Source organism: Aestuariibacter salexigens DSM 15300, assembly GCF_000429145.1.
Lineage (GTDB): Bacteria > Pseudomonadota > Gammaproteobacteria > Enterobacterales > Alteromonadaceae > Aestuariibacter > Aestuariibacter salexigens.
The window spans coordinates 288,358-332,603 of sequence record NZ_AUBH01000003.1 but is presented as its reverse complement, the minus strand read 5'-3'; the positions used below and the strand labels follow the sequence as shown (position 1 = coordinate 332,603).

34 protein-coding genes (1 of these 34 running past the window's edge) are annotated in these 44,246 nt (G+C 46.5%); 27 read left to right on the top strand and 7 right to left on the bottom strand.

Translation table 11 applies throughout. The features are described 5' to 3' along the window. The 15 genes from G441_RS19830 to G441_RS0107270 form a co-directional block, all read left to right on the top strand. On the top strand, nucleotides 1-1,218 hold a 1,218-nt coding region (locus tag G441_RS19830), incomplete at its 5' end, for a hypothetical protein (protein WP_026375745.1). A 51-nt stretch (nucleotides 1,219-1,269) separates the two neighbouring features. Next, entirely contained in the window at nucleotides 1,270-2,886 is a 1,617-nt protein-coding gene (gene tssA, locus G441_RS0107335; RefSeq protein ID WP_169726057.1) for a type VI secretion system protein TssA, read from the top strand. Nucleotides 2,887-2,904: 18 nt separating this feature from the next. Further along, on the top strand, nucleotides 2,905-3,393 hold the full coding sequence (tssB, locus tag G441_RS0107330; RefSeq protein WP_026375743.1) for a type VI secretion system contractile sheath small subunit: 489 nt from the start codon (nucleotides 2,905-2,907) through the stop codon (nucleotides 3,391-3,393). An 11-nt stretch (nucleotides 3,394-3,404) separates the two neighbouring features. Beyond that, the gene (tssC, locus tag G441_RS0107325) at nucleotides 3,405-4,886 is read left to right on the top strand and encodes a type VI secretion system contractile sheath large subunit (RefSeq protein ID WP_026375742.1); all 1,482 of its coding nucleotides are present in this window, start codon (nucleotides 3,405-3,407) and stop codon (nucleotides 4,884-4,886) included. Between the two features lie 11 nt (nucleotides 4,887-4,897). Then, nucleotides 4,898-5,320, top strand: a complete 423-nt coding sequence (tssE, locus tag G441_RS0107320) for a type VI secretion system baseplate subunit TssE (RefSeq protein WP_026375741.1) — start codon at nucleotides 4,898-4,900, stop codon at nucleotides 5,318-5,320. A 1-nt stretch (nucleotide 5,321) separates the two neighbouring features. After that, entirely contained in the window at nucleotides 5,322-7,106 is a 1,785-nt protein-coding gene (tssF, locus tag G441_RS0107315; protein WP_026375740.1) for a type VI secretion system baseplate subunit TssF, read from the top strand. After that, a complete protein-coding gene (locus G441_RS0107310; protein ID WP_026375739.1) occupies nucleotides 7,070-8,341 on the top strand; it encodes a type VI secretion system baseplate subunit TssG in 1,272 nt (423 codons plus the stop codon). The genes tssF and G441_RS0107310 overlap by 37 nt, the downstream gene beginning before the upstream one ends. 16 nt (nucleotides 8,342-8,357) lie before the next feature. Next, entirely contained in the window at nucleotides 8,358-11,027 is a 2,670-nt protein-coding gene (tssH, locus tag G441_RS0107305; protein WP_026375738.1) for a type VI secretion system ATPase TssH, read from the top strand. Nucleotides 11,028-11,044: 17 nt separating this feature from the next. After that, complete coding sequence (locus G441_RS18190) at nucleotides 11,045-12,691, top strand: sigma-54-dependent Fis family transcriptional regulator (RefSeq protein ID WP_051275409.1); 1,647 nt, start codon at nucleotides 11,045-11,047, stop codon at nucleotides 12,689-12,691. A 103-nt stretch (nucleotides 12,692-12,794) separates the two neighbouring features. Continuing rightward, nucleotides 12,795-15,053 (top strand): type VI secretion system Vgr family protein, encoded by a 2,259-nt coding sequence (locus G441_RS18185; RefSeq protein WP_051275408.1) that lies wholly within the window; start codon nucleotides 12,795-12,797, stop codon nucleotides 15,051-15,053. Further along, on the top strand, nucleotides 15,054-15,599 hold the full coding sequence (locus G441_RS18180) for a DUF4123 domain-containing protein (RefSeq protein WP_051275407.1): 546 nt from the start codon (nucleotides 15,054-15,056) through the stop codon (nucleotides 15,597-15,599). A 3-nt stretch (nucleotides 15,600-15,602) separates the two neighbouring features. Next, nucleotides 15,603-15,962, top strand: coding sequence for a hypothetical protein (locus G441_RS0107285; RefSeq protein ID WP_026375737.1), 360 nt, complete (start codon nucleotides 15,603-15,605; stop codon nucleotides 15,960-15,962). After that, a complete protein-coding gene (locus G441_RS0107280; RefSeq protein ID WP_026375736.1) occupies nucleotides 15,962-17,668 on the top strand; it encodes a hypothetical protein in 1,707 nt (568 codons plus the stop codon). The genes G441_RS0107285 and G441_RS0107280 overlap by 1 nt, the downstream gene beginning before the upstream one ends. A gap of 11 nt (nucleotides 17,669-17,679) precedes the next feature. Further along, nucleotides 17,680-18,516: a hypothetical protein gene (locus G441_RS0107275; RefSeq protein WP_026375735.1), complete on the top strand. Its 837-nt coding sequence runs from the start codon at nucleotides 17,680-17,682 to the stop codon at nucleotides 18,514-18,516. A 9-nt stretch (nucleotides 18,517-18,525) separates the two neighbouring features. Continuing rightward, on the top strand, nucleotides 18,526-18,966 hold the full coding sequence (locus G441_RS0107270; RefSeq protein WP_026375734.1) for a DUF3592 domain-containing protein: 441 nt from the start codon (nucleotides 18,526-18,528) through the stop codon (nucleotides 18,964-18,966). Here the strand turns inward: G441_RS0107270 and G441_RS0107265 are convergent. The 4 genes from G441_RS0107265 to G441_RS0107250 are packed head-to-tail and all read right to left on the bottom strand — an operon-like array spanning nucleotide 18,956 to nucleotide 22,253. Then, nucleotides 18,956-19,888 (bottom strand): hypothetical protein, encoded by a 933-nt coding sequence (locus tag G441_RS0107265; protein WP_026375733.1) that lies wholly within the window; start codon nucleotides 19,886-19,888, stop codon nucleotides 18,956-18,958. The two genes, G441_RS0107270 and G441_RS0107265, sit on opposite strands and share 11 nt — an antisense overlap. Beyond that, entirely contained in the window at nucleotides 19,878-21,623 is a 1,746-nt protein-coding gene (locus G441_RS0107260) for a hypothetical protein (protein ID WP_026375732.1), read from the bottom strand. The genes G441_RS0107265 and G441_RS0107260 overlap by 11 nt, the downstream gene beginning before the upstream one ends. A 45-nt stretch (nucleotides 21,624-21,668) precedes the next feature. Then, a complete protein-coding gene (locus tag G441_RS0107255; RefSeq protein WP_026375731.1) occupies nucleotides 21,669-21,968 on the bottom strand; it encodes a PAAR domain-containing protein in 300 nt (99 codons plus the stop codon). Nucleotides 21,969-22,010: 42 nt separating this feature from the next. After that, nucleotides 22,011-22,253, bottom strand: a complete 243-nt coding sequence (locus tag G441_RS0107250; RefSeq protein ID WP_156896303.1) for a hypothetical protein — start codon at nucleotides 22,251-22,253, stop codon at nucleotides 22,011-22,013. A 147-nt stretch (nucleotides 22,254-22,400) separates the two neighbouring features. Between G441_RS0107250 and G441_RS0107245 the strand changes: the two genes are divergently transcribed. From G441_RS0107245 to G441_RS0107200, 10 genes are all read left to right on the top strand, one after another. Then, nucleotides 22,401-23,153, top strand: a complete 753-nt coding sequence (locus tag G441_RS0107245) for a hypothetical protein (protein WP_026375729.1) — start codon at nucleotides 22,401-22,403, stop codon at nucleotides 23,151-23,153. A gap of 210 nt (nucleotides 23,154-23,363) precedes the next feature. Beyond that, a complete protein-coding gene (locus G441_RS0107240; protein WP_026375728.1) occupies nucleotides 23,364-23,879 on the top strand; it encodes an Hcp family type VI secretion system effector in 516 nt (171 codons plus the stop codon). Between the two features lie 249 nt (nucleotides 23,880-24,128). Beyond that, nucleotides 24,129-24,614, top strand: coding sequence for a type VI secretion system lipoprotein TssJ (gene tssJ / locus G441_RS0107235; protein WP_026375727.1), 486 nt, complete (start codon nucleotides 24,129-24,131; stop codon nucleotides 24,612-24,614). A gap of 26 nt (nucleotides 24,615-24,640) precedes the next feature. Beyond that, entirely contained in the window at nucleotides 24,641-25,996 is a 1,356-nt protein-coding gene (gene tssK / locus G441_RS0107230) for a type VI secretion system baseplate subunit TssK (protein ID WP_026375726.1), read from the top strand. A 24-nt stretch (nucleotides 25,997-26,020) separates the two neighbouring features. After that, entirely contained in the window at nucleotides 26,021-27,517 is a 1,497-nt protein-coding gene (gene icmH / locus G441_RS0107225; RefSeq protein WP_026375725.1) for a type IVB secretion system protein IcmH/DotU, read from the top strand. Nucleotides 27,518-27,558: 41 nt separating this feature from the next. Next, a complete protein-coding gene (gene tssM, locus G441_RS0107220) occupies nucleotides 27,559-31,122 on the top strand; it encodes a type VI secretion system membrane subunit TssM (protein WP_026375724.1) in 3,564 nt (1,187 codons plus the stop codon). Continuing rightward, nucleotides 31,122-31,985, top strand: coding sequence for a type VI secretion system-associated protein TagF (gene tagF, locus G441_RS19250; RefSeq protein ID WP_051275406.1), 864 nt, complete (start codon nucleotides 31,122-31,124; stop codon nucleotides 31,983-31,985). The genes tssM and tagF overlap by 1 nt, the downstream gene beginning before the upstream one ends. Further along, nucleotides 31,985-32,749 (top strand): PP2C family protein-serine/threonine phosphatase, encoded by a 765-nt coding sequence (locus tag G441_RS0107210; RefSeq protein ID WP_051275405.1) that lies wholly within the window; start codon nucleotides 31,985-31,987, stop codon nucleotides 32,747-32,749. The genes tagF and G441_RS0107210 overlap by 1 nt, the downstream gene beginning before the upstream one ends. Nucleotide 32,750: 1 nt before the next feature. Further along, nucleotides 32,751-38,564 (top strand): protein kinase domain-containing protein, encoded by a 5,814-nt coding sequence (locus G441_RS19245; protein WP_051275404.1) that lies wholly within the window; start codon nucleotides 32,751-32,753, stop codon nucleotides 38,562-38,564. Between the two features lie 11 nt (nucleotides 38,565-38,575). Continuing rightward, a complete protein-coding gene (locus tag G441_RS0107200; RefSeq protein ID WP_156896302.1) occupies nucleotides 38,576-40,210 on the top strand; it encodes a hypothetical protein in 1,635 nt (544 codons plus the stop codon). A gap of 27 nt (nucleotides 40,211-40,237) precedes the next feature. On the opposite strand, the gene G441_RS0107195 is transcribed toward G441_RS0107200, so the two are convergent. Continuing rightward, nucleotides 40,238-41,011 (bottom strand): glycosyltransferase family protein, encoded by a 774-nt coding sequence (locus G441_RS0107195; protein WP_156896301.1) that lies wholly within the window; start codon nucleotides 41,009-41,011, stop codon nucleotides 40,238-40,240. Between the two features lie 240 nt (nucleotides 41,012-41,251). Between G441_RS0107195 and G441_RS0107190 the strand changes: the two genes are divergently transcribed. Further along, nucleotides 41,252-41,995, top strand: a complete 744-nt coding sequence (locus G441_RS0107190; RefSeq protein ID WP_034474657.1) for a sulfotransferase family protein — start codon at nucleotides 41,252-41,254, stop codon at nucleotides 41,993-41,995. A gap of 82 nt (nucleotides 41,996-42,077) precedes the next feature. Beyond that, complete coding sequence (locus G441_RS0107185; RefSeq protein WP_026375719.1) at nucleotides 42,078-43,019, top strand: hypothetical protein; 942 nt, start codon at nucleotides 42,078-42,080, stop codon at nucleotides 43,017-43,019. Between the two features lie 29 nt (nucleotides 43,020-43,048). Here G441_RS0107185 and G441_RS0107180 read toward each other — a convergent pair whose 3' ends face one another. Together G441_RS0107180 and G441_RS18165 are read right to left on the bottom strand one after the other, a co-directional pair. Further along, the gene (locus G441_RS0107180) at nucleotides 43,049-43,960 is read right to left on the bottom strand and encodes a GT-D fold domain-containing protein (RefSeq protein ID WP_026375718.1); all 912 of its coding nucleotides are present in this window, start codon (nucleotides 43,958-43,960) and stop codon (nucleotides 43,049-43,051) included. Between the two features lies 1 nt (nucleotide 43,961). Next, nucleotides 43,962-44,246: the final stretch of an acyltransferase gene (locus tag G441_RS18165; RefSeq protein ID WP_240485096.1), read on the bottom strand. It continues 372 nt past the right edge of the window; only the last 285 of its 657 coding nucleotides appear in the window; the start codon falls outside the window, past its right edge; its stop codon occupies nucleotides 43,962-43,964.

Below are 44,246 nucleotides of genomic sequence, written 5' to 3'. Positions count from 1 at the left end.
GCCGGAACGGCCCTGACTGCGTCCAGCGCGAGCTTTAACGGAGCGTCAATCACCTTGTTCAATGCCGGTAACGACTTTGGTACCTTGGCATTGCAATCAGCAGGTGGTGCTACGGTACGTGATTCTGGAGATACCGAGTTAGGGAACGTCAACGTTAATAGTTTATCGATAACAAGTGGAGGATCGGTGACTCAATCGGAACAGTCAGCTATTAACGCGGGAGAAGCTAGCTTTACTGCCGATTCAGTAACCCTAACTGCAGCCACGAATAACTTTGGTTCTTTATCACTAGATGTCGCGGGTGATGCGTCAATTAATGATGAAGATGACATTCAGCTTGCAAATGTGACTGTTGATAATTTGTTTATCGAAACTGGGGGTGTGTTGAGCCAGACATCTGGTGGGTCTGTGGTGGTAAATAGTGCTGACTTGCGTGCAAATTCAATATCACTAACTAATTCGAGCAACGATTTTGGAAGTTTGTCCCTGCAGTCAGATGAAAGCGCGTCGGTGACCGATGCAAACGACATTACTACTGGTTCAATAGATGTTGCCACGCTTAACTTGGTTAGTGGAGGTAATGTAGACATCGCACAGACTATCTCTGGATTTAACAGTGCCAGTATTGCCGGTGAATCGATAACTGGCGTGGGTCTCGTTGGTGACACAACCTCTTCAAGAGTGGCGTTAACATCCAACACATTTATTGACCTTTCACAGGTTACTGCGAACGAATTAAGTATTGCGACATACGGAACAGATTCATTTGACCAATCGTTGGACTTGAATGGACTTCGCACAACTATTCTGATTGGTACCCTTGATGTTGGTGGTGCACTTAGAGTCGCTACAAGAGACGCGACTACTAACCCACTTTTGGTTCTGGCAGACAATATAGAATCTGCTCTTGAAACCGGTACTAGCTATGCTATTTCTGACGGTGCAACCTTTGATACTTCTGTTGATTTGTTTGATGCCGTACCGCCTCAATTCCTAGAAGGCGGCTCAGTCTCAAGAGAAGCTCGTGAAGGCGCCGTTGCGGCTGCTCAGGGTAGTGAAGAAGAAACCGTGGTTGTCGGTGAATCAATCGACGCCGACGCAACCATCTTCAGAACGCCAGAGCCATCAATTAAACTGCCTGCTGACCAGGAAGAAGCGGATGAATTCGCTATTCGCTGGACCTCGTCGCAGCTGATTAGCGAGGTTGGTGCTGAGTAACTAGTAAAGACGGGGCTTTCGCCCCGTCACGCTTTTTACAGCAGTATGCTTATGGAAAAGGATACGTTCGCAACATTACTCGCCCCAATCGGCGATGGACCCGGTGAAGACCCGGCAACCTTTGCTGAGTTTGATGATCTTGAAGCTGAGTTGGCCAAGCTCGAAGGTATTGAGCGCGTGCCGGTTGATTGGAAAAAAATCGCTAAGCTCGCCGAGGGATTACTGTCGACGCAAACCAAGGACCTTCGGGTTGGAGGCTATCTTGCCTACAGCGCTTACCAGCAAAGCGATTTCGCTGGTCTTTGTGCAGGCTTCGAGCTGTTCAAAGGTTTGGTAGAAGCGCCTTATTGGGAGGAGATCTTTCCAAGACGACGCAAGCGTCAGGGCAAGGCGCGTGCTGCAGCATTTGCCTGGCTGGCCGGACGACTTGATAAAGATTTTGAAGCGCGGGAGGTGTCCGAACAGGACGACCTTGAGTCTGTCGTCGCAGCGTTTGACGGATTTATGGCCTGCGATGCCGCATTAGCTGAAAAGTTAGGTGAGGACGCGCCTTCCACGTTTGAATTGCGCGCTAAATTCAAGCGACTCAATGATGTTGCCGCGCATTTGCTAGAGGAAAAGAAGCAGGCTGAAGAAGCGCAAAGTGAACCTGAGCCTGAACCCGAGCAATCCGCTTCGACGCCTGAATCAACTACACCAACTCCTTCTCCCACGCCTACGCCGCCTCCTGCGATTGCAAAGGCTGATAATATTGAGGTATCGGCCGAATCACTGGATAAGGCGTTGGCGGGTGCGGGGAGGGTGCTTCAGCAGGTTGCCGACCTTCTCAAAAAAGATAAGCCGTTTGATGAAACAGCACTACACTATGCACGTCAGGCGAAATGGTTGCAGGTCCGCGTTATTCCAGCGTCTGGTGTAATGCCTCCCATACCCAGTGCTGATGTGATGAAGCAGCTTGAACAGCTTGAGCAGCAGAAGCAGTTTGAACAACTTGCCAATCAGGCTGAAGCAATCTTTAACTCTGGTGCGATATTTTGCCTGTCCCTGCAGCGTTATATTTATGCAGGCTTGAAGGCCATTGGGCAACAGGCAGCTGCTGATACGGTTAAACGCGATACGGCGGTATTTCTTGAAATGCATCCCCAGTTGAAAGAATCAACATTTAACGATGGCAGCCCATTTGTTGATGAAAAGACCCTGTTGTGGCTATCACAGGGAGGCAGCTCGCAGGCCCCCGACGGCAATAATTCAGGCGCATCACAGCAGAATAGTATTATTGACGAGGCCTATCAAAAAGCCCTTGAGTTGTCTGCTGAAGACGGATTCGCATCAGCGATCGAAGCGTTTACGTCTGCAACCGAAACAGCACAGGTAGGCAAGGATCATGCAGATCGGCAGCTGCTGCTTGCTGAGTTATGCAAGAAAAACGGCCGCGAAGATGTGTCGGTTTATATTCTTGAACGCCTGCGCGGCAGTATGCAGACACAAATGGCAAGTCACTATGATACTAAGACTTTCCACCAAGTCTCTGCTATGTTGTTAGGTTGTTATGACAGTTTACAGACCAAAAAGCAGCTTGCTGCTGATAAATCGAATGAGATAGAAGAGTTAAAGCGTGAAGTATTCGCGTTTAATCCAATTGCCGCGCTGGATATGACACGCGCGTAAGTTAACGAGGAAAAGAAAATGGCAAAAAGCACCTCAATTGCACCCAAAGAGCGCGTGAATATCACGTATAAAGCCCACACGGACAGTGGTTCGGAAGAAGTCGAATTACCGAATAAACTGTTGGTCGTCGGCGACTTTACCATGCGTGAGGAAGAAGACGATATTCAGGAACGTGAAGCTATTTCAGTCGATAAAAGCAACTTTAATGACGTCATGGCTAAGCAAAATCTAAAGCTTGATTTCACTGTTGAAAATAAGCTCAGTGAAGAGGACGGCGAAGAGCTTCCCGTTTCACTTGAATTTAAGAACATGCGTGATTTCGAACCTGAAAACGTTATCCGTCAGGTGCCGGAATTAAACACCTTGCTTGAACTGCGCAATGCACTGACGTTCTTAAAGGGACCGCTAGGTAATATCCCAGCGTTCAAAAAGCAGTTGGAAACGTTGCTGAGTGATGATGATGCAAGAGCTAAGCTAATGTCTGAGCTTGGTATGGACAAGGATTAAGGGGGTACGCCATGTCTGAATTAGAAAAACAACAGTCACAAGCCGCTGAGGCAGAAACCACGGAAAGCTCACTGCTCGATCAGATCATGGAGCAGGCCAACATCTCTCGCTCCGACGAGTCTTATGATGTTGCGTCGAAAGGCGTACAGGCATTTATCCTTGAAATGCTCAAATCATCGAACAAAGATGAGCGCGTACGTAAAGCACTCATTGATGAAATGATTTCTGAAGTAGATAAGAAATTAGGCGTGCAGATGGACGCCATTCTGCACAATGAATCGTTTCAGAAAATGGAATCTGCCTGGCGCGGGTTAAAATTCCTGGTTGACCGCACTGATTTTCGTGAGAACAACAAGATCAATATCCTCAATGTGTCGAAAGAAGACATGGAAATTGACTTTGAAGATGCTTCCGAGATCAGCGAATCAGGTTTGTATAAAAAGGTTTATACCGAAGAATACGGCAACTTTGGTGGTGAACCCTATTCCTCTATTATCGCCAACTACGAGTTCGATCATTCATCGCCAGATATCAAACTGATGCAATCGATGATGAGCGTCGGGGCAATGGCGCACGCACCCGTCATTGCAGCAGCCAGCCCTAAGTTTTTCGGTGTAGACAATATTGAAGATCTACCCAAGCTGAATGACATTGCGTCAATTTTTGAAGGCCCTCAATATGCCAAGTGGCGCTCACTGCGTGAGTCTGAAGATGCACGTTACCTTGGTCTGACCATGCCTCGCTTCCTGCTGAGATTGCCTTACGACAGTAAGGAAAATCCAGTTAAAGCATTTAATTACAATGAGACCATCAACGAAGATCATGAGCGTTACTGCTGGGGTAATACGTCATTTGCACTGGCCTCAAAGTTGACAGATAGCTTTGCTAAATACCGCTGGTGTCCGAATATCATTGGCCCTCAAAGTGGTGGTTCGATGGAAGATCTTCCTTTGCACCAATATGAGACCATGGGACAACTGGAAACCAAAATTCCGACTGAAGTGCTGGTTTCCGACCGGCGTGAATTTGAGCTTGCCGAGGCTGGCTTTATTCCGCTGACCTTCCGTAAGGGCAGTGACAATGCTGCATTCTTCTCTGCCAATTCAATTCAGAAGCCGAAGTTCTTTGGTATCAGCAAAGAAGGTAAGGAAGCAGAAACCAATTACAAACTTGGCACTCAGCTTCCGTACATGTATGTGGTTAACCGCTTGGCGCATTACATCAAAGTACTGCAACGTGAGAACATCGGTAGCACCAAAGAGCGTCTGGATATTCAGGATGAACTAAATGTCTGGATCCGACAGTTTGTCGCAGACCAGGATGGCGCCAGCGCCGAAGTGCGCGCCAGACGTCCGCTTCGCTCGGCAGAGATCACGGTAGACGATGTGGAAGGCGAACCTGGTTTTTATAAAGTCGGCATGAAAGTCAGACCTCACTTTAAGTACATGGGCGCTGATTTCACATTGTCGCTGGTCGGTAAGTTGGACAAGTAGCGCAGTAGTCTATGGAGTATGACCAGTACCTGATTCAACGAATACGCGAAGGGGGAACCAGGCCGAAAGCTCGACCTGAGCAAAGCCGGGAAGTATTCAAAAAATCAGTACTATTGCAGCTTCAGGATATGTTTAACGTCAGACAAGGGAGTTGTCTGGCGAATCCTGATTTTGGTCTGCCGGATCTGAACGACTTAGATGCCAAGGAAGGGTTTGCTACCGCTATCAGCGATTTATCGAAAGCTATCAAGAATCAAATCGAAACCTTCGCGCCTGGACTCACTCGTGTACGGGTTAAGTATGTCCGTGATGAGAACGACCCACTTAACATCCAGTTCGAAATTGTCGCCAGGCTTAATATTGCCGGAAAGGTAGAACGTATTCGGTTTGAAACACGATCTGAAGGCAACGGCTCATTTAAGGTAATGAGCTAACATGGCGTTTAATAAATATTTTCAGGATGAACTCAATGCGCTGCGTGAATTGGGCAGTGCGTTTTCTCAGCAAAATCCAGGGCTGGCAAAATTTCTTTCAGAGGACAGTGAAGACCCCGATGTAGAAAGGCTGCTAGAAGGCTTTGCGTTTATCAGCGGACGTCTGCGTCAGAAACTGGATGATGAATTTCCAGAGATTTCTCACTCATTGATTAATTTGCTCTGGCCAAACTACTTACGGCCTACGCCGTCTATGTCAATACTGGAGTTTACGCCCAGAGCACAAGCCATCACCGAAAAGAAAACAATCCCTCGCGGTACCGAGGTACAGTCTGTTGAAGTCGAGGGGACAGCCTGCCGTTTTCAGACCTGTTATGACGTTGATGTAGCGCCTATTGAGATTAAAAGTGCCACGGCCAAAGATACGTCTGATGGGGCGTACATCAAAATTGGCTTTGACATAGAGCCGGGCGTGTCATCTGAAGATATAAACCTTGATACATTGCGTTTGCACCTGCATGAAGATCAGAAGCGGCCAGTTTCTCGCATTCTGTATATGTGGTTATTCCGCTATTTACGTGATGTCGAAGTCAGTATCAAAGTGAAAGGAGAAAACGCCGCTAAAAAAACAACGCTGCCTGCTTATGCCGTCAAGCCCACCGGTTTTGCAGCCGACCAAAGTTTGCTACCCAACCCTGCAAAAACATATTCAGGGTATCGTTTGTTGCAGGAATATTTTCAGCTTGGTGAGAAGTTTTTATTTTTCGATGTGCACTCGCTCGGTGATATTTTAAAAGAGCCCAAGCTTGAATCATTTTCACTTACGTTCCGTTTTATGCGGCAGTTTGACAACCAGATAAAGGTGCGTAAGGAAAATTTCAGGCTGTTCTGTACGCCAATCGTTAATTTGTATGAGCAAGACGCAGACCCTATCAGGCTTGAGCATCTTCGCAGTGAGTATTTGGTTCGGCCGTCAACTGATAACCTTGAACATGTCGAGGTGTTTTCGGTCGAGCAGGTGACCGGTAAGTTAAAAGGACGCAGCACGCAAATTAATTACGCACCATACGAGTCGTTTGAACATACCAAGCACTATGATTCTGAGGGCGGCGCGTTTTATAAGCTCAACTACCGGCCATCAGTACTGAACGAAGGTCTTGATCATTATATTTCGTTCGTCACCGGCAGCCAGAACGAAGAGTTCCACAACGAGACGATATCGGTAGAATTGGTATGTACCAATCGAAATCTGCCCGGCAGTTTGCAAGCCGGACAAATAAACTGTGATACAGGCAACTCACCAGAGTATGTCACCTTCAACAACATATCTCGTGTCACATCCGCCATGTCACCTCCTTTTGTATCGGGTTTGCACTGGCGTCTGTTGGCTAATTTGGCACTGCATTATCGTTCCATTGTGACGGTCGAGGGAATAAGGAGCCTCGTTCGAATATACGACTTTGCAGCATTTACCAATCGCCAGCGTGAGAGGGCCACAAAGTTATTGTGTGAAGGCATCGAGAATGTTGAAACAAAAAACATCGATGTTGTCCATGCCGGAAGACCTACAATGGGGCTCGAAACAACCTTATATCTGAGAGAAAGCAAATTTGGCGCAAAAGGGCTACAAGGCGAGGCAAACATGTATTTATTTGCTTCGGTTCTTAATTTGTTTTTTGCTCAGTACGCCAGAACCAATTCATTCCATCAACTGAAAATAAAAGCGCTGGAATCCGGGGAAATCTATTCATGGCCAATGTCGAGCGGATCTCGAGAACGCTTCTGACCCGCCGCCTTACTGAAGAGGCAAGGCACTTTTCTTTCGAGCAGGTCCAGGACTTGCTCAGCTACCTTGGTGACGAAAGAACAGATGATGACATTGGTTTCGGGCCTGTACTGTATCGCGCGAATCCCTCGTTAAGTTTTCCGTCTTCTGACATTGACTCAATTACTCTTACCGGCACAGGCTACTACGAGGTCGTGGTTAATTTTCTTGGCCTATATGGGCCTGCGTCGCCGCTGCCAGTGTATTACACAGAGTCAATAATTCAGGAATTTGTCCGCCATGCGCAGGGCGAGGGCGAATGCTTTTATTTGTGCAGTAAAAAAGATTGCAAAGCGTTTGCCGTGCATCAATTCGATATTGCCGCCGCTCTATCCAGAGCAGGACAGCTTAAAGAAGCGGTCAATGCCGGGACAAAAAAAATCAGGAAGCTGACCTCACTGGAGCTTGAAACGTTATTCGCGAAAGAACCTCTGGAGAGCATTCTGTCGCCGTCAGAGCTTGAGCTGCTGGGTGAAGAGAAACTTATTCTCGAGGTGTATCAGCCGCCTCGCTCTAATGAACGGGACTTCTTTGATTTATTTAACCATCAAAGCGTGTCGCTTTATGGACAAGTATCGAAAAAATACCGGCCAATAGAACGCCATACCAAACGGCCTCCGGTCGGTTTTGAAGATATGCTCTATAGCTTTATCGGTGCGCCTGAAAAGCAGCATAGGGAAGCCAGCCCAATACACTGGCCACTGTTGTTAAAGCACTCCGGCTTACTGGCCATTAATCGAGGCTCTCCGGAAGTTATTGTTAAGGTGGTTTCCGGATATCTAGGCCTGCCTTGGCATGACGTGTGGGTTGAGGAAGCGATCTCAAGAGACGCTCACATCCCACGGTTTCAGCAGTTTCAGCTTGGCTATCAGGCTAACCAGCTAGGTAAGGCTATTGTGCTTGGAGAAGTCATCGAAGATGTTGAGCATAAATTCAGACTGCACCTATGTGAGTTGGATACTGAAACATTTTTAAGCTTTTTACCTATCGAGCAAAATCCGCAGAACAGATATCAAGAGCTTATCGCGTTACTTAATTATCTGACTGCACATGATCAACTGTTTGATATCTGCCTGCATTTACATGATGAGTGTGAATTGCCCTGGCAGTTAGGCGAACAGCCACATTATTTACTAGGCTATTCCTGTTGGTTAGGAGAGCCTGGAAGGGGCAATTACACGACACTCGTCGACTAATAATCAGGGGAAGTTAATGGAAAAAATAACACTAAAGTCGTTTGTGACACGCTTAAATCCAGTCTGTACGCAAGCGCTGGAGGGCGCAGCAGGACTGTGCGTATCAAATGGAAGTTACGAGATCACCGTTGAACACTTCCTGCTGAAATTACTGGAAGACGAAAACGATCTTGCCCTGGTGCTGGCGCACTTTAACATCAACATCGTGAAGTTTGTTAAGCACCTTCAGGATGCAGTGGAACGAGGCGTCGGTGAGAATAAGCAAAAGCCTGTGTTCTCCAAGACCCTGATTGGGCTGCTCGAAGATGCATGGCTGGTGTCTTCACTGGAACTGGGTGCCACCAAGATCCGCTCTGGTGCACTCGTGCTGGCGATTCTGGCGAATACTCGTCGTCACGGACTGTCTGAGTACGTTGACGATTTATCTGACATATCCTACGACGATTTAAAAGCAAGTTTTAACGATATTGTTGTCGACTCAAAAGAAACTGCATTTGAAGTGTCAGCCGCATCCAGCGGTACTGCGAAGGCAAGTGCAGCGGCATCCGCTGGTGATAATGAGTTTTTGCAAAAGTATTGTGTCAATTTTACTGAGCAGGCCAGAGAGGGACGCATTGATCCGGTTTTCTGCCGTGACCGTGAAATACGCCAGATGGTTGATATTCTTGCTCGTCGTCGTAAAAACAATCCTATCTGTGTCGGTGAAGCGGGTGTCGGTAAAACCTCGGTTGTAGAAGGATTGGCACTGAAGGTTGTTGAAGGTGACGTGCCGGACATGTTGAAAAATGTCGATATTATCGGTCTGGATCTAAGCCTTCTGCAGGCCGGTGCGTCTGTTAAAGGTGAGTTTGAGAATCGCCTTAACGGCGTAATCAACGCAGTGAAATCCTCACCTAAGCCTATCATTTTGTTTATCGACGAGGCGCACACCTTAATCGGTGCCGGCGGCGCGGCGGGCAGCGGCGATGCGGCAAACTTGCTTAAACCTGCACTGGCACGAGGCGAATTGCGTACCATTGCGGCGACAACCTGGTCTGAGTACAAAAAATATTTTGAAAAGGATCCCGCGCTAGCCAGACGTTTCCAGTTGGTGAAACTTGATGAACCCACTCCTGAGCAGGCGGTTGTGATCATCCGCGGGCTGCGCAAAATCTATGAAAAAGCCCATGGCGTTTACGTGCGTGATGATGCTGTGGTTGCAGCTGCTGAAATGTCAGCGCGTTACATTAATGGCCGTCAGCTTCCGGACAAAGCGGTAGATGTCCTGGATACGGCAGCAGCCAGAGTGAAAATCAGTATTGGTGCCAAACCCGAGCGTCTCGATTATCTGGAACGTGAGGTGAAAACCTTAGAACGTGAACATGATGCGATTTTGCGTGATGTCAATGCAGACGTGATCACCGAGCACGAGCTGGATGAACTCAACGAAACCATTGCTGAAAAGAATGGTGAGATCCACGGCTTGACCGAGCGATGGGAAAAAGAAGTCAGTCTGGCACAAGAGATCCTGTCACTACGACAACAGCTTGCTGCCCTCGATGAGGAGCCTGTTGAGGATGATGAACAGGAATCATCAGATGAGCCATCGCTATCTGCAGAAGAGATAAAGATCAAAATAGCAGAGCTTAAAGGCGAACTCACCGAGCTACAGGGCGATGATCCACTGGTTCATTATGAAGTGTCACCTTCAGTAGTGGGTGAAGTAATTTCAAACTGGACAGGCATCCCAGTGGGTAAGATGGTGAAAAATGAAGCCGCAGCTGTGCTGTCTTTTGCTGACAACCTGAAACAGCGCATAAAGGGCCAAAACCATGCCATTGATGCCATCGATCAGGGTATAAGAGCGTCAAAAGCCGGGATAAACAACCCGGATACGCCAATTGGTGTATTCCTGTTTGTCGGGCCCAGTGGCGTGGGTAAAACCGAAACCTGTATCGGTGTAGCGGATCTCCTGTTTGGCGGTGAACGCTATCTGACATCGGTCAATATGAGCGAATTCCAGGAGAAGCACTCAGTATCGCGCCTGATCGGTTCACCTCCGGGCTATGTGGGTTTCGGTGAAGGGGGGATGCTAACCGAAGCGGTGCGGCAAAAGCCCTATTCAGTAGTGTTGCTGGATGAGGTGGAAAAAGCTGATCTTGAAGTGCTAAATCTGTTCTACCAGGTATTCGATAAAGGCGTGTTATCTGATGGGGAAGGACAGCTGGTTGATTTCAAAAATACCGTGATGTTTTTAACCAGTAACCTCGCGACAGACGTTATCACGGATATGTGCGTTAACGCTGAAACATTGCCTACAGTCGAAGAGATCACAGAGGCTATTCGTCCGATCCTTAGTGCACACTTCAAACCTGCACTGTTGGCACGTATGAAGATTGTGCCTTTCTATCCAATTGGACAGGACGTGATGGGCGACATTGTGAAGCTTAAGCTCAACAAGGTTAAGGGCCGTCTCAAAGACAGTCAGAATCTTGAGTTGGTGTACGGCGACGACGTTATTGAGGCGATTGCCGCCCGCTGTACTGAAGTCGAAACCGGTGCCCGAAATGTAGATCACATCATCAATGGTGCGCTTCTGCCAATGATCGCCACAGACATACTAGAGAAAATGGAAGATGAGCAGGAATTCAGCACCTTGACACTGTCGATGACAGACGACGGAGAGTTTGCCACTCAGTTTAGCTGAGTGGAACGTCACCGACCATGTTAAGCGTAGAGCAACCGGGGTTATTTTTAGAGCAGCTATTTAACGTTACCCAGAAAATGGGTAACGAGCGGGATCTGGACAGACAGCTCCAACTCGTCGTTGACGCTGCTCGCCGGTTTGCCTCTGCTGAGGGCGGAGCAGTATACCTGCTCGATAAGACTAAACGGTTTCTGTTACCGAAAGTTAAGCAAGGCAAAATGTTCTCTTCAAAGAGCATGACCTGGAATCCTATTCCGTTGGAAACGGGAAGCCAGGGACGTTTCTCGGACGTTAGGGCGTATTGCGCATTAACCGGCCAGTTGGTGAACATCGCAGACATCTATCAGTATACCGGTTTTGATTTTAGCGAGTTTTACGACAACGATAAGCTGCTTGGTACGCGAACCCGCTCATTACTAGCTATCCCGCTATCCGGCAGCGAGACGGGCAGTAACGGCGTATTACTGCTGTTTAATTGCGTTGAGAATGGAGAAGGCGAGACAGAATCTTTCTCCACTCACATCGAGCCTCTTATTAGAGGTTTTGCGTCAATCGCATCGATCTCCATCTCAAATAACCAGCTGATTAATACCAATGAAGTGTTGTTGAAGCAGCAGGAAGAGCTTAATCAGACCCTAATCATTGAAAATAAAGAGCTAAAAGGACGCTTATTTAAATCTTTAATGCTGGATGATGTGATTGGCCGCAGTGAAGCCATGAAAAAAGTCTTCATGTTGATCGAAAAAGTAGCCAACAGTACCGCGACGGTATTACTGAATGGCGAAACAGGAACTGGTAAAGAGCTAATCGCTGCAACCATACATCGAAATAGCCCGGTCAGAACTGGGCAATTTGTTGCTCAAAACTGCGCAGCTTTTCCCCCAGATTTGCTGGAAAGTGAAATGTTTGGTTATCGCAAAGGCGCATTTTCCGGTGCAACCAATAATAAGAAAGGCTTATTTGAGGTTGCCAACAATGGCACATTATTTTTGGATGAAATTGGCGAGATGCCATTAGAGTTGCAGTCCAAGTTACTCAGAGTGTTGCAGGAAGGGGAAATTCGCCCAATCGGTGGAGTAGACACCATAAAGGTAAACGTACGGGTAATTGCAGCGACCAACCGCATGCTGGATAAAGAAGTCAGCGAAGGGCGCTTTCGTGAAGACTTATATTACCGGCTCAATGTGTTCCCCATAAAGCTGCCGCCTCTTAGGGAGAGAAAGGAAGATCTACCCGCACTTATCAACTATTTCATCGATAAATATTCCAAACAATATGATAAGGAAATCAAAAGGATAGACTCGGCAGCCATGGACCTGCTTCATCGCTATCCGTTCCCGGGCAACGTGAGAGAGCTGCAGAACATTATTGAGCGCGCGGTAATAATGGTCGGTAAAGGCAACGTATTTGATATGCAGTGTTTGTCTTTGGACCTGGGTGAAAACAGTGATGGGCAATTCACAGAGGACGATTTTTTAAATGCTTGTGACAGCCTTAAAGACAAAGTGTCTGCTTATGAAGCAAAACTATTGAAAGATGCGCTTGAAGCGAATCACGGCAACCAGTCGCTCACTGCTAAGCAGCTTGGACTATCCCGACGAACACTGGTCGATAAGCTGTCGAAGCATAAATTGCGCAGAATGGATACATTCAGTATGGAATGAGCAGCGGTAAAAAGTGAACTGGCGCGTTTTTTGAATAATAAATCGGATTAATGTGGTTTTAGTGAGTATTCCCCAGAGCAGCTAAGGGGTATCGGAGAGTCTTATGGGTTTTCGTTCCGACGAAGAGTACATGTTTTTCGAATTGGCCGATCCATCGGTCGATTTCAGTGTGGCGCGGATGCGCGGCCATGAGGGGATCTCTGAACTCTATGAGTTTCAGGTCGAACTTTTGTCTGAAGACGATGATATTGCATTTGAAGATGTTGTCGGGCAAGGCTGCGTATTGACTATCCTCAACCATCAGCACGCCGAGTCGGATACCGTTTTTACTGAAGAAGATACGCAGGAGCGCTTTTTACATGGAGTGGTCAGTCACTTCGAAATTGCGGAAGAGGGCGCTCGGTACACCACTTATCATGCGGTAATAGTGCCAAAAATCTGGGTGATGCAACACCGTACAAATTGTCGGATATTTCAGGAAAAAAACGTCAAGGATATCGTTGAACAACTCCTCGATGAACTAGGTCTTGAGGGCGATGAATACCGGTGGGACTGTCAGGGCAGTTATCCAGCTTATAATTACTGTGTGCAATACCGGGAATCTGAATTCAACTTTATTTCCCGCCTGTTAGAACATGAAGGGATCTTCTATTATTTCGAGCATGAAGAAGACAAACATGTGCTGGTCTTCCATGATGATTCCACCACGCTGCCATCTATAGAAAATGATGATGTGCCTGTGATCACTACGCAGGGTGGCATGGTTTCTAATCATTACATTTATGCATTCAGAATGGCCCACTCGCTGACCCCAGGCAAAGTTACCTTGCGTGATTATAATTTTACCAAGCCCACCATGAAGCTCGAGTCCGAGCAAAAGGGCGAGTTTTACAAAGAGCGCGAAGTCTATGAATACCCGGGGTGGTTTGCCGATAAAGCCAGAGGGGACAAGCTGGCCAAAATTCGTTTACAGAGTGCCGAGGCGTATCAAACCGCCGCGAAGGGTAAAAGTAACGTCAGTCGCATGACACCCGGCTACAGTTTTTACCTTAATGATGAGCGGCGAGATACCTTTAATGATGATTATCTGATCACCCGGGTTGAGCACGTTGCCGTGCAGGCGCAGGTTTATCAGGAAGACTCATCCCAAGAGGGAAGCCGATACAATAACCGTTTCGTATGTATCCCCCTGACTGTAGCATACAGACCGACGAGAGAGTCACGGATACCCGTTGTTGAAGGAACACAAACAGCCATTGTTACTGGCCCAAGCGGTGAAGAGTTATACACAGACGAGCATGGCCGCGTAAAAGTACAGTTTCATTGGGACAGAGAGGGTAAATCCGATCAGGATTCCTCCTGCTGGATCCGAGTAAGCCAGATGTGGGCCGGTGGTGGATACGGCGGATTTTCTCTACCCCGTATTGGTCAAGAAGTCATCGTCGATTTTATTGAGGGCAACCCTGACAACCCCATCGTGATAGGTCGCGTTCATCACGGCGATAATCGCACGCCATATAAATTACCTGACAAGAAGACCGTCAGTACGCTCAAAACCAACTCCTCAAAAGGAGGCGGTGGTTTTAATGAACTTCGCTTCGAGGACAAGAAAGGCGAAGAGCAAATATTCATACACGCGCAGATGAATAAAGATGAGCGTGTAAGAAATTCATCGTTTGAATGGGTAGGCAATCAGCGCCACCAAATTGTTAAAAAAGAAAAATTTACCCAGGTTGAGAAAGACGAACATCATATTGTAAAAGGCAATCAATTCCATCAAGTAGATGGTGATATTAGTCGTACGTTTGATGCCAATATCATGCAAGAAACTTCCGGAGATGAAAGCTACAAAATAAGTGGAGACCGCAAGAGCGAGACGGGGGGCTCTGAGCATCTGAAAGCGGGCAAAGATATCAATCTGAAGGCGGGCATGAATTTTGGTCTCAACTCTGGTACCAAAGTGGATGTAAAGAGTACCAACATAAACCTTCAGGCTGGCGCAGCGATCAATATAAAGGCAGGTGGCAGCTTTATAAGCATTAATGCCGGTGGAGTTTTTATTTCAGGTCCAATTGTAATGATTAACAGCGGAGGTGCCGCAGGGCCGGCAATGCCTTCGCCACCAGCTCCACCAGTTAAGCCAGAGAAAGTCGAAGAGCCCATAGTAGCTGATAATGCCAAAGCCGGAAAGGTGGAGAAAGTCACTGATAAGTCGACACCTATCAGGCCATCAACTTATGGTCCTCAGGCCAAGGCAATGAAGCAGGCGGCTGAGTCGGGTACACCTTTCTGTGAGCAGTGTGAAGCAGCTAAAAAGGAACAGGAAAAAAAGGCCAAAGAAAATAAGGCGGGGGCAAAGTAAATGCTTGAAGAGCAAAAACTCGAAAGGATCAAGCAGGTGTTGTTCTCCCATCCTGAAAACAACATTTACGCAGTGATAGACGGTGCAGCATGCACAGAATTGCGCTTTAAGATCTACGATTGGGAACCACAAAGCAGTTGTTTGTGGAGTGGTGAACTGGAGCCGGACGTCGAAGAAGTGGCGCCGTATATGGCGAGATTGGATAGAGATTCTGAATTTACTAATTGGTTGTTACGCGAAGGTTGGGGTAATCACTGGAATATTTTCATCGAATCAGCCCTCGAGCCTGAAGCCTTTAGGAGGCAAGTGCGAAAGCTTCAGCTAGTGAGGTCTCCAGAGGGAATAACCCTATTATTTCGATTCTATGATCCTAGGGTCATGGAAATGTTTCTTCCAACTTGCAATCAGGAACAGTTACAGGAGGTTTTTGCTAATTTAGGGGTTATTGCTTTCCCCAACCTTGGGCGGGATGAACTAAGCCTGTGTCGCTTTAATGGACTGGAACTGTCCGTTGACGTGATCGAGTTACAGAACACGGAGGTTTGATTCATGTTGTCAATTACCAGTGAACAGATGGAAGCACTCTCACAGAATTCAGATAAGGTTTTTTTGTACAAAGTGAAATCGATACTCGATGAGGAGTTTGAGGAGCTGCTTGACCCTATGTCAGAGTCTGAGTTGTATACCCGATTAGAAGGGTTACTGAAAGAATCCAGAAGACTTAACATAACGATTGAACAAGATGTTTTCGATTTCATGGTGCTTAACCTAGAGCACGGTGAAGGGTTTTATAAAAGCATTAACTTCGACTTAGAATGGCTGGGCAGCCAATACGTTCCTGGCCAGAGTAAAATTCAGGGATTGAGAGACGCCATTGAGGCCGACAGCGATAATGCGGAGGAAGCGTAATGGCGAAGAAAAAGACGAGCAGTCAGTCAGGCTCTTCATCCAGCGGCAAACTCAGTAAAGATAAACAAGCCGGCTCAAGTACCCAGAGTTGTCCACTAAAAGAAAACAAAGTCATACCTTGTGATGTTGGTAACTTGGAACTCATTGTGGTGGATTCCAACGGTACTGAACACAAAGCGGTTACCACAGAGCCCAGAACGCATCGGGACAAACCTTTGCAGCCGAAAGACCTGCCGTACTTAAAAAATCAGAAATATCTAAACGTTGGTCTGTACGACGCGGTTTTAGAAGTTCTCGCACCGCCATTAAGAACCGATGCAACAGAAGTGAAAAAGGCAACTGTGGCTGCAAACGTCTCAGTACCTATTGGGACTTGTCCGAAGTCCGAGCATCCAAAGATTGTGATGCGCAATCCGAATTACGACACCAATGATGGTCTGAAGTCCAAGTCTACCTATGTCATGCAGTCCGTTGTACCTATGGATATTTATGGCAAAAGTATGCCTGTTGACAAGCATGTAGCCAAGCTACACCTGCGAGATACGTTGTACTTCTTTGAAGACTCCAGAAAGCCTAAGCATATCAAAGACATTGTAGTTGAAGCAGAGGGATGTGGAGTTCGGGATGATGGGAAAAAACCTAACAAGAAACTGATCGGGCTTATTCGCGTTTACCGCGAAGACAAATATGTACTAGAAATATCTATTCCGAGTGTAGTCAGCAAGGAATCTTCCTACACCGAAGAACGAGGGATCGGAGGAGCTAAAAAAGTAACTGAGGCCAAGTGGAGCGGCGGTCCCACACAAGTCACTTCATACGAGAATGGTGCAGTTAAAGAGTATGCTGAGGTAGATGCTGGATACTTTACCACCGAGACAGAGACTCTCGATGGCAAAACTAACGAAATAACCAAATCTTCAGAACTCTCAGAATTCGCCAAGCTGACTCGTAATGGCATTGAGCTGCCGGGTCTGGATACGATCAACAAGATCATTGCTACCCGCAAATCCATAGTAAAGGGTTTTTCGTTTATTGATGACCTTCGAAAAGCCGTTCCGCAAGTAGGGTTTGGGTGGTCGTTTAAGCTCGACGTCTTAGCCGGCACCATCGGTGGCGAATGGGGTATTGAAGCGGGCTCGAATCACGATACTGCCGAGTATAAGTGGGTTGAGCCATACGGGCAGATAAACCTGGCTATGTCGCTTGTAAAGCTTGAATTTGCTACATTTTTCGGCGTTGAGTGTAAGTCGCCTGGGGTTCTTAACTGGTTTAAAAATCCGACTTGGGAAGTCATAGCAAAGATAGAGTTAAAGCTTTCGCTTGATTGCAAAGCAGAGACCAGTTTCCGTCTTGCAGGCAAAGACGATGCAGACAGAATTCCCAAGATAGGCAAGGAAAGTTCAACTAAGGTTGAAGACTTTGAAAAAGTGCTTTGGACCAATGAGGTGGTATCAAGCAGCGAACTTTATGCGCAGTTCAAAGTTACCGTTGTTGGCTATGGTATGGACTCAAAAGCCGGTGTTGCTGCATCCATGTCTGTAAAATTCACGGTCGTTAAGCCGTTTAGAGTCCGCGGTGAAGGTAAGCGTAACGAAGCTTACCTATATGCATACTTCACACACTTCAAAAAGAAAAAATCTCCACCGTGGAAGAAAACAATTTGCAAAGAAAAACAGATCTTTAAACCGCGCTACATTATCGATTAGAAAGGACGGCAATGATTCAACAAATTAATCGCGATTTTATGTTGCATCTTGATTTGTATATTAAGGACTGCAGCGCTGAATTTTATTTCAATGATATTCCTGTTCGACTCATGGGCGAAGGAGAAAACTTTCATTCAATGAATGCCCACCACTTACTGTTAGATGGAACTAACCAGATGGAAGTGGTAATAAACCCCGGTCCAACACCGAGTACTGTTCGTGAACTCGATGAACAGCAGAACACAGACGGCTTAAAAAATAAACCATCAGTCTGCATTCGTTTAATGAGTTATCCAGTGGGTGCATTCGCTGGCGATACCAAAAATGGCAGAATTCTCATGCAGCTCAACTGGGAGTATGACGCGGAACAGCATAAAGATATACGCTTTCCCTACAGTGTCTCAGATACACGGGATTTAGGTCCTATGCTGGGCCCATGGATATGGCAGCAGTGTCAGCCGATTGATCTGTTAACTGATATGGCTGCCATAGAGAAAACCGCAGAGCTTATTTACAACGCCTTTGTTAGCGGAGATGCCCAGACCGTTGTGCGTTACTGTGACCCATCATTAAAAGACATTGGGAAAGCTCTACCAGCTTATGGTGAGCAGGAATTTAGGTCGGATATGCTGACTGACATAAGCAGCAACCGCCTCCTTGCCAGTAAAGCTGAACCATTCAACAAAGACTCAACTGACTTCAGGCTCTGTGCCAATGGACGAATGGTGCAGCTCATTAATTCTGATTGGTCACATACGATAAGATCCCCCGAAGATGATGAAGGAGAACGCTACGAGCTGCCCGCTTTCCTGGGTAAGATCCAAAACCAATGGTACGTGGTGCTGTAAGGAGTTGGCATGAAAGCATCGATTGGCCTGATTGTTCTTTGCTTGGGTGCACTGGCCGTGGTATGGGGCTCTTGGAAGCTCTGGAATCAAAAACAATTCGTAGACGCTGCAATAAAAGCGACTGGTGTCATAGTCGGCTACGAGTATGCTGACGGGAATCGAATACAGCGCGGTCAAGACACTGAATCGGGGTTCGCCGGGCGTGTTAATACATCTCAGGCAAGTCCGGTTATTTCATTTGAGACCCAGCAGGGCGAAACGATCGAATTTGTGAGCAGTACTACTGCCGAGGCTGGTGCGAGTGAGCAAGTCGAGCTGCTTTACCTTTCGAACAACCCTTCAGAGCCGCAATTGACGGATTTCTTCAGTTTGTGGGGCTGGGTGCTAATAATTATTGGTTTTGGCGTAATTTTGATGGTTATTGGCATGTTGTTGAGGTTTATTCTTTAGCGGCACCAATATCTACATCAGACATTAATGACAAGTTATTCACTGTAAGGATGAGAACATTTATGTTGCCAGGTGGCATTGCGTCCTCGCCGAAGTGACTGATGAGTATGTCCTGAAAGCTGACAATGAACGAAATGTGGTTGTGCTCACCTTGGAATGGCCCTACCATCCCCGATACGATCACCGGATTCCTGATAAATTTACCGTTTATTATCAAATGTAGCGGAACTGGTTTGCCAAGGTTTTGCTCATCTATGTTAATCAATAATTCGATATTGTGTTGAGGCAGTGTTCCTTCAACTGCTTCAATTTTTGCACTGGTTGAATCGCCTGCTCTCAGCGGAGCCTGAGATACTTTTACATCTCTTATACCGGTGTTAACGCCCAGAGGTTCAAGTGCTTCTGGCTCAGTTTTTGCGGCATCTTCACTTTTTTCAAGCAATTTAACCGTACCCGTATTGGAGACCAGTTCCCCCGAACTGGCAATAATGTGCACAGTATCTTTAAAGCCAGAAAGTTCCGCTTTGTCGATGAGCTTGTATCCAATCACCTGCTTTGTAAATGGCCTCTTTATAAATCCTTTGGGAGCTGGATTTTGTCGCTCTTCAGGGCGTGTTAACGGCTTTAAATCCAATGGAGTGAAGAACCGAACGAACTTTATTTTACAAATTTTAGAGTCATGAAGGATTAAATGGCCGTGATTCTTGAAGTTAGTATTTCGGGGTAAGTCAGGCGTTTCATTTCCTAGCAAAAAAACTGGTATAAAAGCATACTTCTGTGATTCCTTGTCTGGTGACAGAATCCAAAGCCCGGCTCGATCATCGATACTAAATAGTGCTTCTCGTGCTTCACCTTTTAAAGCCCTCTGACTATATAAGTCTTGGTCGTTTACTTGACTGATAAGTGGACGATTACTTGTCATCTTTGGCTTTATTTTTTCTGAATTTTGTCAGGTCTTGGGCTAATACATAAGGCATACATTCGTGACAAAATTGTGATGTGCACTTGGGAGTGCCTGCATGGAACATAACACATGTGCCGTCCTCCTTAAATTCATCTCCCACCTTTTTCCCACCAGACCAACAGTGCGGGCCTGTTTTGCTGTATAGCTTGCTATGACTGAGTGTGAACCCTGCAGGACTTTCACAATGATCAGTATGTGGGGTCATATTTATATTGTGTCCGAGTTCATGGATTATTGTCTCCATAATTTCTTTAATACTAGTACTCACATTAATTAAGTTATGTGGAGGGGTACTGGCATCTCCTAGCAATGGTCCAACTGCAGGTGTTACTTCGATAATGACATTCACCGGATTTTTTTTGCTGGCCATTGCAAGTTTGGGTAGCGAAACCTCTAGAAACTGCTCACTGTGATATTTGACCAAGCCAATTTTATCGTTCACCTTATTTGGCTCGTCAGTGAATGAGCCATTCACGTTCGTGTCATTAACACATTTCCATGTCCCACTCACGAATAGTTTTTTACCTTTTTGTAGGGGAGGAGAGAAAAATTCAAATGGTATTTCTTCATCATCATCCAAAGTCACCAAGCCAGTCGAGCTGTCTAAAATACCTTTCACATCAATAGTGACGTCGTACCCATGATAAACCTCATCGGCAAACACAATGTGAACGCTCTTGTCCTCGTAATTGCTTTTTCTAAGGGCATGGTAGTCTGCTTGGTTATGAATACCTACTAGCGTTTTCGGTTTGTTCCATTTGGGATGTGATATTTTTTCTAAAGTGTGTAGTACGTCTTTCTCGGCCTCTAATTCTATAAAAGCATCTTTTAAATTATTTACTGCAGTTGTCATACTCGGAAGCTTACTACTGAGGTCTTTGTGATAGTTCAGTTGGTACCACAACTTTCTCCATACGGTAATAATTCCTGAAGATTTTGAGTCATTCTTGGTAAAACTTTCATTAAGACTGGCAAACAGTTTGAACTTATCGCCGCCGTATCTGGACGTAGTAAAGGTAGCTTCGGCAATGCCCTCTGCATTGGTTTCAGACTCGACAATTTCTTGTTCTATTTGAGTTGATTTCCCTCCGACTACTGCAAGCTTGGCTTTGTGGGCATTGTCAGTAATTTCAGGCGTGCCAGTACTTTTGGGAACAAACTTAAAAAAGATCTTCTTACCTGCAACCGGCCGGTTGATTTTGGCACTGACTTTTACCTCCCGGCCGGGTTGTTCATTATCTTTTAACGTACCTTTTTCTCTGTCGGTAAGGTTTATAAAGGCTTTCAGGTCTTTTCCCGGAGTGAATTCAATTAGCTTTATTCTTTGCAGGTTTATTGTGACGGTCGTTACGCCATTTGCTGGCGGACAAAAACTCATTTGCATCGCTGGTGTTGAATAATCGCTGCGTTTATCTGGCTCTGCTGTAATTTCATAAAGCCCCATCATAAGAAGCTCAGAAGTGTCTGCACACACAGGGCACATCAGCTTCATTTTGTGCTTTATTATTTCCTGCGTCTGTGTATTTTTTAGTGAGATATTAAGCGTGTAGTTTGCTTTATTTTCTTCTGGCAACTGACTTATGTCAGAAGGCACTTCGCAATTCACAATAAAGTTAAACCGTCCCTTTAGCGGACAGGATTGCACCGATTCACCAACCGGTTTCTCGCTACTGAGTTTATTTGAATCTGGCATTATTTAGCTGTGCATCATATGAGATACGGTATCACTACCGATAGCTTAACCACCAATCATAACGGTTGGGAAGCCCATCACTATGGAACCGCCATGCGCTGTGGTATCTCCCATTCGGGCGGCTGGTTTACCACCAATAATCACAGTTGAAGAACCTTTTGCAATTGTGTCAGGAGGACCCACGCAAACGCACATATCGCCTAAGGTAGCGGCGGGCATGCCTCCGATGATGACATTAGGAATGGCAGGTCCTGACACCGGACCACCAACATGAGGAATGGGGGGCGTCCCCGGTGTTACCATCGGACAAACGTGCATGTCGCCTATTCGTGCTGCAGGTGGCATCTTTTTATCTCCTCAATTCCGAAGGTTGGGCCAGTGTATCAGCTATTTATTGAGCAAGTCTCGAATGTCGTCATCGAGTCCATACTTTTTACATGCTTTATATGCAGTCACGCCAATTGCAAGACCACCGCCAATTGCCAGTGGTGCGCTGCCTGTTGTGCCGGCGATGGCTACTCCCGAAACTGCTGTAGTCCCTGCTCCGATTGCACCACATATTGACCCTTCGGTAATTTCGCCTGCCATATCGCTTAAATCGTCAGTAAATGACTCTAAAAGATCTTTCATGTATTTCTCCCCTTTTTTCAGAATAAATTGGGTATCAATCCAATAATACCAGCAATATTTCTGCCCCTTTTCCATATGCGTCGTGCACAAAGTATGCTTGAATAATAGACAACTGATTCGAAGTACACAATAAATCAAGAGGTTATCATGCCTGCAACCAAAGAAATTCAAGTAGATAAAATGGCAGAATTGCGTGAGCTGTCTAATAAAGTTTCTGAGTACCTTAATAAAGAGCTTACTGGGTATGTAAAAACCATTACGCAGCTCTTCTCCCCACGGAAAGTACTTGGCGAATTCATGGCGGGCAACAGTAAAGATAAAGTGGTGGGCTCAGAGAAGAATTTTTCGTTTCTTCAGGAACGATACAAGAGCATCATGAAAGATGCGTTCGGTATGACAGCCAAGCTGTCCAGCATTGTTCCTACCGTCAGCAGCAAGCTATCACTGAATCAGTGGGAGTACATTCAACAGATAGGCGATAAAGCGATTACGATTAGTTCTCCTACAGAGTGGGTTCTCACATACGATAGCAGTATGAACATCAACCGCCTACTGCAAGCAAAAGTCTCCGGAAAAACATTGTCACAAGATGATGTTTCTCGTCTCGTCATAGACCAGCTCACCATGCAACTGCTGTTTGAGAATAATCCGGGATTAACCCGACTCTTTAATGGTATGGGATATCAGGTTGAAGTGCGGACACTAGCTGATACAAGCGGAGAGTTGCCCTATATTGTGCTAAGTGCATCTGTGCAGTCCTTTCAGCCTCAGGAAGATGTCATAAAGATGGCGACACAGTTTTCGGGCAGTTCTACTTTCGCGGAATTGATTGACATGGATGCGATTGAAAATATTCCGCATACCGTTAAAGATAATCTTGTGGCACATGTGAGCAGTTAATTGCTCACATGTAAGAAAATTCGCTCTCGAGGGGCAAGGTGGACAGGGCGTGCAGACGCGGTTGAGCTACCGAGTTTTATAAAGATGTTTTAAATCAGTTAGTTATAAAAGTTGGCACGCATTGTGGATTAGTCTTATCGAGTCTGATTTTACGTGCTGCCCACGTTGGCACACGAATTAACACCATTAATTTGTTTAGAGGAAATTAAGATGCCAACAGTTGCATACGTTACGATCGAAGGTACAAAGTCTGGTCTAATCACCGAAGGTGCAAACACCGTTGATTCAATGGGTAATGCATATCAGTCTGATCACACTGATGAAAGTACCGTCCAAGCATTCAAACACGAAGTTATCATTCCACGTGACCCACAGAGCGGACAGCCTACCGGTCAGCGCGTTCACCAACCATTTGTATTGACTAAAGTTTATGACAAAGCATCACCTAAGTTGTTTGATGCGCTTTGTAGTGGTGAGCGTTTAAGCAAAGTCACCGTTAAATGGTACCGCACGTCAATGACGGGCACCCAGGAACATTATTTCACTCATGAGTTGGAAGATGCAGTGATCGTTGATATCAAATCCTACATGCCGAATGCACAAGATCCAGCCATGGCGCACTTCTCTCATATGGAAGATGTGTCGCTGACTTACCGTCGCGTTACCTGGACGCACGAAGTCGCCGGTACTCAGGGATCTGATGACTGGCGTGCACCTCGCACCTAATCCCTGTTGTGTGTTAGAAAGTGTAGCCGCCGCTTTAGGCGGCTTTTTTGTTCTAGACAGATTTCTCTAATCAAAGTTCGTCTACATTGCTATTGCACGTCGCGTTATCCGGTAAGATTCGTGACCTTCGACGGGTTTGCTTTAAACTCAAATTACGAACGTTTATTAGTCTATACTTCAGCAGGTTAAGCGTATACATTATTACTGGTAACGCTTCTACTAAGCCTAAAAACAAAGTTGAGATTACGTATGCGGTATTTTTTATTGGCCACGCTATTCGTCTTTATTCAAGGATGTAGCTCCAGTCCCGAGTTTGGTGTACCTGACATTGAGTTGTTTTCTGGAGACAGCGAGAAAGTTGAGATAACACTGGACGTTGCCAGTGATATTAACCCGGACCAGTCAGGCAGGCCTTCACCGCTCGTACTCAAAGTATTTCAGTTAACCAACGACGTGCAATTTAGAGATGCGCAACTGGATAAGCTTCTCGACTCTCATGCCAGCGTGTTAGGCGCGGATATGCGAGACGTAGATCAGATGACTATTTTCCCCGGTAGAAGTAATACCTATCAGTTGACGGTTTTCAAAGAAACGAGATTTATTGGCATTCTTGCCGCCTTTCAAGACGAAGTGAATTCTCGCCCAAAGCGTATCTATGCGTATGACGGCAACAAGCCAGCTGATTTATGCATAACGATCAGTAGACTGGACGTGTCGGTGAGCGGTAGCTGTTAATTTCCCAGCGAATATAAGGACTGTATATGACGTGGAAAACGGTATGGCGAGAAGGTGCATTTATTCGTCCTCAGCACTTTCAGCAGCAGGAGAAATTCCTGCTCAGCGCACTTCAACATCGTGTAAAAAGTTTACAGTCCTTCGCGTGGGGTGTGAGTAAACTTCAGATCAATCAATCAGAGCTAGATGTAGGGCAATTTTCACTGCTTAAGTGCTCAGCGATTTTTTCTGATGGCACCGCTTATTGTGCGCCTGATGAAGAGAGTTTGCCTCTCCCTCTCTATCTCTCTGATGGGACACGTAACGCGATAATATATTTAGTGCTTCCTTACTTACGAGATAGCGGTGCTGAAGTGGGCAATTCTGATGAGCCCTCCAGTCTCATCAGATTTAAACCTGTGCAAAAACAGCTGATTGACCGTTCCGACGACAATGGCAAAACCTCATCGATAGAAATGGGTGAACTAAGAGTACAGCTGTTATACGAAGAGCTGGAAGGAGGGGATGACGCCAAACGTGTTCCTGATGGGATGATGAAAATCCCTATTGCGCACATCAAGGAAGTGGTCGCGAGCAAAATTGTACTGGATGAAACCTTTATGCCTTGCGCTCTGCGTCTGGATGCCTCCCCCACACTGAAAAACTTTCTAGCAGAGTTCGAAAGTATGGTTAGCACCCGTGCTGCAGCACTTGCTCAGCGAGTGTCTGGTTCTGGCGGCAGCGGGGGGGTAGCTGAGGTAAGTGACTTTATGCTATTACAGCTGTTAAACAGGATAGAGCCTCAGCTCAATCAGCTAAATAAGTCGTGTAATATCCATCCGTTCGATGTGTATATGATGCTGCTGAGCTTTTCCGGCGAACTCTCGACCTTTATGAAAGCGGAAAAGCGTCCGATTGCATTCCCAACCTACAATCATGAAGAGCCGACGTCGATATTCCAGACCGTCATGTCAGATATCTTCTCGTCGTTCTCCGTAGTGCTCGAGCAGATTGCGACATCTATTCCACTCTCGCCACCCAAACAGGGCATTCGTGCTGCTCGGTTAACGAATAAAGAAGTGTTAAATTCAGGTAACCTTGTGCTTGCAGTAACCGCTCAAGTGTCTTCTGAAATGATCCGGTCGCAATTTCCTGCGCAAATCAAGATTGGCCCGGGTGAAAAAATATTCCAGCTTATTCAAAGTGCGTTGCCCGGTATTGAGCTGCAGCCACTGCCGCAGGCGCCACGAGAAATCCCTTATCATGCGGGATTTCAGTACTTTGAATTAAATAGTAAAAATCCACTGTGGGAAGAGTTAAAGGCATCGAAGGGAATGGCATTTCATGTAAGCGGAAACTTTCCTGGTCTTGAGTTACAACTTTGGGCAATTAATCGCAAATGAATGCAGGGTCCGAGGAGTAAATAAATGAACGATAAAACGGTCATCCGCCCGGGAGGCAGGCGTCCAATTAATACCGGACAGGCAGACGATAAAACCATCGTCAGGCCCAGAGCCCCTAATCAGGGTGGGCCGCAGTCACCGCCGCCGAATATTCCGCGTTACCAACTGCCTTCAACTCCGCCTCCGAATATACAACGCTATGCTGAGCCAGCCATGCAGCCTCAGCAAGCTCCACAGCCTTTCGCTCAGCAACCTCCGCCAGCTGCACCGATGCAACCTGCGGCAGCTCCCGCAGAGCAATATCAGGCAGTGCAGCCTGGCCATCGAAATCCTCTGTTGGAGCTTGTCACGCCATTGATAACGCTGGTAGGGAAAGTGCGTTTTTCATCTCAGTCCGTTGATCTTCCGCAGCTGTATCAATACGCGATACAACAAATGGACTACTTTAAATCGGTAAACTTTTTCCTGGCACCAGACCCTCAGCAGCTGTTGAAAGCAAGCTATGGCCTTTGTTGCTTAATCGATGATCTGGTGCTGAATACCCCTTGGGGAGCACAAAGCGATTGGGCAAATGAAAGTCTGCTTGTGCACTATCACCAGGAGTCGTGGGGAGGCGAAAATTTTTTCCTTTATTTGGAGCAAATGCTTGCCAATCCAATTCAAAACCTGCCGGTAATTGAGCTTTATTACGTGGCGTTGGAGCTTGGCTTTGAGGGCAAATATCGACAGCTCCCTAACGGAGACAGAGAGCTCAATAGTGTGATCTCAAACACTCGCCTAATGCTTTTGCGCAATAAAGGTCAGGTACCATCGGCATTATCGGATCAATGGCAGGGGGTGCCAGAAAAACGCCAGTCATTGCTGACGATTCTTCCGCAATGGGTCGCCTGGTCAATCGCCGGTAGTGTGGTATTACTGGTGTATTTCGCCCTAACAATCTTTCTCAATCAGCAGGCCGATCCGCTGCATAGAATGTTGGCGCGTCTGCCTAAAACTGAAGCGCTGGAAGTTACCCCAATCAATTACTCACAGTTGGGCAGGGCTTCTTTACCTGCTGTCAGTCAGCCAGATCTAGTCGAGCAGGAAATTGATTTCTATACGCTGCTACAAAATGCGCTTGATTTTGAATTGCGTAACGACATGGTGGCATTGGAACAAACTGAGCAAGGCACAATGATAAGACTGACAGACGCCAACCTGTTCCGTTCTGGTAGCGATGTTTTGGCAAATGAATACATCGGCGTCGTGGAAAAAATAGCGATCGCATTGGGCAACAATAGGTTGAGTATCCAGGTCACTGGACACACCGACAATGTGCCCATCAGAACCTTGCGCTTCAGTAATAACTGGGCCTTGTCTACGGCGAGAGCGGAGTCAGTTAAAGCGATTTTAGAGCGAGCCTTACCTGCCAATGTGCGTATAGCGTCAAAAGGCTTGGCCGATACGCAACCGCTCGTTGATAACAGCTCTGAGGAAAACAGGGCGCTTAATCGTCGAGTAGAAATTTTGGTTAGAAAATAACCCTCTAAATATGATGCATTTGTAAGAGCACGGTGGAAACAATGAAAAGAATATTTGGCCATCCATGGTTTATCAAAGGAATTGGTTTACTGGCTTTTGCGCTGCTGGTCTGGTTCGTCGGGCCGCTCATTGCGATTTCCGATAATTATTTTTTGGATAGCATAGCCAGCAGGCTGTTGTTGATTCTGATCGTCGTTTTCATTGTTGCCGCGAATGAAGTGCGCAAGCTTCTCGTCGCGAAAAGAAAAAACAAACAGCTTCTCAATGAAATGGGCGCTGATGATAACGATGTGCTTGCAGAGGAGAGCCAGATAATCCGCGAGCGGTTTGAGCAGGCCGTGGATATGCTCAAATCTTCCAGTTCTTCCAAGCGCGGTAAAAATTATTTATACGAGCTTCCTTGGTACATCATCATTGGGCCTCCCGGGTCCGGGAAAACAACAGCATTACTGAACTCTGGTTTAGAGTTTCCTCTCGAGGACCGAATCGGTCTGGAGGCTGTCAAGGGTATTGGCGGCACACGTCACTGTGATTGGTGGTTTACCAGTGATGCTGTACTCATTGATACAGCGGGACGATTTACTACTCAGGATAGTCAAAAAGAACTAGACCAAACCGCATGGACAAGCTTTATGTCCCTTTTGAAGCGGTACAGAAAGCAGCGGCCGATCAATGGCGCATTGGTTGCCGTAAGTATTACAGACTTGCTGACATTGTCAGAAAATGATCTGATGTTTTACGCCAAAACCATCAGAAAGCGTATCGAAGAATTAAGCCAGCATCTGAATACACAATTTCCCGTCTATTTTATGTTCACTAAATGCGACATGATCGCGGGGTTCAATGACTTTTTCGGCGATCTGGAATCTGAACAACGTGCGCAGGTTTGGGGACATACATTCGCGCTGTCGAAGAATTCAGAGAGTGATTACTCTCAGGAAGAGCTTTCCAGTGCATTGGATGCATTGTACGAACGTATCCATCAGCAGCTTATCGAGAGGGTCGCGAATGAGAGAGACCCTGAGAAAAAAGCCAGAATAATTGGTTTTCCTGCCCAATTTGGGTCACTCAAGCAAGGCGTTGAAATGTTTCTGTCGAGTATTTTCGGCAGCAATCGCTTCCAGTCAACGCAGTTGCTGCGCGGGGTCTACTTTACGTCTGGTACCCAGCAAGGCACGCCTTTTGACCAACTGCTGGGAAACATGGCTCAGCAATTAGGCATGGACAGTAACGACTCTCTGCAAATGAGCAGTAAAGGGCGCAGTTACTTCATTAAAGATTTACTGACAAAAGTCATTATTCCCGAGGCTGATATTGCCGGTGTTGACCAGTCTTTCAAACGTATACTGCAGCGACTAAGCATTGCTGGCTACGTGGTGGCATCGATGGCTGCTATCGCATTAGCGGTGGGATTGATAATGAGTTATCAATCAGAAAAATCGACGTTGTTGACTACTGAGAATCAATTGCTTGAGTTTGAAAAAGCAGAGATCCAGCCAAACAATTCAGCATGGGTAGGTTCTGATTTTCAGCGGGTGCTTGAGGAACTTAATGCCGCACGTGCAACAAAGGAGACCTACAACAAAGAAGTGGGAATGGCATCGCTCGGGCTTAGCCAACAGCCAGAGTTCTCGGTGGCGACAAATAGCTTATATCAGGAAACGCTGGAGAATAAGTTATTGCCTATGATTAAAGCGCGCCTCGAAGAGTTGCTTATCAATATCATTAATGATGGTGATACCTCGGCACTTTACGATGTGCTGAAGGCATACCTTATGTACGCAGGCATGCATGAAAGAGCTGAAGTACCGTTTGAAAGGGACTGGCTGTTTGGGCTTTTTGAAGCAGACTGGCAAAGACAGTACGCCATTGAAAAAAGTATTGTGGAGCAATTAAAAACGCACCATGGCGCATTACTGGATTTTAATTTTAATCACTTTGCGCCAAACGAGCAGATCGTGTCTGCAGCGAGGGAAACGCTGAAACGTATGCCGCTGTCTGAACAGGTTTATCTGAATGTTAAGCAAAGTCTGGAAAGCGACCGCAGCAAAAACCTGTACATCCGAGATATTGCGGGCAACTTTAGTATCGACGTGTTCAGAAGCCGCTCCAATCAGGACGTAGGGGGGATATTTATTCCCGGGATGTTCACTAAATCTGGGTTTTACAATGATTTCATCCCCAACTCTGCACAAAAAGCGCAAGATTATCTGGATAACAATTGGGTATTGGGTGCACATAACAGCAGGGGCGGTGAAATTGACAGAGCAAAACTGACACAGGACCTATATCAGCGCTACTACCGGGATTACATCGATACCTGGAGCAAGTTGTTAAGGGATATCACCCTGGTTGAGACCCAGACGGTAAGTCAGGGCGCGGCTACTATTGAACAGTTTACCAGTATTAATGGCCCCCTTGAGACGCTTGTTTACACCGTCGCCAGTGAAACCAATCTGTCGCAGCCCATGTCTTCCGATGTCGATATGCAGGCTGCAGGTGAGGCAGCCGGAGTGGTTAGCTCAACGGCACAGCGAGCGATAAATCAGGCTAACAGGATTTCACGGGTATCGCAGAAAGCGGGGCTGGCAAGTTTGCCAGGTCAGGTGGTTAGTGACCATTTTGCTGCGTTTCATCGACTGGTTGAATCAAGCCGTGGTGAGCCTGCTTTGAACCGCATCATGCAAGATGCCAGAAGTTTCTCGCTGTTTATTAACCAGACGATGTTTGATGGTTTCTCACCGACCACCGCCTTTGATGCGGTAAATGCCAGGCTAAAGAGTACCGGCAGGGATCCATTCATGACGCTTAAGTCAGCGCGTTCATTGATGCCTCAGGAAATGCAAGTCTGGTTTAACACCTTATCGAGCATGGGGTGGAAAATGCTGTTAACGCAGGCTAAGAGTGAAATTAATGGTCTTTGGCAGCAAGAAATTTTACCTACCTATGAGCGAGCAATAGAAGGTCGGTATCCTTTTGATGGTTCAACTGATATTGAAGTAGAGCTGCGGGATTTCTCCTCTTTCTTCCGACCTGACGGTTTATTTGATGGCTTCTTAAATACCTATCTGGAGCCTTTCTTAAATACGCGATCGCCCCAGTGGACAGAAAAAGCCTTGGATGGAGAAACTTTTGGTTTATCTTCTTCGACCATATCTCAATTGCAGAACGCACATAAAATCACTGAATTGTTCTTCTCAGGCAGTGCGATGTCACCGCGTCTGTCGTTCACTATGACTCCCAAACAGCTTGATGGAAATGTTGCTCAGTTCCAACTTCAGCTTGGAAGTCAGCAACTGCTTTATGCTCATGGCCCACGACGCTCCAGAAAGCTGGTGTGGCCGTTGGAACAGGGCGATGAACGGGCACAGTTGATGTTCACGTCGGTGGACAATCAAAACGCGTCTGAGCTTGAAACCGGACCATGGTCTCTTTTCCGTTTGTTGGATAACCACCGCTTGTCTCCGACGGCGCAAAACTCGACATTCGAGATTGTTTTTTCAACCGGTGGTTTTAATGCCACCTATGAACTGCGCGTGGACACCGAATTTAATCCAATTGGCGCAAGGTTATTACAAAGCAGCCGGATGCCGAGGGAGCTCTGATGGCAGGGTTTTACGGAAAACTTCCCGCCAAAGGGGATTTCGTGAGCCGAGGTTTGTCGCGAGTAGTCACCGATAAGCTTTATGAATTTTTTCAGCTTGGTTTGCATGAAAGTAGGGAGCAGCTTGGTAAAACATGGCTTGAGCGTTATGCAGTGGCGCCGATCTGGCATTTTCATTTTGCCAAAGGTGTGTTGGATGACAGTGACTGGATGGGCGTTTGGATCCCCAGCGCAGATAAAGTGGGAAGACACTTCCCTTTGGTCCTGATGGCCCAGGCTGATGAAGTCATTCATCACTATGACGAGCTTGAACATTATTTTGACTGGTTTACATCTGCTGAAACGATGCTCCTCGACGTGCTGGATGAAAATGCCGACTTTGAACGGTTTTGTGAGCAGGTTGAAGCGCTGGAACTGGTAAAAATTGAGCGTAATTTGAGTGACGTTGACGAAATATTTGCAACGGCTGAACTAACAAATGAGATGAAGGTAAACGCGGCGCTTGAGCCAGACAGTCCTTTTGAAAAAGCGTTGCAAGCAAAAATTGGCATGCTTGAGTCTATTGTATCGACCTTATGTCAACAGCTGGGACACAATTACGCAGATTTAGTTGAGGCGTACATCGATGGTTTGTCTGAAGAACAGCGCAATGCCTCTATGCTGTTAAAAGGTGCGAAGAAGTTTGCCCCGGGAGTCAATCTTGCTGATAGCGAGATGCTGATGAATGAAGACGCGGCAAAAAGCATGTTGTCTAGTGGTTGTATCTGGCTGTCTGAGGGGAGCGAAGATATTCCACGTCAGGTGGTGTTACATGACACTCTGCCGGTTTCCTCACAGTTTCAAAAGTTCATTAAGGGATTCTAATGGAAAGCAATCCTAGTAAGCCTGTTCAAGATAAGAAGCAGTTTGTTTTTGAAAGTGCTGGTATCACCCATGAAGGCAAAGTAAGACGAGTCAATGAAGATGCCATGATGCTGAACGACTCCGATGCGCACTGGGCCGTTGCTGATGGCATGGGAGGCCACAACGCGGGAGATGTGGCGAGCCAGGCAATCGTAGCAAAGTTACAAAAAATACGTGATGAGGGAGACTTCGTGGCGTTTGTTGACGCCATAGAGCGGGGACTGCTGAAAGTTAATAACTCGCTATACAAAATGGCATCTGCCAAGCAGGAAGTGATTGGTAGCACGGTAGTCGGTTTTGCATATTGTAACGACTTTGTTGTGTGTTACTGGGCGGGAGACAGTCGATTATACGCATTGAAAAAAGATGGGTTTAGGCAACTAACCGAAGATCATACGGTTGTTCAAGAGATGCTTGATGCCGGTGAAATAACCAAAGCAGAGGCACAATCGCATCCAGAGAAGAATGTGATCACCAGAGCGGTTGGCTCAGATAAAAGTTTGTGCGTTGACTTTATGATGGTGGATATCGAGCCCGGTGACGTACTCGTATTATGTAGTGACGGGGTTGAAAAAGAGCTTACGGATGAAGAGTTTCATGAACTGCTCTGTAGCGATGACGACCTGTACCAGAGTTTGCAAAATATTGTCGATGCCGCGCTCGAAAAAGGTGGGCGGGATAATATCACCCTGGTTGCTGTAAAGTTTGAAGCGGAAGAGCAGTGATATGATCGATGCATTTAAAACCAGTCTTAAACGCTTCCTCGACGGCAGTTTATCCCTTTCTCAACTAAAGCAGGATCTTCAGGATGCGCTAAATGCATCTGAAGATAACCGAGCTAAAATCCAACATGTACTGCTCGAATTGTTTAGTCGAAAACTTATTGACAAACAAACGTTTGACGCACTTTATCTTGATAGTTCTCGCCCAGCAGAAACGTCTGCTAAAGATACGCAGAGAAACACGCCAAGTTCATCAGGAGCTAGCGGACTATCATTTCAAAAAGCAGTAAAACAATACCAGAAGCGGCTGTGCTCACTGAACGAATTGGAGCAGTCACTGGAACGCGAGCTGCTCGATAATTTGAATAAGCTTGATGAGTACTATCGAATCGTTACGCAACTGGATGAGCGCCAACTTCTTCCTAAGTCGGCGTGTCAGGCGCTCTTTGCTACGATCAATCGTGCAACCACACAGCGAGCAGAAAGTTCTCAAACTGACACTCTGGGGAAAACTGTCAGTCGAACAGTTATATCGCCATCAGAGCAGGCAGAACTTCAAGATGACAATGCAGGTATTCAGGAAGACAACAGCGTTGAAGAGATAACGTCTCAGGTGCTAGTTGAAGATACATCTGATTCAGGCAGTGAAGTCGCCTCTGAGCAGGACGAAAGCTCTGAGCCTGAGGCCGGATCGACCGCATCAGATGAACAGGAGAACGAAAAACCCACACCAAAAACAGAAGGTGAGGAGAAATCTGCTGCTCAGACTTTAACCGAAGTGTTGGATACGTTCTTAAAGCATCGCATGAGCTATCAGGCGTTTGAACAGACGGCTTTGGATCTTTTAGCACAGTCAGATGAGCATGAAAAACTCGTCGCTATAATTGCTGACGCGTACCTGCAAGAAACATTAAACGAGGCGGTATACGAACACCTAAGGGATAAGGCCAGGGAAGCAGGCAGTGAGGCTGAGTGGCCGGACAAAATTCAGCAAGAGCCTGAATTAGAGCCTGAATTAGAGCCTGAATCGGTGGCCGCTGACTTATCGCCTGATGAGGGTGAGCATCAGGAGTCTGATCCGGTTAGTGAAGCGAATCTAGCGTTAGAAGAAGACTTGACTGGCGGCGACGTATTGGTTACCGAAGGTGACAATATTGATTCCGCAGAAACTGTCGATGCGGGCGTTGAACAGACTCCAGAGCCTGAACACGTTCCCGATACGTCGCCAGATGTTGAAGAAAATCAAGACGAACCGTTGGATGACGATAAAACCGTCATTAAAAAGCCACAAGCCAGCGCATTACCTAACCCCGACCCCGAACCTGAGTCTGATGCAGATGATGACGATAAGACCGTTATTAAGCAGCACACGCCAACACCATCGGTAGAGTCTCAGGATGACGATAAAACCGTAATTAAAAAGCCGGCTCGAGAAGAGCCAGATGATATAGATGACGACAAAACTGTCGTTGCGCCCAAACGTCCATTATCCGTTGATGGCGCTGCAGAAGAAGATGATGACAAAACACGGGTAAAAGTGTCTACCGATGACTCTGACAGTGACACCATTACATCTATTACTTCATCGACCGAGACGGATACCTTTTTCAATACAGAGACGTCGCTAACCTCAGGTACATCATCAACCTGGAGTAAGCCATTTCAAGCCTCTGAAAATGTCGATAACGTATCTGTTGGCAGCGTGCTTAAGAACCGATTCAGGCTGATTGAGTTTATCGGTCGGGGTGGTATGGGTGATGTGTACAAAGCCGAGGACCTTCGTCGTGTAGACGCCGGCGATGTTGAAACTGAAGTCGCGGTTAAGGTGTTAAACGATGAATTCCGTGACCATCCTGATTCGTTGAAAGCGTTGCAACGGGAAGCAAGGAAAACTCAGAATCTTGCTCACCCTCACATTGTGAATGTTTTCGACTTCGACCGTGATGAACAACACATCTTCATGACCATGGAGTTGATGACCGGCGACCCACTGAACAAGGTTATCAAACAACACCCTAATGGCGTTGAACTGGCAACCGCACGGCGCTGGATTAAAGAGCTTAGCTCTGCGCTCGAGTATGCGCATAGAAGAGGCGTGGTGCACAGTGATTTGAAGCCGGGCAACGTTTTTATATCGCGTGACGAAGTCAAAGTATTTGATTTTGGTATCGCCCGCGCCGCCTCAACCGGTGAACACACCGATAATGATACCTTTGATGCCGGTGACATTGGTGCGCTTACTCCCACCTATGCCTCGCCGGAAATGCTTGATAATAGCGCAGATGCGGATCCTCGCGATGATATCTATGCGCTGGCATGTATTGCTTATGAGCTTATCAGTGGCCGTCATCCCTTCTTGAAAGATGGCAAAAAGATCCCTGCTGTTGAAGCTGCAGAAATGGGGCTGAAACCACCCAAGCTGAAAAAGCTAAAGCCATGGCAGAGTCAGGTTTTACAGCGCAGTCTGGCGTTTGAAAGAAACGACAGGACCCCCTCAGTAAAAGAGTTTCTGGATGAATTTCTCAAGCAAGAAGTCAAGCTGTCAACAAAGCAAAAAGTTACGCGCATCGCTATCGCATCGGCATTAATTATCGGGACATCTGGGACATATTTTTATCTCAATCATAAAGAGTTGTCCGAATTCGAAGCGCTGCTGACAGCGCGAAAAGATAGTGCCATTTTGATTGAGTTTGATAAGTGGTTTGATAAAAGTGAAAGCGCTCAGCAGGATTTCTTCTCCAATGACAAAGTCAAGGGCAAGTTAGAAAGCTATTTGCTAAACCGCCCAATCAGCTTAGCCAGAAGCGGAGAATTTGAACTGGCAAGTCAGGTTTTGCAGTACGGTCGAACGGTTGCAAAAAATATGGGTGATGGCAGGTTTTTGCAATTGAAGCTCAATGAGACCGAGCAGCAGTTCGAAAAACTGAAAGACGATCGATTGAAAGAACTTTATGCTCAATCGCAGTTGTTAACAGAGATGCCAAGCGACGAGTTTAAAACATCCTTTGCGTCATTCGATGCGATATGGAATGAAATTAAGCAAATTAACCCAGATGATGCTTTCCTGCGAAGCGCGGCGCCGCGTACAAAACTGTATGAGGAAATCAACCAGAGCGTGAGTGACGGTGATTTTGACAGCGCGTTTAGAATGGCAGAATTTGCAGCAGGTTTTTATCAAAAGTTTGAAGCACTCACGCCCTTCATTGAAGAAAATGGTCAGTTGCTTGCCAGCATCGTTGAGCGACGTGATGCTGCTGCTGTGAAAGCCGAAGTGCAACAGCTACGGCAAGTGTTAAGTGCAATACCCGACGATGCGACATTGCAAGAGTTTACCAGTGCTAGTACCGCTATTTCTTCACTTCGAAATCTGGCTCCTCGAGACGAATTACTCAGACGTATAGAGGGCATGGTTGAAGATGTATTAACTGACCAGTTAGAGCCTTTGATTGAAACCGCACAATGGTCGCAAGCGGAGAGTTTGCTCGCAGATAACAGTGAGTTAATAGATGTTTCAAAGCTACAGTCCAGAGTTGCTGATCTGAAAACAGAGTGGCAAAACCAGATCGCGGATGCAAAACGAAGAATTCGCAATTTATCACGAGAAGGTGAACCTAAAGCTGTGGAGCTTGAGAATGCTAGGTTTGCCGAATTAAAACCCACACAATCCGATGTAAATGAAATGAGTGATGTGGTTGCATCAAGCTACCTACTCGAAGCCCGTAGAGCAAGAACGCAGGAGCTTTGGGAAGACGCCCAGGCAGCATTGGATAAAGCGGGAAGCTTCGCAAAGTCAGAGGCAGTAAAAACCTCTATTACAGACGAGGAGGGAGTACTGGTTGCTGCTCAACAGGATCAGCGCAACCTGCTTGACCGTCAGGCTGCCGAACAGCGGCAACTACAAGAGCAACAGCGTATTGCTGCCCTCGAGCAAAATGTCATTGACATATCCCGTAAACAGCAGTTAAACGCAAGCGACATTATTGCATTTGAAGCGGCGGTAGAGACGCTTAAAATTGAATCACAGGGCAGTTTGGTGATCGATTCTGCAGAGCAGGAGTTCATTACCCGCTTCATGCAGCAAATACGCTCGCAAAGCAATTCTGACCTTGCATCAGCTCTCGACGATGCCAATGCGCTTGCCGAATATTTTGCTGATAATGTCATGGTTAAGCAGTTGCAAACCGAATTGTCCCAAAAATCCCAAACATTGGAGATGCAGGCGGTGGAGACAAGAGCTGCTGAGCTTGAGCGGGAGTTATTGACATTGCTCGAGAGGGAAGACTCTACAGTTCGTCAAAGCGCATTGAAGAAGTTACTCCGCGATTTTGAGCAGCTTGATGTGGCTGAGCAGCGAAAACAGGATGTCAAAACTCGCATCATTACATCGTATCTGACATTGTTTGATGAGCAACTATTAAATAATGCCTTTTCTGCAGCCAGAGAAGTGGTTGATGTCGTATCTGAATTTGACCCTTCGCGAGATACCGGCATTTATCTCGACCGCATAGATGAAGCGCAACAATCATACGCAGCAGCAGAAGAAGCAAGGCAAAAGCAAATTCGGATCAACTCTATTCGCGCTGAGTTGACGTCTCAGATACAAGCAAGTGGCTTTGAAAGTGCAGAAGAAAAACGTCAGGAGCTACGAAGTTTAGGAGTCTTGGATGCCGAGTTGGCTCTGGAGATTGCAACGGAGTTTAGCCAGAAGTATCAAGAGCTTGCCAGTCAGGCTGCAGGGCTGGGTAACTTTACTGACGCAAAGATGAATATAGACAGAGCTCGCGCAGAGTTGCCTAGTAGCAATGAGCTTGATCGGCTTTATGAACTTTATCGTGTGGCGGAAAATATCGTCAGCGTCGCGCAAACCGATCCGGCGGCTGCACTAGCTATCAAAAACTCTGCATTAGAGCGCTTTGCCAACAACCCCATTATTGCCAATATTGACATTTCTATGTCTTCCTCTCAGTCAGCTCCGGTCTCCACGCCTAACGTTGAACGTCGCTCTGCTGTCAGCAACGAATCTCCAAGTTCAACAATCGTCCCTGAAGAGCCTCAGGTGAAACAGGTTGAGGTGCCGCAAACCGAGCCAGAAAGTGAGCCAGTACAAGAGACGGTAAAGACTGCGCCGCCCGTGGCTATCAGCAAACCTAAACGTCGACCTGCAGTGCCATGCACGGAATCGATGGCGGGGAATGGAAAATCTTGCAGTGACTATATGCTGGACAATGTAAGGGGGCCTAACATGGTCGTTGTTCCCGGGATGACAGGCCAGCAAACGCCATATGCCATCTCAAGATATGAAATTCGGCTTGGTGTTTATGAGGTGTTTTGTGAGCAAACTGGCAAATGTGGTGCATCTATTAATGATCTGAAAAGCGCGGCTCAGTCATATCGTCGACCTGAATTGTATCCTGTGGTCGGCCGTCCGGTCGCTGAGATTGTGTCGTTTGCTCAATGGTTAAGTGATAGCACCGGGTTTAACTACAGGGTGCCAACTGTTGAGCAATGGCAGCATGCCGCCCGTGCTGGTGGGAATGGTGAAACGAAAGAGAAAAACTGCCGTGTTTTCTCCGGCGGCAATCTTGTCGCAGGAATTAGAATGGAACTTATCAATTACGAATCTCGTGACACAGTCAATGCTTGGGGCATTACAAACCATTTAGGCAATGCACAGGAACTTGTATCGGATGGTGGCGTTTTTGTCGCAATGGGAGGGTACTGGGATGATGAATACCGTGATTGTGTGGTGGAAAGCCGCCGGAGCGTCGGAAGCAATGGCGAAGAGAATACTGGTTTCAGGCTGGTAAGATCTCTGTGACTGAGGTGAATATGGACTCGCTGGCTAAATTAAGTAAAAAACATAATCAACGACTGATTTCTCATGATGAATTTGTTAAGCAGCGAGGCAGGTTGATTGCTGCACGTCTCGAGCGAAATGCTCCTGCTCCAGTCGGCGCCACGCAAAAGCAATCCGTCGAGGTAGAGAAACAAGAGCCAGCGATACAAAACACAGGTTTTCAGCAAGTCACATCACTATTGCAACAAAATCTGCGCACTGTCGTTGCAGTCGGAGCGGGTCTTATTGTTATTGTCCTTCTGGTCATCATTTTACCCTCTGATGAAGAGACTGACGCCGAGCAAGCTGAAACAGCAGAGCTGCGTACAGTAACAGATCTTAACTTGTATACGCGTTTTAAGCAGAATGTAGAAGCGAGCAATTTCGCCGAGGCTAGAAAGCAGGTTTTTTTGGGTTTTTGGGGAACCGCGAATAGTCAGCAAAAGAATGAGTTTCTGGAAAAGCTGCGTACCGAAATATTTTACTTACAAGAAGACGGCCTTGATACGACGCTTTGGGAGTCTTTCTTGAGAGAGCTTGAATACTACGATAACCCAGTCATTCAGGCACTAGACAGCTACTTGTATGGAAATACTCAAACGACTACCCGAATTGAGAGACTATACGCTGATGCTGCATTACCCATTCGACGCCAGTTTAGTGAGTATGCGGCAGAACTGGAAACTCGCTGTGCGCAAAGTATCGAAGAGGGCATCGAATATGAATGTAATTTATTCGAAGATTTAATGTTATTTTCTTCCATCTTTGAGCAGGAACTTTACGCACAGCAAGCACCGCAAAGTGCTCCATCAAGGGACACGTCTACAGTCAATGAGATACACGCAGACAAGACGTCATTGCTGTCTACTGAAAATGCTGTATCTCAGCAGCCTGAAGCTGCATCAGCCAGCAGTAAGGTAGAGAGCTCGGCTAGCGTCATCCAATCTATACCACAAGCGCTGGAAACCGCTCAGAGTGAAACAAGCGACATTATAACAAGTCAGGCTGGTGACGTTACTCCGGCAAAAGATGTACGCACTGAAAGTAATAACAATTCAAAGGCTGAAGTGACAGATAACACTACACCGAAGCGTCTAACAACCACTATTGCAAAGACTCCGCAAGACGCGGTGTCTGACGCTGCTTCACAAGTGGTTGCAGAAACACCGCCACAGCCTGAACCTGAGAGGCCAGCATCACAACCTGGACAACAAATTGTCAGTGAGCTTGCTGCGTCATCAGCGACGTCTTCTCCCACACAGCCTTCAGAGGGAGAAATACAGGTTATTGAGAGCCTGAAGCGTTCAATTGACTTACCATCGCTTCGCAGTAAACAAAGCATTGCATCGTACTGGGACGCGATTAGAGAAGCAAATTCGGCCTTACAGATCATTTTCCAGGAGAATGGTTTAGCCTTAAGACAGGCTCGTTCGGCTGCAAGAGAAGTCTTGGTGGATGTAGTAGCGGGTCATCCAAGATTCCCTTATCACTATTACGAGGTAAGGGCGCTCAGTGATGAGCTTAACAAGGGTGAATTGCAGGTTGATGGTGATCACGAAAGTGATATCGACAGTTTGTGGAAGTTTTTCGGTCGTCGATTCCAGCAGCCGCCACGGCCAGCTGACTAGTATTGAAAAGAATTCGGGTTAGACGTTCTACAGAAGTCGTTTAGTCAGTAAATCTCTGTAGGCGTCTCGCTCAGCTGTCAGTGAATAGCTGCGAGCAAGCCGCTCGCCCCTGAACTTTCGATACGCATGTGCCGGGCTCAATAATCGTGCTTGAGCATCCAGTATCGCGTTCTGACAGGCCGTTTCTGTATAGTCGCAGCGAGTGATGTTTGTTTCAGGCAGGCAATATTCACGGTTGGCGATGCAGTCTGGAACCACAACAACGTCTGACAAGGCCATCGCTTCGATACCCGGTAGGAAAAAACCTTCGGTTGAATGAGGCAACACGAGCGAAACTTTTGACCTGGCAAAGTTTTCAAAGACCGACTTTCGGTCTACAAGCCCCGTGTCTGTTTTCGTCTTTATTCCTTGCTCTTTAGCCCAGTTATCCATTCTGTTTGCAAAATCGGGATTTTTTCTCCCCAGAATGTATAGCTCCAGTTCTTTATCCCGCACAATAGTGGGAATAGAGTGCCCCATCGGTATCGTTATACACTCACCATTTGCGTAGGGAGCGATAGCGTCTCTTACCGCATCGGATACACATATTCTCAACGCTTTTTGCTTTAAAAAACCAAACAGCTCAAGGTCAGGGTCTGCATGTCTGACATGTTGAATTAGATTAATGACGCGATGATGCTCTGCCTGATGAGGAAGATAATGTTTCCAGTCCATGCCCGCTAAAAAGACAACGTCGGCTACACTGGGATCATATTGCTCCTGATATTCGACGTTTTCTATATTTTCGAACAGATGGGGCATGACGGCGCAACGATTTTGCACATAAAGCATACAGTGGACTGATGGGAGTGATACGGTATGTAGCAAATAATCCCGAAACTTCTGATGACCGCCGCTATAGCGTTTATAATCTCGAAAAAAAGAAATGATTGTTTTGGCGCGGTTTTCAGACACAATATGCTTCGAGATGCTCTCAATACGGACTGGAATATACCAGATTAGTGACAGATGTGCAGTACACCTCCTTCGACTGTGCCCACGGTGAACCTGCAAATTGTTGGGGTTCAAAAGGCGGGCACTACGGCATTATCCCACTTTTTAGCGCAGCACCCTGATGTCTGCCTGGCGGAAGGTAAAGAAGCACACGTTTTTGATCAGCCAGATTATTATGCTTCGCCAGATAAACAAGCATATGCAGTCAAACGTTACGGTAAAAAGTTTTTACACTACCGAGGGGAAAAAATTGTTTGTGATGCCACTCCCGTCACGCTGGCAAACCCGACGTTCCTAAAGGAATGTGTCGAGTATAATCCGCATGCAAAATTTATCGTACTGCTGCGAGATCCGGTAGAGAGAGCCGTATCTCACTACCGAATGAGTTACCAAAGAGGTAGGGAGTCGCGGAGTATGCTGATGAGCTTTTTGCTTGAGAGCTGGCGGCTAAGAAAGGAAAAGCAAAACAGTGTGTGGGGAAGAAAGTCGCCCTGGCGAGATCGCTCATACCTTCGAAGAGGCGAATATAAAAAGCAGTTGGGTTGGTTATTTAGTCTGGTTGATAGAAGCCAAATTTTGGTGTTGAGCCAACAAGCGCTGCTAGAAAAGCATGATGAGACTTTGCAGACAGTATTTGACTTTTTGGAGCTGGATGGAATCAACATTGAGCGGCAGGCTGTCTTTCCTAGCATTAAGTCAGAGAATACATCCATACTTGACGATTTAGCCATCATGTATGCGTCACTGTATTTTTTCGTGAAAAACCAGCGTTTTTCGCACCAAGATAAGTGATAACCTTGTCCTAACCAGTTCTTAAAACGTGTATACTTCACGCCGATTTTGAGCGTTAATCTTTAAAACTCGGGTGAACACCATGGGTCGACTTTACCTACACGTAGGTCAAGATAAGACGGGATCAAGTTTTATTCAGTCTTTCTTAGCTAAAAACCACAATTTGCTTGCTGAAAAAGGTTTTTACTATCCGGTAAACCAGAAAATTGAAACTGCATCTGTTGGAAAGATTTCTTCAGGGAATGAGTCTCTTTACAACCTGAATTTTTTTCAACGCCTGCATCAATTATATGATCCAAGCAAAAATCTTTTTTTTAGCGGTGAACGATTCTTCAGAAGGATGCCTACGGGCGAGCTAGATGCGGCTACTGACTTTTTAATGTCTGAATTCGGTATAAATAGCATTGATTGCCTGCTGTTTATCAGAAATCCGCTGGAACACATGCAGTCTGCCTACCAGCAAGCCGTGAAACGAGGCGGTTATACAGATTCCATTGAGAATTTTTCGAAATCCTATCGACACACGAAAAGAGTATATGAATTTGTAAAGTATTGTGCAGATTCAGAGATCATAAACCTGAAAATCATCAATTATTCTTCACGCAAAAAGCAATTGTTAGATGAAGTGCTCAGCTGGCTCGGCGTCAGCAACGAAGGGTTTCATTATTTAAATAAAACGATAAATCGTTCATTAACCAGGGCAGAGTTAGAGTTCCAAAAGTTACTCAATGAAAAGTTAGGCAAAGCTGCAGGTTTTCTGTCAGATGCATTCTGCCAAAAGCTACCCGAAATTCGTTCAGAGTCAGTGCTGATAAGTGAACGTGCAAGAAATAATGCACTTAACAATGTAGAGAAATATTGTTTGGACATAAATGCGATGTCAGAACAGCTCAATAATGGGAGCGACACTTATGATTTGCAACAACAGGTGTTAACTCAAGAGTCCGATAGCTTTGCATTTACACCAGCACAAATGAAGGTCATCGTTGATGAGATGTTCGAGAACTTGATTCCGTCTGATTGATATTACCGGCCTGCCATCTAATCGAAACCTCACCAAGAGGCAGGGAAGCCGCTCGGTAAATCATTAATATCAACCTGCTGTCCATCAAGCTCTCTGTCTACCAACGTTGCGTTATATCGTTCAACCGCTTCTGGCAGGGAAATAGTAGGCGTTTCAAGATATCGTTCGAGTTTGTGAACTGGGTGCCGTGTGCGAGTTGGTGCGCCCTCCCACGCGTCGAACATTGATCCTATATCGATTGCAATGCCGCCTCTTTCTTTGATCCATTGACAGTAGGTTTTGCCTAATACGCCAGCGCCTACTAGAAAAATGGCACCTTTAAACGGCACGGTGAGGGTCGCTCTGAGCTTTTCAAAGTCGTTTGGGAAATGAGGAGCGTCGTGGTCACCTGGACACGCACTTTCTCCTTTGATGGGATAATGCGCAACGTCGTCAATGTGAAAAACTCTGGCCAGTTTGGTGGCAACGTCACGGCAACTGATGATGCCCAAAAACGGCTGATTCGCCAATAACGGCCGATAGAACAGCGCAAATGTCAGGTATCTATGAATAGCTGCGTCGGTAATGATGAGGCTGTTGTCGATGAGCTGGTGTTTCATCAGAGCCTGCTCTACCGCTGCCCATCTTGGCGACTTATTGATTTGTTTTTCCCGTGGCAGGCCGACAATGTCTGCTGCAAGAATAGCCTCTTTGAGTTGTCTATGGTGTTGTACTATCGCTTCTTCAGGGAAGTCGGTATGCCCGTACCAAGTATTGAAAAAACTATTTACATGCTTTCTCGACGTAATGTCCGGGTAACCGAGGATAGCGCCCTCTCCATCTCCTAATCTGATAAGTGAAGTAGGCTGTTTATTCTTGATGCGCTGCAACAACTCATAAAAGACAACGAAACCACTCTGTCGCACTGAAAATACGGAAGTTAGGTAATCTGATTCGTCCACGTTATTGCGGCTTATATTTGGAAGGTTGCCTGTGGTCCCATTTGATATTGCGCTTGACTACTTTTGCTGGCACGCCGGCAATCACGCTGTTCGTCTCATCGAATTTTTTGGTCACGATGGCGCCGGCACCGATAACACAATCGGAGGGAATAATGGCTCCTTTCATCAGTCTGACATCTTCACTGATCCACACGTGATCACCTATGGAAATGTCCTGAGGAAAATTAATAGGCGTATCAGAGTCAATATCAATAATGGAATGGCCGTCTGATGTGCGGGCCTTGAT

What these genes read in the sequence shown, in the direction of transcription:
- tssB (WP_026375743.1), top strand. Translation starts at nt 2,905, where the DNA reads ATGGCAAAAAGCACCTCAATTGCACCCAAAGAGCGCGTGAATATCACG.
- G441_RS0107195 (WP_156896301.1), bottom strand. Translation starts at nt 41,011, where the DNA reads ATGCCCCATCTGTTCGAAAATATAGAAAACGTCGAATATCAGGAGCAA.
- G441_RS0107310 (WP_026375739.1), top strand. Translation starts at nt 7,070, where the DNA reads ATGGCCAATGTCGAGCGGATCTCGAGAACGCTTCTGACCCGCCGCCTT.
- G441_RS18190 (WP_051275409.1), top strand. Translation starts at nt 11,045, where the DNA reads ATGTTAAGCGTAGAGCAACCGGGGTTATTTTTAGAGCAGCTATTTAAC.
- tssH (WP_026375738.1), top strand. Translation starts at nt 8,358, where the DNA reads ATGGAAAAAATAACACTAAAGTCGTTTGTGACACGCTTAAATCCAGTC.
- tssA (WP_169726057.1), top strand. Translation starts at nt 1,270, where the DNA reads ATGGAAAAGGATACGTTCGCAACATTACTCGCCCCAATCGGCGATGGA.
- G441_RS0107240 (WP_026375728.1), top strand. Translation starts at nt 23,364, where the DNA reads ATGCCAACAGTTGCATACGTTACGATCGAAGGTACAAAGTCTGGTCTA.
- G441_RS0107285 (WP_026375737.1), top strand. Translation starts at nt 15,603, where the DNA reads ATGTTGTCAATTACCAGTGAACAGATGGAAGCACTCTCACAGAATTCA.
- tssK (WP_026375726.1), top strand. Translation starts at nt 24,641, where the DNA reads ATGACGTGGAAAACGGTATGGCGAGAAGGTGCATTTATTCGTCCTCAG.
- G441_RS0107250 (WP_156896303.1), bottom strand. Translation starts at nt 22,253, where the DNA reads ATGAAAGATCTTTTAGAGTCATTTACTGACGATTTAAGCGATATGGCA.
- tssE (WP_026375741.1), top strand. Translation starts at nt 4,898, where the DNA reads ATGGAGTATGACCAGTACCTGATTCAACGAATACGCGAAGGGGGAACC.
- tssJ (WP_026375727.1), top strand. Translation starts at nt 24,129, where the DNA reads ATGCGGTATTTTTTATTGGCCACGCTATTCGTCTTTATTCAAGGATGT.
- G441_RS18185 (WP_051275408.1), top strand. Translation starts at nt 12,795, where the DNA reads ATGGGTTTTCGTTCCGACGAAGAGTACATGTTTTTCGAATTGGCCGAT.
- G441_RS0107200 (WP_156896302.1), top strand. Translation starts at nt 38,576, where the DNA reads ATGGACTCGCTGGCTAAATTAAGTAAAAAACATAATCAACGACTGATT.
- G441_RS0107280 (WP_026375736.1), top strand. Translation starts at nt 15,962, where the DNA reads ATGGCGAAGAAAAAGACGAGCAGTCAGTCAGGCTCTTCATCCAGCGGC.
- tssC (WP_026375742.1), top strand. Translation starts at nt 3,405, where the DNA reads ATGTCTGAATTAGAAAAACAACAGTCACAAGCCGCTGAGGCAGAAACC.
- G441_RS0107210 (WP_051275405.1), top strand. Translation starts at nt 31,985, where the DNA reads ATGGAAAGCAATCCTAGTAAGCCTGTTCAAGATAAGAAGCAGTTTGTT.
- tssF (WP_026375740.1), top strand. Translation starts at nt 5,322, where the DNA reads ATGGCGTTTAATAAATATTTTCAGGATGAACTCAATGCGCTGCGTGAA.
- G441_RS0107275 (WP_026375735.1), top strand. Translation starts at nt 17,680, where the DNA reads ATGATTCAACAAATTAATCGCGATTTTATGTTGCATCTTGATTTGTAT.
- tagF (WP_051275406.1), top strand. Translation starts at nt 31,122, where the DNA reads ATGGCAGGGTTTTACGGAAAACTTCCCGCCAAAGGGGATTTCGTGAGC.
- G441_RS0107245 (WP_026375729.1), top strand. Translation starts at nt 22,401, where the DNA reads ATGCCTGCAACCAAAGAAATTCAAGTAGATAAAATGGCAGAATTGCGT.
- G441_RS18180 (WP_051275407.1), top strand. Translation starts at nt 15,054, where the DNA reads ATGCTTGAAGAGCAAAAACTCGAAAGGATCAAGCAGGTGTTGTTCTCC.
- G441_RS0107260 (WP_026375732.1), bottom strand. Translation starts at nt 21,623, where the DNA reads ATGCCAGATTCAAATAAACTCAGTAGCGAGAAACCGGTTGGTGAATCG.
- tssM (WP_026375724.1), top strand. Translation starts at nt 27,559, where the DNA reads ATGAAAAGAATATTTGGCCATCCATGGTTTATCAAAGGAATTGGTTTA.
- G441_RS0107185 (WP_026375719.1), top strand. Translation starts at nt 42,078, where the DNA reads ATGGGTCGACTTTACCTACACGTAGGTCAAGATAAGACGGGATCAAGT.
- G441_RS19245 (WP_051275404.1), top strand. Translation starts at nt 32,751, where the DNA reads ATGATCGATGCATTTAAAACCAGTCTTAAACGCTTCCTCGACGGCAGT.
- G441_RS0107270 (WP_026375734.1), top strand. Translation starts at nt 18,526, where the DNA reads ATGAAAGCATCGATTGGCCTGATTGTTCTTTGCTTGGGTGCACTGGCC.
- G441_RS0107255 (WP_026375731.1), bottom strand. Translation starts at nt 21,968, where the DNA reads ATGCCACCTGCAGCACGAATAGGCGACATGCACGTTTGTCCGATGGTA.
- G441_RS0107265 (WP_026375733.1), bottom strand. Translation starts at nt 19,888, where the DNA reads ATGACAAGTAATCGTCCACTTATCAGTCAAGTAAACGACCAAGACTTA.
- icmH (WP_026375725.1), top strand. Translation starts at nt 26,021, where the DNA reads ATGAACGATAAAACGGTCATCCGCCCGGGAGGCAGGCGTCCAATTAAT.